Origin of the sequence: Rathayibacter sp. AY1F4, from assembly GCF_002931775.1 — a bacterium.
In the GTDB taxonomy this organism is placed as follows: domain Bacteria; phylum Actinomycetota; class Actinomycetes; order Actinomycetales; family Microbacteriaceae; genus Rathayibacter.
In genome coordinates this window covers 117,269-171,804 of record NZ_PSVE01000005.1, presented here as the reverse complement: position 1 = coordinate 171,804, position 54,536 = coordinate 117,269, and the positions used below count along the sequence as shown (strand labels likewise).

The window sequence follows — 54,536 nt, the reverse complement described above, 5'->3', positions numbered from 1 at the left end:
TCGTGGCCGTCGACGACGAGAAGAGGCCGCGGTCGGTCCCGGAGTGGCGGCCCCGCTCGATCGAGGACCTGTCCCTCGCCGAGGGCGCCGCCGCGCGCATCGAGGGCCGCCGACGGCTGCACGACGTGATGCGCGCCCAGGAGTACACCGAGGAGGGCACCGGTCCGCGGATCGTGTTCCGCTTCCTCGCGGCGCCGGGCGACGTCAACTGGGGCGGCAACGCCCACGGCGGGATCGTGATGCGCTGGATCGACGAGGCAGCCGACGCGGTCGCGCAGCGCTGGACCGGCCGCGACGCGGTGGCCGTCTACTCCGGCGGGATCCACTTCTACCGTCCGGTGCGCATCGGGCACCTCGTCGAGGTGGAGGCGCGCCTCATCCACACGAGCGCCCGGAGCATGCACCTGGCGGTGCACGTGCGCTCCGGGGACCCTCGGACCGGCGAGCTGGAGCTGACCACGCAGTGCCGGAGCGTCTTCGTGGTGCGGGGCGCCGACGGGGCGGCCGAGCCGGTCCCGCCTCTCGAGCTGCGGACCGAGGAGGACCGGCGTCTGGACGCCCATGCGCGCGAGCTGATCCTCCTGCGCGCGGCGCTGCCGCCGCTCCCGCTCGCGGGGACGGCCGGCGCTAGGGTCGGAGCGTGAAGCTGCCGATCCTCGTCCTCAACGGCCCGAACCTGAACCTGCTCGGCACCCGCGAGCCCGAGCTCTACGGCTCGGACACCCTCGCCGACGCCGAGGCGCTGGCGGCGGAGGCGGCCGAGCGGCACGGCTTCACGGTCGAGACCTTCCAGAGCAGCTCGGAGGGCGCGATCGTCGACCGGCTGCACGCGGCTCGCGGCTCCGTCTCGGGAGTCGTGCTCAACGCCGGGGCGTACACGCACACGTCGATCGCGATCCGCGACGCCGTCCTCGCGACCGAGCTGCCGATGGTCGAGGTGCACGTGAGCAACGTGCACCGGCGCGAGCCGTTCCGGCAGCACTCCTACCTCTCGGACGTCGCGATCGCCGTGATCGTCGGCGCGGGCATCGCCGGCTACGGCTACGCGGTGGACGTGCTCGCGCGAGCGGCGGAGAAGCGATGAGCGGGCTCGGACGCTCCTTCGGCAGCGCGGTCGACGCCTACGACCGCGGGCGGCCCGGCTACCCCGACGACGCCGTCGACTGGATCGTGGGGCACGCCCCCGCGCGAGTGGCGGGCGCCTTCGTCCCGGAGCGGGCCCGCGCGGCGGGAGCCGACGCCTCCGATCGGCTGCGCGCCGTGGACCTCGGCGCGGGAACGGGCAAGTTCACCGCGTCGCTCGCGTCCCGCGGCCTCGACGTGACCGCGGTCGAGCCCGACGCGGAGATGCTCGCGCGTCTCGCCTCGAATCTGCCGGGGGTCCGCCGCGAGGAGGGGACGGCCGAGGCGATCCCCGCCGCGGACGCCTCCGCGGAGCTCGTCACCGCCGCGCAGTCGTGGCACTGGGTCGACGCCGAGCGCGCCGGAGCCGAAGTCGCCCGCGTCCTGGTGCCGGAGGGCGTGCTCGCGCTGGTGTGGAACATCCGCGACGAGTCGGTCCCCTGGGTGCGCCGGCTCGGCGAGGTCGCCGGAGCCTCCACCGCCGAGCGCTTCGAGACGCTCCGGCCGCCGCTCGGCTCCGCTCTCGAGCGGGTGGCGTTCGCGGCCTTCGAGTGGTCCTTCGAGCTGGACCGAGCCGGGGTGCGGGACATGTTCGCGTCCCGCAGCTCCGTCATCGCGATGCCCGACGAGGAGCGCGCCGCGGTCCTCGCGGCGGTCGACGCCGTGGTGGACGAGGAGTCGGGCGGGAGCGGGACCGTCGCGATGCCGTACTCGACGCGCGTGACGATCGCGCGCCACTCCTCCTCCGCCTGACTCCGCGCCGCGCGCCGCGGACCGCCCCGCCCGCCGACTACCCTCGGAGGGCGCCGCACCGGCGCGAGCACCGAGAGCACGAGGAGAGACGCACGTGAGCATCATCGCCGCCGCAGACGGGTCCGCACTGGGCAACCCCGGCCCCGCCGGCTGGGCCTGGTACGTCGACGACGAGCGCTGGGCCGCGGGCGGCTGGTCGCACGGCACGAACAACATCGGCGAGCTCACCGCGGTGCTCGAGCTCCTGCGCGCGACCGCGCAGGAGGAGGAGCCGCTGCACATCCTCTGCGACAGCCAGTACGCCATCAAGGCCTGCACCGAGTGGCTGCCGGGCTGGAAGCGGAAGGGCTGGCGCAAGGCCGACGGCAAGCCGGTGATGAACGTCGAGATCATCAAGGCGCTCGACGAGGAGCTGCAGGGCCGGGCCGTCACCTTCGAGTGGGTGAAGGGGCACGCCAACCACCGGATGAACGAGGCCGCCGACGTCCGCGCCCGGAGCGCCGCGACCGCCTACCAGCGCCGGCAGCCCGTCGACGCCGGACCCGGATGGCCGACGGCCGCCGCCGTGCCTGCCGCGGCCGCTGCGCCCCCCGTCGAGGACTCCGCCACCCTCTTCTAGCCGCGTTCCCCCTGGGGCAGCCGCAGCAGCCCCGTCGCCACCAGCTCGCGCACCCGCGGCAGCACCGAGTCGGACACCGCCTCCTCCTCGACCTGGAGGAGCGAGGCGACCGCCGCCGCGATCGCCGCCACCGAGAGCTCGCCGTCGCAGGCGCCGACCACGGCGGCGAGCGCCGTGTCGACCTCCTCGACCCGGGCGAAGCCGCCGCCCTGGCGCAGCCGCAGCACCGTCGGATCGTCGTTGCCCGGCCAGTAGTGCCGCTCCTCCGTGACGTCTCCGGCGACGACCAGGGCGAGACCCGCCAGAGCGCGATCGTCGATCGAAGCGAGGGCCTCGGCCGCGTCGAGGCAGGCGGCGAGGTGGCCGCCCAGGCCCGCGGTCGCCACTGGCGTGGTGATGCGCTCGAGGCGGCGGATCGGCGGGCGGGGCTGCTCGGGCAGACGGAGCGTGACGTAGCCGAAGCCGACGCCGGTCACCCCGCGCCGCTCGAAGTCGGTCAGCCAGGCGTCGACCAGCGCGTCGAACGCGGGGCCGCGGGTCGTGCCGCCGTCCCGGATCCAGGTCTCGGCGTAGACCGCCGGATCCTGACGCTCGCGCTCCACGACCCAGACGTCCAGAGGAGAGGCGGTCCCGCCCATCCAGGCGTCGAGCCCCTCGGGCCCCGCCTCGAGCGCCTGCTCCAGCGGGCTGCGGGCGTCGGCGAGCCAGTCCGCGATCCGGTCGAAGGCGTCCGCGCCCTCCCGGTACTCCCAGTTCCCCAGGAGCTGCGCGACACCGCCGGGCACCAGGTGCTCGGCTGCTCCGAGGATGACGCGGCGCACGATCTCGTCGCCCTCCAGCCCGCCGTCGCGGTACTCGTAGGAGGGGACGCCCTCGGCTCGCGGCGTGATGACGAACGGCGGGTTCGTGACGATGTGGTCGAAGCGCTCCCCCGCGACCGGCTCGTAGAGGCTGCCGAGGCGGAACTCGATGTTCTCGATCCCGTTGAGCGCCGCGGTGAAGGAGGCGAGCGCGAGCGCGCGCTCGGAGATGTCGGTGGCGACCACCTGCTCGGCGTGGCGGGAGGCGTGCAGCGCCTGGATCCCGCAGCCGGTCCCCAGGTCGAGCACGCGGCCGACGGGCCGCTGGATCATCAGGCCGGTCAGCGTGAGGCTCGCTCCGCCGACGCCGAGCACGTGGTCCTCGTCGAGCGCGCGGCCGAGGGCGAGCTCCCCGAGGTCGGAGGCGATCCACCAGGAGGCCGCGCCGCGCTGGTCGACCACGTCGTAGGGGCGCAGGTCGAGGGCCGCGGTGACGACGGCTCCGGCCTCGACGCGCACCAGGCCGAGCTCCACCGCCCCCTCCAGCGCGAGAGCGCCGAACGCCTCGTCCGCGTCGTCGGCCGAGACGGGATCGGCCAGGAGGAACAGGCGGGCGAGGGTGGCCAGCGCGTCGTGGTCGCCGCTGCGCTCGAGGGCGCGGCGGGCGGGGACCCGGTCGCCGCGGTGCAGCGCCTCGGCCGCTTCGTCGCCCCAGAGCCCCCGCACGGCGTCCACACCGTAGCGGGCGCGGATCAGGTCGTCGCGCAGGAGGGCGATACGGGCTCGGTCGAACGGGTCTGCGGAGAACACCGCTCCATCCTCCTGCACACGGGTCGGCCACCGGGGCCGCCGCGGCCGTACGATCGGAGGCATGCCGCTGACCGGAGAGTACGAACCCAGCACGTCCGAGTGGGCCCGCGAGCAGGCGGAGCTCTACGAGCGGACCGGCGGAGCCGAGGGGAACCTCCTCCGCGGCCGCCCCATCATCGTCCTGACCACCGTCGGCTCGAAGAGCGGGAAGCTCCGGAAGACCGCGCTGATGCGCGTCGAGCACGAGGGCGAGTACGTGGTCGTCGCGTCCAAGGGCGGCGCGCCCGAGCACCCCGTCTGGTACGGCAACATGCTCAAGGAGCCGCACGTCGAGCTGCAGGACGGGCCCGTGAAGAAGGACTACGCCGCGAGCGTGCTCGAGGGCGATCTGCGCGCGGCCTGGTGGGAGCGCGCGGTCGCCGCGTGGCCGGACTACGCCGAGTACCAGACGAAGACCGAGCGGCAGATCCCGCTCGTGCTGCTCACTCCCTGGTCCTGAGCGCGGCGGGCGGCCCGGCCCGTCGCTGAGGCGGCCGTCCTCCGGTCGAGGTCGCGCCGCACGGCAGGCGCCTCACGTGGGCGGCGGGCCCAGCGGATCCGGTCCGGCCTCAGACCCGGGCCGCGATGAGGTCGAGCACCTTCGGGCTCGAGAGCAGCGCGAAGTGGCCGACCACCGAGACCGCGATGTTCTCGCGCGCCCCGGCGAGGCGGCTCCCTCCGGGGATGTACTGGTCGCGCATCCCGTAGATCGACGTGATGCGCGCGTCGGCCTCGCGCTCGGCCAGCAGGGTGCGGATCATCGGGCGGTGGGGTGCGAACTCCCGGAGCGCCCGCGCCGGGGCGATCCGGGCGAGCGACGAGCCGTTGAACGGGGTCGAGACGGCGATCATCCGCTCGATCCGCCCGTCCTCGCGGTCGTCGACGACCATCATGTGCTTGCCGATCAGGCCGCCCTTGCTGTGCGCGACGATGACGACTCCGCGCAGATCGTGCTCGCGCAGGTAGTCCTGGCCGAGTCCGGCCGACGCGACGATCGGCCGCGTGTTGTAGCCGAGCGCGGGCAGCACGTGGATCGGATGGCCCGCCGCGTGCAGCCTCTCGGCGATGGGCCGGAGGAACTGCCACGTCTCGTAGATCCCGGGGATGAGCAGCACCGGAGCGCCGTCGCCGGACGCGTACCGCGACACGTCCCAGCCCTCCCGCAGGTGCACGAAGCGCGAGCCGTAGGCGTAGCGGTAGTCGCGGAGGTACGCGCGCCGCAGCGAGGTCGAGCGGCGTGGGCGGGCGGAGTCACGCGCCGGCATGGGCCCGCTCCAGCTCCGCGATGTCGAGGCGGCTCATCGCGAGCATCGCCTGCAGAGCGCGCGCGGACGCCTCGGGGTCGGCGCCTCCGAGCAGACGCGGGAGGACCTCCGGCACGATCTGCCAGGACAGCCCCCAGCGGTCGCGGAGCCAGCCGCACCGGCTCTCCTCGCCGCCGTCCGCGATCAGGGCGTCCCACAGCCGGTCGAGCTCGGACTGGCCGCCGACGGTCACGACGATCGAGACGGCCTCGGTGAACGGGAACCGCGGCCCGGCGTTGATCGCCTGGAACCGCTGCCCGTCGAGCTCGAACGTCACCGACAGCACCTCGCCGGGCGACGGGGAGCCCTCCGGCAGCACCTGGCTTCCGGTGATCCGCGAGTTCGGCACCAGCTCCGTGTAGAAGCGCGCCGCCTCCCCTGCGCCGTCGTCGAACCAGAGGAAGGTGCTGACCGCGCCCATCGGAGTCTCCGTCCTGCGCGGGAGGGTCTCCGCGGCTCCCTCAGTGTGCCGCGGAGGCGCCCTCCCCGCGACGGGTCACAGCGGGTTGACGCCGAACGCCGTGGCCAGCTTGTCGATCTTCTTGGCGCGGCCCAGCCGGGGCAGGTCGCTGCCGTCGCGGATGACGCGGCCGCGAGCCTCGAAGTCGTCGAGGAAGTCGCGGGCCCAGGCGACGTCGGACGGCGTCGGGCTGATGACCTCGTTGATCACGGCGAGCTGCTCGGTGTCGAGGCACAGCTTCCCGGTGAGGCCGAGCGAGACCGTGAGCGCGGACTGCTCGCGCAGCACGGGGTGGCTGTTCGAGACGGTCGGTCCGTCGATCGGGCCGGGCAGGTCGCCGATGCGCGAGGCGACGACCAGGCGCGAGCGCGGGTAGGCCATCGCGAGATCGTCGGCGCTGGTGCCGGTGTCGCGGCGGTAGTCACCGCTGCCGAACGCGAGGCGGAAGGTGCCGCGGGCGCGGGCGATCGAGACCGCCTCCTCGATGCCGAGGGCGGACTCGACCAGGGCGAGCACCGGGGTGGAGCCGCCGAGGCGGTCGAAGGTCTCGGTGACGTGCTCAGCGGCCTCGGTCTTGGCGAGCATGACGCCGGCGAGGCCGGGCAGGCCCTTCAGCGCGTCGACGTCGTCGGACCAGAACGGGGTGGAGTGGTCGTTGATGCGGACCCAGGCGCGCTTCTCGCCGGTCAGCCACTCCGCGACGTCGGTCCGCGCGTCGGGCTTCGCCTTGGGGTCGACCGCGTCCTCGATGTCGAGGACGATCTGGTCGGCGCGGGACGCGTGCGCGGCGTCGAACGTCTCGGTGCGGGTGGCGTTCACCAGCAGCCAGGAGCGCGCGATCTCGGGGGCGACGTCGCGCCCCTTCCGCTTCGCGATGGCGGTGGTGGTGGTCTCGGGCAACGTCACGTTCGGGTCCTCTCGGTGGCGCGGTCCTCGCTCCGCGGACGCCACCGCTCTGCGACGGCGCCGGGGACAAGGGTAGCGGCTCCCCGTCGGCGGGGCTCCGGGCACTCCGGCGTCTCTCCACTCCGGGGCTGCGACGCCCCGAGCGCTCCGGATCAGCGGCCCTCCGGACGCTCCCACAGCGTCAGCACGGTCGTCGGCACCCGGATCCGCTCGCGCGCGACGAACCCCGCCTCAGCGAGCACCGCGTCCGCCTCGCCCTCCGGCAGCGCCTGCCAGACCCGGTCCGCCCCGGCGAGCGCGGCACGCAGCGCCTCGCCCTCCAGCAGGACGTCCGAGTACGTGCCCGTCGTCCCGTACGGAGCGCCGAGGGCGACGTCGTCCACGCCCGCGAACGCCTCCGGGTAGGCGGCGAGCGCCAGGCGGGGCCGGAGCGAGACCGTCCCGGAGGAGCCGAGGAGGACGGCGTCGCCCGGACGGGCCCGCTCCTCGACGGCGGCCGCCAGACCGCGGAGATCCTGCCCGGCCGGCTTCCCGGTGACCGTGCGCATCTGCACCAGGACCGGCAAGGCGGCCACCGCGGTCAGGGCGAGGAGGGCGACGCCCGTCCGGGCCCTGAACGAGTCGAGCGCGAGGCCGAGGAGGACCGCGAGAGCGGGCGTGCTCGACGCGAGGTAGCGCGGGGTGAACATCGGCTCGACGAGGAGGGTCCCGAGCACCAGCACCGCGGTCGGCAGCACGATCCAGAGGAGGAGGGCCGGCAGGAGCGGGCCGCGCAGGCCGCCCCGCACCGCGGCGACCGCGAGGAGCGCGCCGGCGATCCCGGCCAGCCACCACGCGGATCCGAAGAACGGCTCGACCAGGACGGTGAACGCGGTCACGGGCTGCGAGCGGAGCCAGCCGACCTGGCCGCTCTGCCCGGCGGCGAGGAGCAGCACCGGCACGGCGCCCAGTGCCGAGAGGGCGCTCGCCGCGAGAGCCCTCCCGGCACCCCGGGGCGCCGCGGCCGCGGCGAGCGCGACGAGAGCCGGCAGCACCAGCACGGAGTAGAGGAACACGGCGTTCGACAGTCCCGCGACGACCGCGAACGCGGTCCAGCGCAGGGCGCCTCCGGAGCGGGCCGCCCGCACGACGAGGACCGCCGCTCCCACCACGAGCGCGGTGGCCAGAGCGGAGGATCGCGCCTCGGTCCCCGAGAACGAGGACCGAGGGAGCAGCACGAGCACCGCGGCGGCGAGGAGTGCCGCCCGGGGCCGGTCGAACGATCGCAGCAGGACGACGATGCCCGCCGCCGCCGCTCCCGTGGCGAGAGCGGACGGCGCGCGCACCGCGAGCTCCGACTCCCCGGCGATCGCGATCCAGCCGTGCATCAGCAGGCCGTAGACCAGGTGCACCGCGTCCTTCTCCTGCACGAAGGCGAGGAGCTCCCCCACCGGGAGCCGTGCCAGGCGGAGGGTCGCGGCCTCGTCGTTCCAGTAGGAGGGGATCCAGGAGCCGACGAGGGTCAGCGCGGTGGCGAGGGCGAGGACCGCGCTCGCGGGCAGGGTCCGGAGCGCGCACATCACGCCAGCGTAGAGGCCGGGCTCAGCGCGCCGAGCGCTCGGCGAGACCCTTCGCGTACGCGGCCTGGCCGATGTGCTGCGTGTCGTCGTCGATCACCGAGACCAGCCGCACCCCGAGGGTCACCGGCGGATCCCACTGCTCGTCGACGACGCGCTCGAGGTCCTCGTCGCCGAGCGTGTCGAGGAGGGCGAGCGTCTGCCGGTGCACGGCGTCGGCGTACTCCGCGAGCACCGCGGCCGGCACCGCGGCGAGCGCCGCCACCTCGGCCGGCTCCTGCCCGTAGCCGGTCTCGTCGGGCCCGAAGGGCAGGCCGGACCGGCCGTGGAAGCCGTCGGCAGTCCACACCTGCTCGTGGCCGGCGAGCGGGGCGAGGTGGTCGTCCTGCACTCGGACAAGATGCCAGACGAGCCAGGCGGGCGAGTTCGAGCGGGCGTCCGCGCGGAACGCGAGCTGATCGGGGGTGCTGTCGTCGAGGACGGCGTGCACGTTCTCGTGCACCCGGCCGAAGGCGTCGCGGAGGAGGTCGATGGCTGCGCTCATGCCGCCAGCCTGCCGCTCCCGCGCCCGGTGCGGCACCCCCTCCGCGCGCCTCGGAGGAAGTGCGGAGGCGGGTGCCCGATACTCGGCCCGTGACCTCCGGATCCTCGAACCTGGCGACGAAGCCGTGGCTGACCTCCTACGCGGAGGGCGTGCCCGCCGAGATCGACCCTCCCACCCAGACGCTCGTCGACCTGCTCGAGGACTCGGTCGCGCGGTACCGCCGCGGCACCGCGCTCGAGTTCTTCGGCGCCGAGACCACCTACGCCGAGCTCGGCGAGCAGGTCGCGCGGGCGGCGGAGGGCCTGCGGCGCCTCGGCGTGCGCGCCGGCGACCGCGTCGCGCTGGTGCTCCCGAACTGCCCGGAGCACGTGGTGGCGTTCTACGCCGCTCTCCGCCTCGGAGCGATCGTGGTCGAGCACAACCCGCTCTACACGCCGCGCGAGCTGCGGCGGCAGTTCGAGGACCACGGCGCCCGGTTCGCGGTCGTCTGGGACAAGATCGCCGACGTCGTCGCGACCATGCCCGCCGATCTGGGCATCGAGCGCGTCGTCTCCGTCGACCTCACCCGCTCCTTCCCGCTCGGCAAGCGCCTGGCGCTGCGGCTCCCCCTGCCGTCGGTGCGCCGGTCGCGCGAGAAGCTGACCGCGACCCCCCGCAGCCGCTCCCTGGTGCCCTTCGCGTCGCTGCTGAAGAACCGCCGCATCGCGCGCTCGCACCCCCGCCCGGTCCTCGGCGACACGGCCCTGCTGCAGTACACGAGCGGCACCACCGGCACGCCCAAGGGCGCGATCCTCTCGCACGCGAACCTCCGCGCGAACGCCCTGCAGGGCCGCGCCTGGGTGCCGGGGCTGCGCGAGGGCGACGAGACGTTCTACGCGGTGCTCCCTCTGTTCCACGCCTACGGGCTGACGCTGTGCCTGACCTTCGCGATCAGCATCGGCGCGAAGGTCGTGCTGTTCCCGACCTTCGACGTCGGCCTCGTGAAGGCGGCCGCGAAGTCGTCGCCGCCCACCTTCCTCCCCGCGGTGCCGCCCGTGTACGACGCGCTGGCCCGCGCCTCCGAGCGCCACGAGCTCGACCTGCGCGGCATCCGCTTCGCGATCTCGGGAGCGATGAGCCTGCCGGTCGCGACGGTCGACCGCTGGGAGCGCGCGAGCCGGGGACTCCTGGTCGAGGGCTACGGCATGACCGAGAGCTCGCCGGTCGCCCTCGGGAACCCGGTCGGCCCGACCCGCCGGCCCGGCACGGTCGGCGTGCCGTTCCCCAGCACGACGATCCGCCTCGTCGACCCCGCCGATCCGTCGGTCGACCGCGGCCCGGGCGAGTCCGGCGAGCTCCTGCTCCGGGGGCCGCAGGTGTTCCAGGGGTACTGGAAGCGGCCGGAGGAGACGGCCGAGGCCCTCCTCCCCGGCGGCTGGCTGCGCACGGGCGACATCGCGACCGTCTCGGCCGACGGCTTCGTGACGATCGTCGACCGGGCCAAGGAGCTCATCATCACCGGCGGCTTCAACGTCTCCCCCTCCGAGGTCGAGGGAGTGCTGGAGTCGCACCCGGACGTGACGCGCGCGGCCGTTGTCGGGCTCCCCCGCGAGGACGGCGGCGAGAGCGTCGCGGCGGCCGTGGTCCTGCGGGCCGGGACGGCCGTGGATCCGGAGGCGTTGCGCGACTTCTGCCGGCTGCACCTGACGCCCTACAAGGTGCCCAGGCGGATCGTCCCGGTGGACGAGCTGCCGACCTCGCTGATCGGCAAGGTGCTGCGCCGCCAGGTGCGCGAGAGTCTGCTGGACTGAGGCGATCGGAGCGGGCGGTGGCCCGCGAGGAGGAGGACGACATGGCGAGGATCGTGCAGTACGAGCGGATCGGCGGGCCCGAGGTGCTCGAGACCGTCGAGGCGCCGGAGCCCGAGGCGGGGCCCGGCACCGTGGTGGTCGCCGTCCGCGCGGCCGGCGTGAACCCGATCGAATGGAAGGTGCGCTCCGGCCTGCGCCTGAGCCCGCCGTTCGACGGTCCGCGGAGGCTCGGGTCGGACGGCTCCGGCGTGGTCTCCGCCGTCGGTCCGGGCGTGACCGGTTGGAGCGTCGGCGACCGGGTCATCGTCAGCGGCGCCACCGGTACCTACGCGACCGCCGTCGCGGTCTCCCCCGACTCCCTCGATCCGCTCCCCGACGGACTCGGCTTCGAGGAGGCGGCCGCGCTCGGCATCCCGGTCTCCACCGCCTACCAGGCGGTGGTCTCGCTCGGCGTCGCGGAGGGATCGACGTTCGTCGTCCACGCGGGCGCCGGAGCGGTCGGCCGGGCGGCGATCCAGTTCGCCGTCGACCGCGGAGCCCGGGTGATCGCCACCGCGAGCCCGGCGAACCACGAGGTGCTGCGCGCGCTCGGAGCGGTGCCGGTCGCCTACGGGCCCGGACTGCTCGAGCGGCTGCGCGCCGCAGCGCCCGGCCGCGTCGACCGCGTGCTCGACGCGGCCGGGACGGACGAGGCGCTCGCCGCCTCGCTCGCGCTGGTCGAGGACCCGCAGCACGTCGGAACGGTGGTCGCCGGCCCTCGGGCGGCCGAGCTGGGCATCCGGGCCTGGAGCGGCGGCAGTCCCGTGCCGCTGACCGAGGAGGAGCAGCGCCTCCGCCGCGAGGGCGTGCCGCTCGCCGCCCGGCTGGCGAGCGAGGGGCGCTTCGCGGTCGCGACCGGTCCGCGCCTCCCGCTCGAGCAGGCCGCCGAGGCGCACCGGCTCAGCGAGGACGGCCACGTCCGCGGGAAGATCCTGCTCGTTCCCTGAGCCGGGCCGGCTCCCGGCATCCGTCTCCCCACCGCTTCCCCCGCTCTCACCGTCGAGAAGGAGTCCCCGTGTCCACTGACGACACCACCCCCGTGATCCTGGGGGGCGCCCGCACCCCGTTCGCCCGCTTCTCCGGAGCCTTCGCGCCGCTCTCGGGCGTCGAGCTCGGCGCCGCTGCGATCCGAGGGGCTCTCGAGCGCTCGGGCGCCTCCGCGGCCGACGTCGACGCGGTCGTGCTCGGCCAGGTGATCCAGGCCGGAGCCGGTCAGGGCCCCGCCCGACAGGCCGCGGTCCTCGCGGGCCTGGGCTGGGACGTCCCGGCGGTCACGATCAACAAGCTCTGCCTGTCGGGTCTCACCGCGGTGATCGACGCGGCGCGGATGATCCGGCTCGGCGAGGCGCAGGTGGTCGTCGCCGGAGGGCAGGAGTCGATGACCAACGCGCCGCACCTCCTGCTCGGATCCCGCTCGGGCCTGGGTGTCGGTCCGCGTCCGCTCGAGGACGCGCTCCTCCACGACGGCCTGCTCGATCCGTTCGACCGCCGCCTGATGGGGAGGGTGACCGACGACGGCAACGCCGCACGGGGCATCCGCCGCGAGCGCCAGGACGCCTTCGCCGCGCTCTCGCACCAGCGGGCCGCCGCGGCACGGTCCACCGGCGTGCTCGCCGAGGAGATCGTGCCGGTCGCGGTTCCGCAGCGGCGCGGACCGGACCTCGTCGTGTCCGCCGACGACGGGATCCGGGAGGACAGCACGGTCGAGACGCTCGCCCGGCTGGCCCCCGCGTTCTCGCCCGAGGGCACGATCACGGCGGGCAGCTCGTCCCCGATCACCGACGGCGCCGCCGCGCTGGTCGTCGTGTCCCGCGGCTGGGCCCGCGAGCGCGGACTGCCCTGGCTCGCGACCGTCGCCGAGCACGGGCAGGTCGCCGGACCGGACAACTCCCTCCACTCGCAGCCGTCGGCGGCGATCCTCCGGGCGCTCGGCCGCCGCGGTGCAGCGGTGTCCGACCTGGACCTGATCGAGATCAACGAGGCGTTCGCCTCCGTCGTCCTCCAGTCGGCGGACGACCTGGGCGTCGAGCCCGAAGCGGTCAACCTCGACGGCGGGGCGATCGCGCTCGGCCACCCGGTGGGCGCCTCCGGAGCACGGCTGGCCCTGCACCTGGCGCTGGCCCTCCGGCGCCGGGGCGGCGGTCTGGGCGTCGCCGCGCTCTGCGGCGGAGGCGGCCAGGGCGAGGCGCTGATCCTCGAGGGCTGACCGGCGGTCCGCCCCCAGGAGCGCGTCGGCGCCTCCGGCTACGCTCGCGGGATGAGCATCCTGAGCGCCGACGGCCTCGCCTTCGTCACCGAGCGCCACCTGGCCACCCTCTCCACCCCCGGCCGCCAGGGCCGCCTGCACGTGGTCGCCGTGGGCTTCACCTACGAGGACGGCGTCGTCCGCGTCATCACCTCCCGCGAGAGCCAGAAAGTGCTCAACGTCCGGCGGGGCGGCACCGCCACGGTCGGGCAGGTCGACGGCATCCGGTGGCTGAGCCTGGGCGGTCCGGCGTCGATCGAGGAGGAGCCGGACGCCGTGCAGCACGCCGTCGAGCTCTACTCCCAGCGCTACCGCACCCCGCGCCCGAACCCCCTCCGCGTCGCGATCCGCATCGACGTCGACTTCGCCCTCGCCTCCTCCGGCCTGCGCGCGGAGTAGCCGGGTGGCCCGCGGCGACGCGCTGGGCGGGGGCGGCGCCGTCTCCTCCCTCCGCACCTACCGCTACGTCCGCCTCTCCCTGGTGGCGGCCGTGGTGCTCCTCACGGCCGGCCTCGTCCACCAGCTCGTCGTCGGAGGCCCGCTGCGCTCGATCAGCGCCTCGTACTACACCCCGGTCCGCTCCCTCTTCACCGGGGCGCTCTTCGCGGTCGGCGTCGCGCTGGTCGTCCTCGCCGGGAGGAGCGTGCGGCGCTTCCTCCTGCTGCTGGCGGGCATGACGGCGCCGGTCATCGCGATCGTGCCGGTGCCCCTCGCCTCGGAGGAGCTGCAGCGCCTCCAGGGAGCGGTGTGCCCGGCGGGAGGGGCGTCGTGCCTTCCCGCGACGGCCGCGGGTGAGGTCGCCGCCTCCCTGCCCGCCTACCTGGTCACGGCCGCGGCCGTCCTCGTCGCCTCCGTGATCCTGCTCGCCCTCGACCGGGTCCTCGACCGCTGGGCGCTCGTCCGCACCGCGATCGCCGCCGCCCTCCTGATCGCTCTGGCGGCCTGGAGCACGCTCCCGTCGTTCCTGCGGCTCGGCCACTACGCCGCCGCCGGCGTCTTCTTCCTCCTCATCGCCGTCACCGCGGGTCTGCACGCCGTCGCGGTGCGCGAGGAGGGAGCGAGCGGGCCGGGGACGCCGCGCTTCTACTCCCGCTGCTACGCCGTTCTCGCGGTGCTGATCGCCGCGGTCGATGCGGCGCTGGTGCTCCTGCTTCTCACGGGGCGGGGAGCGGACCTTCTCGGCGAGCAGTGGCTCCTGCTCGGCGAGGCCGTCGCGCTCGCCCTCTTCGGGATCTTCTGGGTGCTGCAGACCGTCGAGAACTGGGATCGTCCCGACGTGCTGCTCGTCGCGCGGGGCTGAGGGGGCCGGTGACGGACGGCCCCCTCAGCCGCTCAGCGCTTGAGGGTGATCGAAGAGCTCCGCCCCAGGTTCCCTGCGGCGTCGGAGGCGTGCGCGACGATCGCGTACCGCCCGGCCGGGTAGGAGGAGGCCGAGACGGTCAGGCGCCACGTGCCGTCCGACGCCCTCGTCGCGTCGCCCAGCCGCGTGGCTCCGCTCCAGAAGCTCAGCTTCGTCGTGCCGACGTCGTCCTTGGCGGTGGCGACCAGGGTGACAGAGCCGCGCACCGTCGATCCGCTCGTCGGCGCGGTGATGACGGTCTTCGGAGCCGTCGTGTCGCGCGACGGCGCGGGCGAGCCCGCGGGTGCCGGAGCAGGAGCCGCGGTGGGCGCCGACGTGGGAGTCGGGGTCGGGGCCGGAGCCGGTTCGTCGCCGAAGCCCCAGGCCGTCCACAGCTCCTCCGCGATCATCGCCTGGCCGGCGACGTTCGGGTGGAAGTAGTCGACGTCCGTCGAGAGCTGGTCGAGCGAGATCGGAGCCGCCGTGAGGGCGCCGCCGTCCCAGACGCAGTCGTTCGCGGCGGATGCGCAGGCCGATTCGAGTGCCTCGTTGAAGTCGGCCTCCCGGTCCTCCGCCGCCGCGAGCGAGGCGGTGTAGGCCGAGCCGGTCAGCGGGGCTCCGGTCGTGGCGTCGACTCCGCGCTGGGTCCTGCAGACCCCGCCCCAGGCCCAGATCGCTGCGCCCGGCGTCGGCTTCACGGCTTCCCACTCCGACTCGATGTCCGGGACCGAGCCGACGAGTACCGTCGCCTCCGGCCACTCCGCACCAATCGAGCGCAGGATCCGGGTCGCCGACGCGGCGAAGGAGGCCGCGGGCGTCATCGCGTAGCCGTCGCGGGAGTCGGGCGAGAGGCTCAGCGAGCAGAGGTCGTTGCCGCCGATCAGCAGCGTGACCACGTCCGGCTCCTCCCCGGCCGCGACCGCGGCGTCGATCCGCGACTCGACTCCGCTGATGACCGCGCCCGACTTCGCGTAGTTCACCGCGCGGACCGCCGTCCGCGGATCCGCCGCCGCCATCCGGCTCGCGATCGAGTCGACCGCGGGCGCCGATCCCGTCGCCCAGGAGTTCTCGACGCAGTCGCGGTTAAGCCCGCAGGTCGTCGCCGCGCGCGTGATCGAGTCGCCGAGCGCGAGCAGCGTCTGCGTCCCGGACGCCTGCGCCGGCGGTGCCGCCAGGAGCCCCGCCAGGAGCGCGATCGCCCCCGCGCCGACCCCTGCCGCTCTCCGCCGTCCCCTGTGTGCTGTGGTCCCCATGTCGTCCCGTCCCCTGGTCGTCCGTCGCTCGAGTGCCTCGCGTGCTGCGAGAGCACGAGGGGCGAGCGTACGTCGCTGCGGATCCCCCGACGGACCGGAGGAGGGCGGCTCCCGTCCGGCGCGGCCCGGATGGGGGACACGGAGGACGCACGGAGGCGGGCGGCCCACAGCTTCGGGCGCCCGATCGTCAGGACCTGCACGACCGGCCCGCGCTCTCTCCCGCCCGGAGAGCACGTGGACCGACGGCTCCTCCTCGATACTCTGAGGCGATGATCGGCCGTCGCCGTGGAGGGAAGAGGGATCAGCATGGACTACTCGAACGAGGACGATCTCAAGCAGAGGATCGGTATCGACTCCTGGAGGAATCTGTCGAAAGAGAAGTTCATCGCGTTCGCATCCGAGCTGCCGAACATGAGCGAGGAGCTCGCCCTGAAGGTCGTCGAGCAGTTCCCGGATTTCAAGAATCTCGTCCTCGACTCGTTCAGTGAAGTGCGAGATCAGGCGAGTTCAGCCGTTCGAGCCAACTGGAAGAGTCAGAAGAAGGTTCACAGGGCCTTCGCCGAGTACCGCGCTGTCCTGAACCGCGAACTGGATCGTGACACCCTGAGCGCGGCGGACCGCTACTCGGTCCTTCGGCTGTTCAAAGAAGCGATCGACGACGAAGCGCTGAAGGATTCGGAGCACAAGGCGTTCGTGCTCCGTGCACTGGGCATCGTCGCGATGGTCGCAGTCGCCGGAGTCTCGACGGGAGTCGCCGTCCTCGGCGGTCGAGCCAGGATCGGCGGAGACGCCTAGTACCGAGTGCCGATCGGACGGACCACTCCTCCGCCGACGAGCGCGTCGAGGCCGCGAGGCGGTCGACCCGCCGAACAGGCGAGGTTCCCGAGCGGGCCGCCGGCACACAACGGAAGGCCCGCTCTCTCGAGCGGGCCTTCCGTTGTGGTGGATCCGAGGGGATTCGAACCCCTGACCTCTTCATTGCGAACGAAGCGCGCTACCAACTGCGCCACGGACCCGTGCCTTCCGAGCCGTCACCGGCCCGAACAACTCGTCCACACTAGCACGGACGAGCAGGCGCCTCGCACTCGGGTCAGGCCCCGCGGCGGCGCTGCAGCGCCTGGTCGAGGTCGATCGCGTCGACGCCGTCCACGACGCCCATCGCGGCGAAGCGGGAGGAGGGACGCGGAGCCTCGGGAGCGGGAGCGGCGGCACGCGGGACGCGCAGCGGCGCCACCTCGGGAGCGGTCGCGGCGGCGCGCTGGGCGAGCTCCGCCTCCGCCGCGGCGGTGCGCAGGCGCTCCACGGCGTCGATCGACGCCATCGCGGAGGCGGCGACCGTGCCCCGGGAGAGGTAGAGCGGCTTGGGGAGCGGCTGCGGCGTCCAGCTCGCACGGTCCTCGGCGAGCTCCTCGGAGGCGTCGTCCGCCGCCTCCTCGGCGAGCTCGGCCTCGAAGACCTCGGCGCGCCGGCGCTCGGTCGCGGCGGCCGTCGTCGCGGTCGCGACCGGAGCGGCGGCGCGGCGGCGACCCGGCGCCAGCAGGATCAGCGTGCCGAGCCCCGCGACGGCGAGGAGCAGGCCGACGAGCGGCACCGCGCCCGTACCGCCGAAGGGCAGCATCACGAGCCCGACCAGCGCGGCGACCGCGCCGACCAGCACGGCCAGCGCGGCGCCCTGGCGCCATCGCAGGACCGAGGGCCCCGACCGCGTGCTCCGCCGTGCGCTCGCGGTCGCCCGTCGCAGCGCGTCGCGCGCCGCCTTCTCCGCCTGTGCCAGCTCCATCGCCTGTGCCTTCTCTTCGGCTCGTCGTCGTGTCTCGGTCACCCGGAGCCGGCGCTGCTGCAGCGCCACCTCGCGGGCCGTCGCCTCCGCACGCACGTGCTCGGGCACTTCCGCGGTCTCGGCGAGGATCCGCAGCGTCTGCTGCAGCCTCACCGCGTTGCGCTCGGTCGCGTTGTACGACCGCCTGCGCATCCACGTGGGGATCAGGTAGGCGACCCACAGAACGGCGGCGAGCGCCCAGACGACGCCCCCGCCCAGCCAGTCGCTACTCATGCGGACAACGCTAGGAGCACCGGGCACTCCCGTCCGTCATTACGGGTAGGTGTGTCCGTGCGGATCGCGGATCAGCCGGGGCCCCGTCGGAGGGACACCGGCGCCGTCGGAGGGTCCGGAGAGACCCGAGCGGCGCGAGGCGCGGAGGTCCGCGTCGGTCGGCACGCCGACCTCCGACGGGACCTGCCCGTCGAGGTAGCGGCGGAGCACGCCGCGGGGCACCTCCTCCGCCACGAGGGCGAAGCAGAAGTGGTCGCGCCAGTCGCCGTTGATGTGGATGAAGCGCCGCCGCAGGCCCTCGTAGCGGAAGCCGAGCTTCTCGACCACGCGCAGGCTCGGCCGGTTCTCCGGGCGGATGCAGATCTCGATCCGGTGCAGGCCCAGGTCGAGGAAGGCGTGGTCGGCCGCGAGGGCCACGGCGATCGGAGTGATCCCCCGCCCGGCGTAGCGCTCGGACACCCAGTAGCCGATCGACCCGGAGGAGAGCGAGCCGTACCCGATGTTCGAGATGTTGAGCTGCCCGGCGAGCTCGCCGTCCCAGTCGATGAGGAACGGCACTCCCCCGCCGGCCCGCGCGTTCTGCTGCAGCGAGCGGATGCTGGCGCGCACGTCGAACGCGGCGCCTCCACGGGGGTCGGACGCCTCCCACTGGCGCAGCCAGGACCGGTTCGCGATCAGCTCCCGCTCGAGAGGGCGGGCGTCGCGCACGCGGATGGGGCGGACGGTGACACGACCCTCGGTGAGCGTCGGGATCGGGAGCGGCATGATGCGACCCTACTGCTCCGCCGCACTGCGGGAGGGGGACTGGACTCCGCGGCGTTCCATGCCCTCGGGGAACGGAGGAACGGACGGGATCCCGTGCCGCAGCAGGGGTCCCGTCCGTTCCGGAGGCGCGCTCGCCGGGGCTCAGAGGCCGGCGACGAAGTCCTTCAGCCAGGGCTTGAGGTCCTTGCCGAGGTCGTCGCGGTCGGAGGCGAGCTGCACGATGGCCTTGATGTAGTCGAGCTTGTCGCCGGTGTCGTAGCGGCGGCCGCGGAACACGACGCCGTAGACGCCGCCGAACTCGGCCGGGTCCTGCGCCATGCGCTCCAGCGCGTCGGTCAGCTGGATCTCGCCGCCCTTGCCCGGAGCGGTGTGCTCGAGCACACCGAACACGTCGGGCTTCAGCACGTAGCGGCCGATGATCGCGAGGTTCGAGGGGGCGTCCTCCTTGGAGGGCTTCTCGACCAGGCCGGTGATCCGCACCACGTCGTCCTCGTCGGTCGCCTCGACCGCGGCGCAGCCGTAGAGGTGGATCTGGTCGGGGTCGACCTCGAGCAGCGCGACCACCGTGGTGTCGCGCTGCTCGGCGACGTCGATCATGCGCGAGAGCAGCGGGTCGCGGGCGTCGATCAGGTCGTCGCCGAGGAGCACGGCGAAGGGCTCGTCACCGACGTGGCGCTGCGCGCGGGAGACCGCGTGGCCGAGGCCCTTCGGCTCGCCCTGACGGACGAAGTGCACGTCGGCGAGGTCGCTGGCGTACTTGACGTGCTCGAGCTTCTTGTCGTCCTTCTTCTGGGACAGGTTCTGCTCGAGCTCGGGCACCGAGTCGAAGTGGTTGGCGAGCGCGTTCTTGTTGCGCCCGATGATCACGAGCACGTCCTGGAGACCGGCGTCCGCCGCCTCCTCGACCACGTACTGGATCGCCGGCTTGTCGACGACCGGCAGCATCTCCTTGGGGATGGCCTTCGTCGCCGGCAGGAAGCGGGTGCCGAGACCTGCGGCGGGGATGACTGCTTTGCGGATTCGAGTGCCCATGGGGCGCCATCCTAGCGGCGGGGGAAGTCGCGGGAGTTTCGCGCCAGGACCGGCGACGGAAGGCGCCGGACCCCGTTCCGGGGCGGTCCGGGACGAGCGTCCCTCAGGGTCGTCCGCGCGGAGGCCGGCGCGGGGCCCGGTTCTAGACTGAGCGCATGCCAGCCGACATCACGCACGAGAAGCGGGCGCTGCGCGCCGAGCTGCGCGAGCGCCGCCGCACGCAGACCTCGACCGCTCGCGAGCAGGCCGCGGAGCAGATCACCACCCACCTGATCGAGCTCGCCACCCGCGTGGGGGCCCGCTCCCTCGCGTGCTACCTCTCCGCTCCGGACGAGCCGAGCACCCGGCCGTTCCTGGGCTGGGCCGAGAGCCACGGCATCCGCGTCCTCTTCCCCGTCTCACGCCAGGACGGCCTGCTCGACTGGGCGGTCGGCGACGGCCACACCGAGACCCAGGGCCTGTTCGGCATGCCCGAGCCCGTCGGGCAGCTGCTCGGCCCCATCGCGATCAACGACGTCGACCTCATCGTCGTCCCGGCCGCCACCGTCGACCGGCAGGGGATGCGGATGGGCTGGGGGCGCGGCTACTTCGACAAGACCCTCGGCTCGATGGAGAAGTGCCCTCCGGTCTACGCCGTCGTCTTCGACAGCGAGCTCGTCGACCGGGTGCCCAGCGAGGTCCACGACCAGGCCGTCGACGGAGTCGTCACTCCCTCCGGCATCGTCGACCTGCGCCACTGACCCCGTTCTCCTTCTCCCCCACCCGCCTCCGAGGAGCCCCCTGTGCCCACCTACTCCTACCGCTGCACGCAGTGCGGCAACGCCTTCGACATCCAGCAGAAGTTCACCGACGACACGCTCACCGAGTGCCCGAGCTGCCAGGGGGCGCTGCGCAAGGTGTTCAGCGCGGTCGGCGTGACCTTCAACGGCTCGGGCTTCTACCGCACCGACTCCCGCTCCGGCGGGAAGTCGAATGAGGGCGGCTCCTCCTCCTCGGGATCCGGCTCGTCCGGCTCGGGCGCATCCGGCTCCGGCTCATCCGACTCGTCGTCGGGCTCCTCGGGATCGGGCGGCTCCTCCTCGGGATCCTCCGGGTCGTCGGGCTCGGGCGGCTCGGGCGGCTCCTCGTCCGGTTCGGGGTCCTCGGGCTCCGGATCGTCCTCCTCCTCGTCGTCCTCGGGCTCCTCCGGGTCCTCCTCCTCGGGCTCCTCCTCAGGGAGCTGAACCGCCACTCACCGCTCACTGCAGAAACGGAACGATCATGATCAACGGCTTCAAGGAGTTCATCCTCCGCGGCAACGTCATCGACCTGGCTGTCGCCGTGGTCATCGGCGCAGCCTTCACGACCATCGTCAACGCGATCGTGACGGGGATCTTCAACCCGCTCATCGGCGTGATCTTCGACGCCTCCTCCCTCGAGACCCTGAACTGGGTCATCCGGCCGGGAGAGAACGGCGAGGACCCGACCGTCATCGCCTACGGCTCGGTCGTCTCGGCCCTGATCCAGTTCGTGATCGTCGCCTTCGTCCTCTACTTCGCGTTCGTCCTGCCGATCAACCACCTCAAGAACGCCGCCTTCGCCAAGAAGGCCGCCGACGCCCCCGCCGCGGAGGACAAGGCCCCCACCGAGCTCGAGCTCCTCGCCGACATCCGCGACCTGCTCGCCAACAACGGCACCGCCACCACCGCGAACTCCGGCAAGCACGTCGACTGAGTCGCTCTGTCTCCTTCCCGATGGGGGAACGTCTTGCAGAGCGTTGCGCGAACGGTGCGTCCGAAACGCCGGCACGCGTTTCGGACGGCACCTGCACCTTCGGGAGGTCGCCGATCGGGACCATGAGCAACTCTGGCGGGGACCGACCGGCCCTGTCTCCACGCGTCCATCCACTCGTCGAGCGGGGGCGCGCCGGGGGGAGGTCAGAGGTCGCCGACGGGACATGTCTCGACTCGCGGATCACCGACCGGTCCGGCTGACGTCAGTAGTGCGGGGGGACGTCCTGGCGCAGGCGCGCGTCGTTCGGGCCGGTGTCGGGGCGCGCGGGCGGTGCGGAGGGGTCGGCGATCGGCGCGTCGTGCGGGGACGGATCGGTGCCGGGCTTCGCGGGGAGCGTCGCCCGCCGGCCGCCGCGGGTGCGCCGCAACGGGCGGTCGGCACCCGCGGGGGCGTCGAAGTCCGGCGCCACGATCAGTCGTGCGGCAGCGGCTCGACGGGCTGCGTCTCCCCCGATGCCGGAGCGGCGGCGGCGGCAGGAGCGGCGGGAGCAGCAGGAGCAGCAGGAGCAGCAGGAGCCTCGCCGGCGGCGGGAGCAGGGGTCTGCTCCTCCCCCGCGGTCGCACCGATCAGCCCGGCCACCCGCGCGGCCACGGCCTCGGGGTCGGCGAACAGCTCGAAGTTGTGCACCCGCAGGTAGTGCCAGCCCAGCCGCCGCAGCAGCTCCGGACGCAGGCGCAGCGACACGCGCAGGCTCTGCGTGCTCACGTCGCGGTCGGTCTCGACCACCACGGCACGGGTACCGTGCGCGGCGACGAGGGCCAGCTTGCCCTTGTGCCCGATGTTGACCCGGAGTCCGCGGCGCTCGAGGCGCGCGGCGAGATCCACCAGCATCGGCTCCGAGTAGTCGTCGCGGTCGCTCGGCTGGACGCGGTCCTCCGCCTCCTGCAGCACCTGCGCGAGCGCGACCATGCCGTAGCGCATGCGCGACTCGTCGATGTCGCCCGGGCGGAAGCACGAGACGATGTCCATCGAGCGGCGGGCACGGGTCATCCCGACCGCCAGCAGGCGCTCTCCGCCCGGCTCCGCGAGAGCGCCGAAGTTCGACAGCAGGCGGCCGTGGGGCGTCCGGCCGTAGCCGATCGAGAAGATGACGCGGTCACGGCTCTGCGCGACCGACTGCTCCAGCGTCACGACGGCGAAGGGCTCGGGACGGTCGCCGAGGATGAAGTCGCTCAGGTCGGTGCGCTTGGCGAAGGCCGTCAGCACCGCCTGCTGCACCCGCACGGCGTGGCGAGGACTCGCGGTGATGACCATCAGCGACTCGCGCGGACGGATCACCGCGTGCTCGAGCACCAGCTCGACCACCTTCGCGACCTCGGCGTCGACGGACTCGACGGCTCCGGAGTCGTTCTCGGGCATGCCGTGCCCGCTCGCGATGTAGTGGAAGCGGAGCGAGTCGTGTCCGAGGAACGAGCCGGCCCAGGGCAGGGAGTCGATGCGGCCGCCGTAGAAGCGGCGGTTGACCAGCTCGGCCAGGTCCTCGCCGCCCGCGCGGTAGCTGCGGGTGAGCGTGACGGTGTTGAGCAGCTCGCCGAGTCGGGCGAGCGCCGACTGGGCGTGCAGCGCCTCCACGTCGGTCCGCGAGGCGGTGGAGCCGAACTCCGGCGTCTCGTCGACGCGCAGGCCGAAGGGAGTGGGGGTCTGCGTGACCGGGTCGCCGAACGCGACGACCTGCTTCGCCCGGCGGATCGCTCCGACGTTCTCGGCCAGCGTGGTCGCCCCGGCGTCGACGAGGAACACCGCGTCGAAGGTCGTCTCGGTGCCGATGCGGTGCACCTCGTACGGCGAGGCGAGCCAGGCCGGAGCGAGCACGCGCGAGAGGTGCGGGGCGGCCTTCTGCAGCTCCTGAGGGGTCGTCGCCGCCTCGGTGCGCAGCAGCGCGCGCAGCGCATCGCGCTCCTGCGGCCAGTCGACGAGCCCGATCTTCCAGGTCTCGGAGAGCTTCCAGGCCAGCAGCTCGGCGCTCGAGGCGGCGTGCGCCTCGTCGACGAGCTTGAAGTCGGCCTCGAGCCGGTCGAGCACGCTCGTGTTGCCGCCGAGCAGCGCACGCTCGTCGGTCAGCATGATCTCGAGCGCCGAGCGCCACCAGGCCAGGTCCAGCTCGCCCGCGACCAGCTCGGCCGGCACGTGGCGGCGCGAGAGGTCGGTGAGCAGCGGGTCCAGGCCCCAGTCGCGGAGGGTGGCGAGGAGGGTCGTCCGCTCCTGGAGGTTGGCGAGCACCTCGCTGTCCTCGGCGAGGCCGGACACCATCGAGGCCAGCTCGGCGAGAGGGAGCGAGGCGAGCTGCAGGTTCGTCCCGCGGCGGCCGAGCGGCTCGTCGAGACGGCTCAGCTGGTCGGTCACCTGCTGGTAGGCCACCTGCACGTCGGCGACGCCGACCGGGACCTCGGGGATCGTGCCGGCGACCGCGTAGCGCTGCCACAGCGTCCGCTGCTGCTGCACCCGGCGGAGCGCCGCGTTGAGGTCGGTGACGTGCGCGCCGGGACGCAGGTACTCGCGGGCGAGCTTCTTCAGGCGCCGACGGTTGGTGGACGACATCTCGGCGGCCTCGCGGCGCGGCGAGGTGGCGACGATGAGGTCCTGGATCGAGCGGTCGAAGACGGCCGGCTGGAACTTGTCCAGCGTCTCGCGGACGTCCTGCAGCAGACGCAGGTAGATGCCGAGCTCTGCGACCGACTCGAACGGGCGCATCCGCGTCTGGCCGATGACGTCCTGGGCGCGGTCGAGCAGGCGCGGCAGGTCGCGCAGGTGCAGTCGCTTGGCCAGCTCGTGGGCGATCTCGGCGTCGGCGGTGGAGTCGAACTGGGCCCCGTACCAGGGCGAGTCGCCCGGGCCGTAGCGGAACTCGCCCAGGCGCGCCGACTCGATCAGCATCCGGGTCGCCTCGGGGCGGCTGTGCGCGAGAGCGGTGACGGAGCGGCGGTCGAGGCGGGCGGCGGTCGACGGGGGCGTCCGCAGCTGCGAGAGGCGGGCGAGCTCCTCGAGCGCCTGCAGCGCCGAGACGCCGAAGCTCTCGTCGCGCCGGGAGAGCGCGCCGCGGTAGTCGAGCAGCACCTTCCGCAGCCGGAGCAGGGCGTCGTCGATCTCGCTGACGGAGGGGCGCGCGGCCTTCTCGTTGCGGCCGATCGACTGGATGAGGTCGCGGCGGAGCGTGCGGGGCCCGACCGCGATGCCGCCCAGGCCCGCCGAGAGCAGGCGCTGGTGAATGCTGTCGAGGCTCGACCGGCGGGCGCTGACGACCAGCACGCGCTTGTGCTGGGCGGCCAGGGCGCCGATCGCGTTGACGATGGTCTGGGTGCCGCCCGTGCCGGGGAGGGTCTTCACGACGAGCGAGTTGCCGGCCGCGATGTTCGCGATCACCTGCTCCTGCTCGGCGTCCGCGTCGAGGAGGAGGTTGTCGGTCGCCGGAGGACGCTCGTCCTGCGGGATGATCGACGCCACCTTCTGCGACTGCTGCAGCGCCCGCTTGGCGGCCGGGTTCCCGGCGACGGCGTCGAGGACGGGGTGCTCGAGCATCCGGGCGTCGCGGAGCATGTCGCCCGCCACGTCGGCGAAGCTCGAGACCACGAGGCGCGGGTGCACGGCGAACCACGGCAGGTGCGAGGTCAGGCCGCGCAGCTGGTCGATGACCGGCTGCGGCTTGAAGACGCCGTTCTGCACGGCCAGCTCGACGAACTGCTCGGGGTCGATCGTGATGCCGAACTGCTGCTTGAGGGCACGCGCGAGCTGCGGGTTGAAGTAGGGCTGGCCCTTGAGCTTGAGCTCGAAGTCGCGGCCGTAGCGGCGGATGGCGAGCGGGCGCAGGAGCACGGGTGCGGTGAACTCCGTGTCGCCGGCGCGCCACTGGGCGAGGCCGATGGCGAGGTGGACGCCCTCGATGCCGCGGACCGAGCGCAGCTCGATCCCCTTGTCGGTGATCGCACCCGCGGCGTTCTTCGCGGTGCGCAGGGCGAGCTCGTCGCGGATGAGCGAGGAGAGGAGCGTCGTCTTGCCCGAGATGAACGGGGGCAGCCCGCCGGGGTGCGTGGTCGAGAGCTCGATGCGCGTCCGGGGCGAGTCCACGAAGTGGAGCAGGGGCGACGGACCGCCGACCTTGGCGAGCTCGTCGCGCCACGACTGCCACACCGGATCGGCCACGTTGCCGCCCTGGTAGCCGGCCTCGCCGCTCGTCACCTGCACGGGAGAGGTCGCCGTCGGGGAGAGCCGATGCGCGGACGCCTCCCCCTGGTCACCGGATTCGGGTGAGGTCGCCACCGGTCCGGCTCCTGGGAAATCGTCGACTCGTTGCACACGGACACCCTAAACCGGGCACCTCCGAAAGGCCGTAGCGACGCGGGTCGGCGGCACGGCACCTCCGTACGGCTCACCGGGCCGGAGCATCGGAGGAACGCGGAGCCCAGGGTCGGATCGGCGAGCCCGCCCGCCCGATCGGGGCGGGCGGGGGATTCAGGAGGGCCAGACGGCCAGGGGCGGCGCCGTCTCGACCCGGCGCTCGTCGCCGACCACGCGGATCCGGCTGCTCACGCGGTCGTGCCCGGCGGCAGCGGCGACCGCGGTCATGACGAGCTGAGCGTGGTCGCGCGCGAGATGCCCGAAGGCGCTCCGCAGATCGACGGGACGGCCGGTGGCGAGCGACACGGCGATGCGGGCGACCGCCTCCTCCGAGAGGTCGAGGAGGCACGCCTGCTCGGCGAGGACGGCGAAGTCGATCCGCGGCGCGGCCTCCGTGGCGGCACCGGCCGCCCACGGGTGCTCGGGGCGGAGGCAGCCGGCGCGGACGAGGAGCTGCTCCGCGGCTTCGAGGCCGGGCCCGGCGAGGACGGGGATCATGCCGCGGTCCGCTCGGCGCGGCGCCCGGAGGCGCGGACCCCGACGGACACGACGGCCGACAGCAGGCAGGCGACGCCGGCGATCAGCGGCGCGAGCCAGCCGAGGACGCTCACCTCGTCGACGTCCGTGCCGAAGTACTGCCAGTGCGCGATGGCGTAGACGAAGAGGGAGAAGAAGCAGAGCGCGACGCCCGTGAGCGCCGACACCAGGTCTGCCGGACGGACGAGGGGCTCGTGCTCCGCCGAGGCGGCCTGCTCGATCGCGGGCTCGGAGAGGGCGGCGGCCGGGACCTGCGGGAGGGTCGCGGTGGCGGGGTGCTGCGTCATGTCTCCGAGGGAACCAGCCGCGCGGTGTCACGGTCGTCACTCGCTGGCATGACGTCCTGAGCCGAGCGGATGGTGGCGCAGTCGGCCGGTCAGGGAGCGACGGGGACGTCCGCTCGGGCCGGTCGGCGTCCGAGCGACGACTGGAACCGCAGCAGGTAGCCGTCGGGATCAGCCACCACCAGCTGACGGACGCCCGCCTCCTCCGCTCCGACCCGGTACCAGCGGGTCTCGAGCGGCGAGAACAGCGGCGTCCCGGCCTCGGCGAGCGCCGCCGCCGTCCGGTCGGCGTCGTCGACGTGCAGCTGCAGGTTCATCCCCCGGCCGAGCGGGCGCTCCAGCGGTGCAGCGATCCAGTTGCGGCCCCGCCCCGCCTCTTCGAGCATCACGTGCGCGGAGCCGAGGACCAGGTACGCGAAGCCCTCCTCGGGCCGGGCGTAGTGGATCCGGAACCCGCAGGGACCGCACCAGAACCCCAGGCTCCGGTCGAGGTCGGCGACGAGCAGCTCGGGGACGAGATCGGGATCGGCCATCCGCGCGGTCTACGCCTCGGCGCCCTCGGGGCGCTTCGTGCGGCCCGGGAGCAGGAGCAGGCCCGAGACGCCCACGACGATCAGCAGGATGGCCGCGACCGTCACGAAGGAGGCCAGCGCCAGCACGGGCATGATGATCGTCAGGACGCCCGCGATGACCGAGGCGATCCCTGCCGCGATCGGCAGCCACGCGGGGCCGGCGACGGTGCGGCCGCTGGTGATGCTCGAGACGCCGTCGAGGATCCAGCCCGCGCCGATCACGAGGCCCAGGACGCTCAGCGACTCGAACGGGTTCGACAGGCACAGGATGCCCGCGACCAGGATCAGGGCGCCGAGCAGGCCCGCGAGCCAGCGCACCCGGGCATCGAGCCGCGAGGCGGTGAAGGCCAGCAGCAGGCGGAAGACGCCCGCGGCGATCAGGTGGATGCCGAAGACGATGGCGACGGTCAGCAGCGTCGGACCGGGGATCAGGACGGCGATGACGCCGAGCACGATCGCGATCAGCGAGACGGCGATGATCCACCAGCGCTCGACGGAGGTGCGGGACATCGTGGGCGCGGCGGTCTCGGACATGGCGTTCCTTCGCGTCGAGGAGTGCGGACCCCTCGAACGTTAGGGCACCGGGGCGGGGTGGCGCGGGGCCTTGCGCCCGCCCGCCCGAGGACGCAGGTCAGTGGCGCGATCCGGTGCGCGCCGCGGCACGGTGCCGCCGCACACGGCGCACCACGAGCGCGAGCAGCAGCACGCCGAACGCGCTGTAGATGATCGCGTCGAGCACGCCCGCGTACTGGTCGACGAGCTCGTACTGCGTGCCGAGGGCTGCGCCGAGGCCGATCAGCAGGCCGTTCCAGACGCCGGAGCCGAGGATCGTCAGTCCCGAGAACAGCAGCAGGTTCATCCGCTCGGCCCCCGCGGGGAGCGAGATGAGGCTGCGCACGCCCGGGATGAGGCGACCGAACAGGACCGCCCAGGTGCCGTGCCGGCGGAACCAGCCGACCGCCTTCTCGAAGTCCTCGCGGTCGACCAGCGGGAGCTTGGAGAGCAGGCGGATCGAGCGCTCCGTGCCGATGCGGTGGCCGAGCGCGTAGAGGATCAGGCCGCCGAGGTAGGCGCCGAGGGTCGCCGTGATCACGACCAGCACCAGGTTCATCCGGCCCTGCTGGGCGAGGAAGCCGGCCAGCGGCAGCACGAGCTCGCTCGGGATCGGCGGGAACACCGTCTCGATCAGCGTCAGCAGGCCGACGCCCGCCTCTCCGAGCGCGGCGATCACCCGCGCGGCGACGCCGACGAGCCCGGAGAGCTCGTCGATGCTGTCGGAGGAGGAGGCGGTCGCCACGGAGGCGGGGGCGAGGGCGAGGGTCGCGATCGTCATGACTGAGAAGCTACTCAGTCCGCCGCGCGCGCACCTGGGAATCCGGCGGCCCGCTCAGGGGCGGCCGGTGAGCACGACGGTGTCCGATCCCTGCAGCCGCACCTCGACCGAGGCGATCTCGGACAGCGGGAGCCCGGTGGCGAGGCTGGGCTCCATCGTCGTCCCCGGTGCGCTCGTCCACGATCCGACGGCCTCGGTGCCGCCCGAGGTGTCCGTGACGTAGAGGACGTAGCCGGCCGAGCCCGCGTACTGCTCGGCCGTGTCGGCCCAGCTGCAGTCCATGTCGATCCGCGTGCCCCACTGCTGCGGCACGAACCGCACGGAGGCCTCGACGGGGACGCCCGGAGCCGCGGCGAGCGAGACGGTCGCGCCGACGGTCTCGACAGGGGCGAGGGACGGACCGATCGCGAGCGGCAGGGCGACGGCGGCGGCGGCCGAGACGCCCGCGGCGGCGAGCACCAGGCCCGCGATGCGCAGCCGGGTGCGGCGGCGGACGGAGTCGGTGGCCGCGGCGAGGCGGGTCAGCAGTGCCGCCGGAGCCGGATCGCCGGCCGCCTCCGGCTCCTCGACCAGGCGCATCGCCTCGTCCTGGGGCAGGTGGGCCAGCAGGCCCGGCAGCGGGACGAACTCGGCGAGGAACTCGCGGCAGCCGGGGCAGGCGCGCAGGTGCAGCTCGTACTCGCGGCGGTCGGCGGCGGTCAGGGATCCGAGGAGGTACGCGGCGTCCCAGTCGCGGAAGGGGTCGTCGTGCCGGTCGTCGGAGGAGGGGTCGCGGTTCACAGCTCCGTCACCCCCCGCTCCTGCAGTGCGAGCTTGAGGGCCCGCATCCCGTAGTGCATCCGAGACTTGACGGTGCCCGGGGCGATCCCCAGCAGCGCGGCGATCTCGGTGACCGTGCGGCCGCCGTAGTAGGCGTGCACGATGACGGCGCGGTGGTCGTGGCTCAGTCCGCTGAGCGCGTCCGAGAGCAGCCAGGCGTCGAGCACCTGGTCGGTGCGGTCGGCGGTCGGGCGCTCGGGGACCTCGTCCGTGCCCAGCTCCCGGGCGTAGCGGGCGCTGCGGCGGTCGTCGATGACGAGGTTCCGGGCCACGGTGTAGAGCCAGGAGCGGGCGGCGGCCTCGCCCTGGGCGAGGATCTCGGGGTGCTTCCAGGCGCGCAGCAGCGCCTCCTGCACGACGTCCTCCGCCATCTGGCGGTCGCCGGTCAGGCGCAGCACGAACCGCCAGAGCGCGCTGGCGTGCTCGTCGTGCAGCGCACGCAGCATCTGGGCCTGATCCTCGGACATCTCCACCTCTTCCTGCACCAACGTAACGGGGGCCCGAACGGTTCAGCCGGTTCGCGCGAGCGGCCCCACTCTGGTACTCCGGAGTCGATGACCTTCCCCGATGCCGACGACGCCGCCCGCGTGCGCTCCTTCCTCCGCGACAACCGCTCGCGGATGCTCGACGACGTCCGGCACCTCGTGATGATCGAGAGCCCCAGCGACTCCCTCGAGGCGCTCGGCGAGCTGCACGCCTTCCTGGTGCACTGGGTGGGAGAGCGGCTCGGGCACGACGCCGACGTGCAGCACCAGCGTGCGCAGGACGCGCCGACCGCGACCAGCTGGACCGTCCCGGCGAGCGGTGGCGCGAGACCGCACCGGGGCACGCGTCCGTTCGTGGCGCTGCTCGGCCACTACGACACGGTGTGGCCCCTGGGCACGACCCGCTCCTGGCCCTTCGCCGTCGACGGCGACCGCCTGAGCGGCCCGGGCAGCTACGACATGAAGGCCGGGCTGGTGCAGATGGTGTGGCTGGTGGCCGCGCTCCGCCACGCCGGCGTCCCGCATCCGGCCGTCCGCCTGGTGATGAGCGGGGACGAGGAGATCGGCAGCGCCGCCTCCCGCCCGTTCCTGGAGCGGCAGTGCGCGGGCGCCGACGCGGTCCTGGTGTTCGAGGGCGCGATCGGCGACGCGGTCAAGACGGCGCGCAAGGGCATCGGGCGCTTCGTGATCGACGTGGTCGGCGTCGAGGCGCACGCCGGGGTCGAACCGGAGAAGGGGGCGAGCGCGATCCACGAGCTCGGCTCGCTGATCCCGCGGGTGCTGGCGATCGCGCGGGAGGAGGAGGGCACCTCGGTCAACATCGGAGTGGTCTCCGGCGGCTCGCGGGTCAACGTGACGACGGCCCGCGTGCGCCTGGAGCTGGAGGCGCGGATCCGCGGATCCGCCGAGGCCGCCCGTGTCGAGGCCGAGCTCGACGCGCTCGCCGCCGCCGACCCGCGCATCCGGCTGGAGGTGCGCGGCTCCTGGGAGCGGCCCGTCTTCGAGCGGACCGCCTCCGTCGCCGCGCTCTACCGCAGGGCCGAGCGGGTCGCGAAGCGGATCGACGTCCCCCTCCGCGAGATCGCGGTCGGCGGGGCGAGCGACGGCAACCTCGTCGCCGCGCTGGGCCTGCCGGTCCTCGACGGGCTCGGCGCCCCGGGCGAGGGGGCGCACGCGCGCAGCGAGGCGATCGGCATCGAGGGCATGCTGGAGCGGACGGCGCTCGCCGCGCTGCTGGTCGCCAGCTTCGGCGACGAGCACTGACCGGCTGCAGAGGAAGGACGAGCGGATGACCCTGTACGAATCGCGCCCCGTGGGCGTCGTGATCGAGGCTCCGGCCGCCGAGGTGTACGCCCTCGTCTCCGACCCGGCGAACCTCCCGCGGTGGGCCGCGGGCCTCGCCTCCTCCGCGCTCGAGCAGGTCGACGGACGCTGGTTCGCCGACTCGCCGATGGGCCGGGTCGAAGTGCGCTTCGCCCCGCAGAACCCGTTCGGCGTCGCGGACCACGAGGTCACGCTTCCCGACGGGACGGTGGTGGACAATCCGCTCCGGGTGCTCGTGAACGGGGACGGCGCCGAGGTGGCCTTCACCGTGCGGCGGCGCCCCGGGATGAGCCTCGACGACTGGGACGAGGACTGCGCGCGGGTCGCGGACGACCTCGAATCGCTCCGGCTGCTGTTCGAGCGCGGAGCGCTGTAGGTTCGTCACAGCTCCGGCGCAGGGCCGGCACCCGTGAGAACGAGGACGCGATGACCTCCCCCGATCGTCCGAGCACCCGCCCCGCGAGCGGCATCGAGCTCAACGGCCTCGACACGATCCAGGAGTCGGAGCGGCACGGCCGCCCTCGCGACCTGTTCTGGCCGTGGTTCGCCGCGAACGTGTCCGTGCTCGGGCTGAGCTACGGCTCCTTCCTCCTCGGCTTCGGCCTCTCCTTCGGGCAGGCGACGCTCGTCAGCGTGATCGGGATCGTCGTCTCGTTCCTCTTCTGCGGTCTGGTCGCCGTCGCCGGCAAGCGCGGCTCCGCCCCGACGATGGTGCTCAGCCGGGCGGCCTTCGGGGTCGACGGCAACCGCCTCGTCTCGGTGATCTCCTGGCTGCTCACGGTGGGCTGGGAGACGGTGCTGGCCTCCCTCGCGGTGCTCGCGACGGCGACGGTGTTCGAGGAGTTCGGCTGGGACGGGGGCGTGCTCACCAAGGTGGTCGCGCTCATCGTGGTCGCCGCGCTCATCGTGATCGCCGGGATCGCGGGCTTCCGCCTGATCATGCGGCTCCAGCTCGCGATCACCGTCGCGACCGCCGTGCTGACCGTGGTCTACGTCGTGCTCGTCCTCGACCGGATCGACCTCGCCGCCGTCGGCGCCCTGCCCGCGGGCTCGGCCGCCGCGGTCATCGGCGGGCTCGTGTTCATGATGACCGGCTTCGGGCTGGGCTGGGTGAACGCCGCGGCCGACTACTCCCGCTACCTCCCCCGCGGTGCCCGCACGAGCGGAGTGATCGCGTGGACGACGATCGGCGGAGCGGTCGCGCCCGTCGTGCTGGTGGTCGTCGGCCTGCTGCTGGCCGGCTCCTCGCAGGAGCTCTCGGACGCGATCGCCGCGGACCCGATCGGAGCGCTCGCCGGGATCCTGCCGACCTGGTTCCTGCTCCCCTTCATCGTCGTCGCGCTGCTCGGCCTGATCGGCGGGGCCGTGATGGACATCTACTCCTCGGGCCTGGCGCTGCTCAGCACGGGTCTCAAGGTCTCGCGGCCGGTGGCCGCCGGGATCGACGGCGTGCTGATGGTCCTCGGAGCGGTCTACGTCGTGTTCGTCGCGGGCGACTTCCTCGGCCCTTTCCAGGGCTTCCTGATCACCCTCGGCGTGCCGATCGCGGTATGGCTCGGCGTGTTCCTCGCCGATCTCCTCCTCCGTCGGCGCGACTACGACCAGGAGGCTCTGTACGACTCCCGCGGCCGCTACGGCAGCGTCTCGGCGGTCCCCGTGGCCCTCGTGCTGATCGGCGCGGTCGTCGGCTGGGGCCTGGTGGTCAACTACTCCCCCGGGTTCGAGTGGGAGGGCTACCTCCTCGGCCCGCTCGGCGGCCGCGACGGCGACTGGGCCGGCGCCAACCTCGGCGTCCTCGTGGCGCTCGTGATCGGCTTCGCGGGAACGCTCGCCCTCTCGCGCGGGGCCGTCCGCCGCCAGGAGGCCTCGGCGTGAGCCTGCTCGTCGCGATCGACCTGCAGCACGTCTTCGCCGACGCCGAGTCGCCGTGGGGATCCGGCGGATTCGAGCGCGCGGCCGACGGGACCCGCCGGCTCCTCCCGGCGTTCGGCGAGCGGGTCGTGACCACCCGCTTCGTCGCCCCGGAGCGGCCCGTCGGCGCGTGGATCCCCTACTACCGCGAGTGGCCGTTCGCGCTCGTCCCCGAGAGCGACCGGCTCTACGAGCTCGTGGCCGGGTTCGAGGGCCACCGCACGATCACCGCCACGACCTTCGGCAAGTGGGGGCCCGAGCTCGAGGCCGAGCTCGACGACTCCCGCGAGCTCGTGCTCACCGGCGTCTCGACCGACTGCTGCGTGCTCTCGACGGCGCTGGCGGCCGCGGACGCCGGAGTACGCGTCAGGGTCGCCGCGGACGCCTGCGCCGGCGCCTCCGAGGCCGACCACCAGCGCGCGCTCGACGCCATGTCCCTGTACGCGCCGCTGATCGAGATCACGACCGTGGACGCGGTGCTGGCGGACCTGCGCGACCGGGGCTGAGACCGCGGGCGGGACGCGAGCCGCTTCCGCCGGTCGGCCCCGCGCGTCGCGGGGCGACCCCGTCACCCGGCATGATGTCGGCATGTCCTCCACCGACGAGCGCGTCAGCCCGGCTTCCCGCACCCTGGTCATCGGCGAGGCGCTGATCGACATCGTCGAGCGCGACGGCAGCGCCACGGAGCACGTCGGCGGCTCCCCGGCCAACGTCGCCCTCACGCTCGCCCGACTCGGGCGACCCGCGACCCTCGTCACCGACATCGCCGACGACGAGCGCGGCCGCCGCATCAGCGCCCACCTCGAGGCCTCCGGAGTGGAGGTACGGCACGGCGACTCGGAGCGCACCAGCACCGCTCGGGCGGTCCTCGCCGCGGACGGGTCGGCCCGCTACGTCTTCGACCTCTCCTGGAACCCGCCGGCGGCGGACCCGGAGGGCGCCTCCCACGTCCACACCGGTTCCATCGCGATCTTCCTCGAGCCGGGCGGATCCGCCGTGCTCGAGCTCCTCGAGGCACTGCCCGCCGGAGTGACGGCGAGCGTCGACGCGAACATCCGCCCGGCTCTGGTCGGCGCGCACGCCGAGGCGCTCGCGCGCTTCGAGCGGATCGCCGCCGCGTGCGAGGTCGTGAAGCTCAGCGACGAGGACGCGGAGTGGCTCTACCCGACGATGCAGCTCGACGAGGTCCTCAGCCGGCTGCTCTCCCTCGGGTCGCAACTCGCGGTCGTCACACGCGGCGCGGAGGGACTTCTGCTGGCCTCGGCCGTCACGCGGGTGACCGTGCCCGCCGCCCGGATCGTGGTGGCGGACACGATCGGCGCCGGCGACTCCGCGATGGGCGCGATCCTCGACGAGGCGTTCCGCCAGGGCCTCGGCGCCGCGAACGGGATGCTGCTCGACGGCCCCGCCCTGCACGCGATCGGCCGGCACGCCGCGCACGTCGCCGGCATCACGACCTCCCGCTCCGGCGCGAACCCGCCCACCCGCGACGAGCTCTGAGGGCCGGAGGCGGACCTTCTGCAGGACGCCCCTGGTGCTCGCGTCGGGACGCGGAGATACTGGGCGCACCTCGACGGAAAGGCGTGCCGTGCCCACTTCACTGAGCCCCTACATCGGCTTCGACGGCTCCGCGCAGGAGGCGATGGAGTTCTACCGGCAGGTCCTCGGCGGCGAGCTCAGCTCCAGCCGCTTCGGCGACTTCGGAATGAGCGCGGATCCGGCCGACCAGGACCGGATCATGCACGCCCAGCTCGTCATGCCGAGCGGGATGATCCTGATGGGCTCCGACTCCCCCTCCTCGAGCCCGGCCGAGAGCGGCGCCCGCATCACGATCGCGCTCTTCGGCGACGACGACGCCGAGCTGAGCGGCTACTGGGACGGCCTGGCCGAGGGCGGCACGGTCGTCGAGCCGCTGGTCGCCTCGCCCTGGGGCGACCGCTTCGGGATGCTGGTCGACCGCTACGGCGTCGGCTGGATGGTGAACATCGCCGCTCCGCCGGCCTGACGCTCCTCCCCAGCGCGGGATCGGGGCACGCCTCCCCCGGGTGCGTCCACCCGTCCCGCCGGGCGCCGCGGCAGGCGCAGAATGGAGGGGCCGCTCCCGCTCCGGGGGCCGTCCCACCTCTCACGAAGGCTGCAGATGACGATCACGCTCGGGTACAAGGCATCGGCGGAGCAGTTCGGCGCCCGGGAGCTCGTCGAGCTCGCGGTCGGCGCCGAGCGGCACGGCTTCGAGACCGCGGTCGTCTCGGACCACTTCCAGCCCTGGCGCCACACGGGCGGACACGCGCCGTTCTCCCTCGCCTGGCTCGCCGCGGCCGGTGAGCGCACCTCCACCATCACCCTCGGCACCTCCGTGATGACCCCGCACTACCGCTACAACCCCGCCGTCATCGCCCAGGCGTTCGGCACGCTCGGCGTGCTCTACCCCGAGCGGATCATGCTCGGCGTCGGCACCGGCGAGGCGCTGAACGAAGTCGCCACCGGCTACCAGGGCGCGGGCGAGCAGACCTGGCCCGACTTCAAGGAGCGCTTCGCCCGCCTGCGCGAGGCCGTGCGGCTGATGCGCGCGCTCTGGGCGGGCGACCGCGTCACCTTCGACGGCGAGTACTACTCCACGCACGAGGCGTCGATCTACGACAAGCCCGAGGGCGGCGTGCCGGTCTACATCGCGGCGGGCGGCCCCGTCGTCGCCAAGTACGCCGGCCGGGCGGGCGACGGCTTCATCTGCACGTCGGGCAAGGGCATGGAGCTCTACACCGAGAAGCTGCTCCCCGCCGTCGAGGAGGGCGCCGCGGCGGCCGATCGCGACTCCTCGACCATCGACCGCATGATCGAGATCAAGCTCTCCTACGATCCCGATCCGGCGCTCGCGCTCGAGAACACGCGCTTCTGGGCGCCGCTCTCGCTGTCGCCGGAGCAGAAGCACTCGCTGACCGATCCGGTCGACATGGAGCGCGCCGCCGACGAGCTGGCGATCGAGCAGGTCGCGAAGCGCTGGATCGTCGGCTCCGACCCCGAGGAGACGGTCGCGCAGATCAAGCCCTACGTCGACGCGGGCTTCACCCACCTGGTCTTCCACGCCCCGGGCGACGACCAGCAGCGCTTCTTCGACGCCTTCGAGCGCGACCTCGCGCCGCGGCTGCGCGCGCTCTGACCTCCCGCCTCCGCCACGACCCCCTTCGGAAGGGCCGCTCCCGCATGACCACGGCCACCCTGCTCGCCCGGCTCGACCGCGGCGAGGCGCTGACGCGCGAGACCGCCGAGGAGCTCCTCGGCGCGCGCGGCGACGACCTCGACCTGCTGCTGGAGGCCGCCGGCCGACTGCGCGACGACGGACTCGCCCGCCGCGGACGGCCCGGCGTCGTCACCTACTCGCGGAAGGTCTTCGTCCCGCTGACCAAGCTCTGCCGCGACCGGTGCCACTACTGCGTCTTCGTGGAGACACCGGGCGGGCTCGCGGCCAAGCGCGAGTCGACCTTCATGGAGCCGGAGGAGATCCTCGAGGTCGCCCGCGCCGGTGCCGCGCTCGGCTGCAAGGAGGCCCTGTTCACGCTCGGCGACCGCCCGGAGGACCGGTGGCCGATCGCCCGCGCCTGGCTCGCCGAGCACGGCTACGCCTCGACGCTCGAGTACGTGCGCGCGATGGCCGTCCTGGTGATGAGCGAGACGGGCATGGTCACGCACCTGAACCCCGGCGTGATGTCGTGGGCCGAGCTGCAGCGGCTCCGCCCGGTCGCGCCCTCGATGGGCATGATGCTCGAGACGACCGCCGAGCGCCTCTGGTCCGAGAAGGGCGGTGTGCACTACGGCTCCCCGGACAAGGACCCGGCGCTGCGCCTGCGCGTGCTCGAGGACGCGGGCCGCAGCCGCATCCCCTTCACCACCGGCGTGCTGCTGGGCATCGGCGAGAACGCGGCGGAGCGGGCGGACGCCCTCTTCGCGATCCGCGAGTCCCACGAGCGGTGGGGCCACGTGCAGGAGTGCATCGTCCAGAACTTCCGCGCGAAGCCGCGGACGGCCATGCAGAACGAGGTCGACCTCGAGCTGCAGGAGTACGTGGCCAACGTGGCTGTCGCGCGCCTCGTTCTCGGCGCCGACGCGACGATCCAGGCGCCGCCGAACCTCACCGACGAGCAGGAGCTCGGGCTGCTGCTGCGCGCCGGGGTCGACGACTGGGGCGGTGTCAGCCCGCTCACGGCGGATCACGTGAATCCGGAGCGCCCCTGGCCGAACATCGACGACCTCGCGCGGCTCACCGCGGCGGCCGGCTACCGGCTGCACGAGCGGCTGACCGCCCACCCGCAGTACCTCCGCGACTCGGCCACCTGGATCGATCCGCGGGTCGCTCCCTACGTCGAGGCGCTCGCCGACCGCGGGACCTGGCTCGCCGACGAGGCGGCAGCGGTCCTCCCCCGGCCCTACCGCGACTCGCTCGAGGCCCTGCCCCGACCGGTCGCGCCGGCGCTCGGCGCCGTGCTCGCCCGGGCGGAGACGGACCCCGCCGGTCTCGAGGACGCCGACTACCTCGCCCTGCTCGCAGCCGACGGCGACGACCTCGACGCCCTCTCCGCTCTGGCGGACGACCTGCGGCACGACGCCGCCGGCGACGAGGTCTCGATCGTCGTCAACCGCAACATCGACACCTCCCTCTGGGGAGTCCGCGGGCTGACCGTCGAGCGGCTGGAGGAGCTCGCCGACGAGGCGGTCGCGCTCGGCGCCACCGAGCTCTGCCTCCAGGGCGCGATCGGACCGGAGCACCCGGGCGACGACCTGCTGCTGATCGTCCGCACGCTGAAGCAGCGGCAGCCCTCGCTGCACCTGCACGCCTACCGGCCCGGCGAGATCCTCGAGGTCGCCCGGCGCACGGGCCGAACCCTGCCCGAGATGCTCGACGCTCTGCGCGAGGCCGGCGTGGACTCCGTCCCGGGGACCGCCGCCCGCATCCTCGACGACGACGTCCGCGCCGTCCTGAGCGAGGGGACGGACCCGACCGTGGCCGAGTGGCGGGAGGCGATCACGGCCGCGCACCGCAGCGGCCTCCGCTCCACCTCGACCATGGTCTACGGACACGTCGAGACCCCCGAGCAGCAGCTCGCGCACCTGCGCACGCTCGCGGCGATCCAGGACGAGACGGGCGGCTTCACCGAGTTCATCGCGATGCCCTTCGTCCCGGCGGAGGCGCCTCCCGCCGTGGTGCGCGCGAGCCGGGGCGGGCCGACCCTCCGCGAGACCCGCGCCGTGCACGCCGTCGCACGGCTCGTCCTCCACGGCCGGATCGCCCACGTACAGACCGCCTGGACCAAGCTCGGACTGCACGCGGCGCAGGTCCTCCTCCGCGGCGGGGCGGACGACCTCGGCGGCCTGCTGCTCGACGGCGCCCTGCGGCCCGAGGCCGGAGCGGAGGCCTACCGCTCGCTCGACATCGCGACCGTCGCCCGGCTGAGCGGCGAGATCGGCCGCGGCTGGCGCCAGCGCACCACGACGTACGGCGTGGTCGCGCCGGAGAGGGCGCTGCGGGCGGAGGCCGTCGCAGCGGCGGGTCCGCAGCGGATGCGCCTCCCGGTCCGCGGGACCCGCCGGGCGTCATGACCCGCTCCGAGTACCTGCGGCGCCAGGCCGATCTGGTCCGGGAGGAGCGGATCGAGTCGGACAGCGCCACCGTGCGGCTGCTGACCGCGGGCGCCGAGAGCCCGCGCGCGGTCCTGCTGCTGACCGGCGTCGGCCGGGGCGCGCGGAGCGACACCGGGCTGCTGCTGCCGATGCTGGCGCGGCGCCACCGCGTCGCCGCGCTCGAGCTCGCCGATCTCGGCGACCCCTGGCTCGACGGACCCGCCGCGGTCCGCGCCTCCCTGGACGCGCTCGGCGCCGAGGAGGCCGTCCTGATCGGCCACTCGCTCGGAGCCGCCGTGGCCCTCGCCGCGGGCGATCAGCGGGTGCGCGCCCTCGCCCTCGTCGCCGGCTGGCTGCGCCCGACGGAGCGCCTGCTCCGCACCGCGCGCCTCTGGCCGATGCTGCCCGCCGAGGCTCAGGAGGAGGCCGCCCGGCTGCTCGCCGTCCGCGCCGCGACCGCCGCCTCCCCGTGGAGCGCGGACGCCGCGCGGATGCTCGCCGCCTCCGCTCGGGCCGACGTCTCCGCCGCCGCCTCGGACTGCCGGGTTCCCGCCCTCGTGGTCGGCTGCTCCGCCGATGCCGTCGCAGGAGTCGAGGGCGCCGAGGCCCTGCTCGGCGCGATCGACGACGCCCGCTACGCCGTCCTCGACTCCGGTCACGCGGTGCTCGCCGAGCGGCCCGCCGAGCTCCTCGCCGTCCTCGAGCACTTCCTCGCCGATCCGCACCGCGACCCGGCGGGCAGCGTCCTGGCGAGGACGACGGTCTGATGGACGTCGACGTCGTCGTGATCGGCGCCGGGTTCGCCGGGCTCGGAGCCGCGGTCCGCCTGGAGCGCCGCGGCGGGACCTCGTTCGTCGTGCTGGAGCGCGCCGAGCGGATCGGCGGGACCTGGCGGGACAACGTCTACCCCGGGGTCTCCTGCGACATCCCCTCGCACCTCTACTCCTACTCCTTCGCCCCCGAGGCCGACTGGTCGGCGTTCTACGCCCCCGGGGCCGAGATCCAGGCCTACCTCGAGCGCGTCGTCGAGAAGGAGGACCTGGCGCCGCGGCTCCGGCTGGGGACCGAGGTGCTCGAGGCGGTCTTCGACGAGGAGGCGCACCGCTGGCGGGTGCGCACCTCCCGGGGCGACTACTCCGCCGCGGTCCTCCTCGTCTGCGCGGGGCGCCTCTCCGAGCCCCGCCTCCCGGCCGTCCCAGGCCTGGATTCGTTCGCGGGTCCCGCCTTCCACTCCGCCCGCTGGAGGGACGACGTCGACCTCGACGGGAAGCGCGTCGGCATCGTCGGCTCGGGAGCCTCCGCCGTGCAGATCGTGCCGCACCTCGCCGAGCGCGCCGCCGAGGTGGTGCTCTTCCAGCGATCGGCCCCGTACGTCGTCCCCCGCCGGAACCGCCCGTACCCGCCGGAGGAGCGCCGAACCCTCTCCCGCGCGCCCGGGGCCCTGGCGAGGCTCCGCGAGGAGCTGTTCTGGCGCGCCGAGCTCGGCTTCGCCGGCCGCGTCGCCGTGCCCGAGGCCATCGACCGGCTGCGGGCGGAGGCGCTCGGCCACCTCGAGGCGCAGATCATCGATCCCGCGCTCCGCGCCGTGCTGACTCCGGACTACGAGATCGGCTGCAAGCGCGTGCTCCTCTCGGACGACTACTACCCCGCTCTCGCGCAGCCGCACGTCCGCGTCGTCCCCGGTCCGCTCCGGCGCGTCGAGGAGGGCGCCGCGCTCGGCGACGACGGCGTCCCGCACGGGGTCGACGTGCTCGTCTTCGCGACCGGCTTCCACTCCACGCGGCCGCCCTTCGCCCGGCGCATCCGCGGCCGCGGCGGCGTCCTCCTCGCCGACCGCTGGGCCGACGGCATGGTCGCGTACGAGTCGACCGCGGTCCACGGGTTCCCGAGCCTCTTCGTCGTCAACGGCCCCAACGCGAGCCTCGGCCACAACTCCGCGGTGCACATGATCGAGACGCAGATCGACTACGTGCTCGCCGCGCTCGACCACCTCGCCGTCTCCGGCGCCGACCGGCTCGAGGTCACCGCCGAGGCCGAGGCCGCCTCCGTCACCCGCCTCGACGCCCTCAGCGCCGACACCGTCTGGACCAACGGCGGCTGCGAGAGCTGGTACCTGGACGACAACCGGCGACTCACGCTGCTCTGGCCCGACTTCGCCTTCGCCTTCCGCGAGGAGCTCGGCCGGTTCGATCCCTCGGCCTACACGACCTGACCGCGGCTCGCTATCGTGACCGCATGACCGACCGCGTGCTCGCTCCCGAACCGCCCGCCGACGGCGCGAAGCCGAAGGGACCGGCCTCGTACTTCCCGAGCATCGAGAAGACCTACGGCCGTCCCGTCCAGGACTGGCTCGACCTCGCCGAGGAGCGCCTGCGCTCCGAGCCGCACATGCAGGTCGTCACCTGGCTGAAGACCGAGCACGGCCTGGGCCACGGCCACGCCAACGCTATCGTCGCCTACGTCCGCGCCGCCCGCGCCTGACCGGCCCGCCCGTCGTCCGCACAGGCTAGGCCCGCCCGCCTCCCCGGACCACCCGTCGTCGGCGCCCGCGCCGGGCGGGGATAATCGGGGCATGCGCGAAGACGACGATGTCGATCTGGTGATCGACGCGTGGGCCGGGGCCCTGCCCGACCTCGATTTCGCGCCTCTCGACGTCGTCTCCCGCCTCCGCCGCCTCAGCCCGCGCGTGCAGGAGGTGCGGCGGCAGTCCTTCGCCGTCAGCGATCTCGCCCCGTGGGAGTTCGAGCTCCTCTCGCTGCTGCGGCAGCGCGGAGAGGGCGGGATGACACCCTCGGCCCTGGCCACGCACCTCGCGCTGTCCAGCGGCAACCTCGCCAGCCGCGTCGACCGCCTCGGGGCCCGCGGACTCGTGGTCCGCGAGCAGAACGCCGCCGACTCGCGCAGCAAGATCGTCTCGCTCACCCCCCGGGGCACGAAGCGGGTCGACGAGGCGATGCGGAATCTCGTCGCCGCCGAGGGCGAGGTGCTCGCCGACCTGGACGCCGCGCAGGTGTCGGTCCTCATCGAGTGCCTGCGGCGGATCAGCGACACCCTCGACCGACTGCAGTGACCCGCTACGCCCGACGAGCCTGAGAGGTCAAGCCCGTTCGGAGAGACGGGCACCGGACGTAGCGTGAAGCGTGCACGGTCGAGGCGTCAGCCACCCGTGCGGATGATCGCGAAAGCGGAGAGCACCATGACACAGATTTCTTCTATCCAACCCGCGCGATGGAGCCGGAACGGAGTCAGGATCGTCGTCGTTCCCGGGGCGGAGCTGCCCCGGTTCCGACTCGAGATCGACGCCCGACTGACCACCGCGCCCTCCCTCGTCCCCACCGGACCCTTCTCGACCGTCGAGGAGGCCGAGCGGGCCGCCGAGGTCGCCGCCGGCCTGCTGGGGGCGAAGATCCCGGCCTGAGCGCACACCCGTCGGAACGGTTCGGATCAGCCCGCGAGCTCCGCGAGCGATCCGGTCGGGACCGCGATCCACCCCTCGGCCTCCGCCGCCTCCTGCAGTTCGGGAGGCACCGGCAGGGTCGCGCCCAGGGCGTGGGCGCGGGCGTTGAGAGCGGCGACGACGGCGTCGAACGCGTCGTCGGAGCGGCTCATCAGCGCGAGCGCGGGCGCCGGCACATCGAGCCAGGGCGCGGCCCGTCGCAGCGACTCCGCGGCGAGCGCCACGGCCTCCGGTCGCGTCTTGTACCCCGTGGTGTCCACTCCCCAGACCCGCAGCGCCGCCGCCGGGTACGCCTCGACGAGCCGTCCGCGCCCGGAGCGGTCGACGTCCTCTCCGCTCGCGGCGAAGGCGTCGAGCAGCTCCGCACAGCGCATCGCGGTCATCCCGAGCCGGTCGGTCGAGACGCTGAGCGGCCAGCGGCCGGTGACCTCGCGCGCCACCCGGTCCGTCTCGCGGTACGCGAGGCGGCGGCGCCAGTCGCGTCCCGCGAGCGTCCGCGGCGAGACCTCCCGTCGCGTGTGCGCGGAGACGAACGCCGCGAACTCCACCGGCCAGCCGAACGCGCAGTCGATCCCGATGACCGCCGCGTCCCGTGACGCCTCGACGATCGTCGCGTCCTCGGCGCCGAGTACGAGCGAGCGGACGACGGCTCGGCCGCCGGAGAACTCGAGGGCGGCGAGAGCGGTGCGAACCGGCTCCGCAGCGAGGTCGACACCGATCGTGAGCACGGGGACAGGGTAGGCGCTCCGGCGCTACGCTCGAGCGATGACGCCGCCCGCTCCCTCCTCCCGGGCGGAGTCGGCCCGCGTGCCGGTCGCGCTCCTCCGCCTCCTCGTGGCCGCCGCCGTGCTCGTCGCCGTGATCGCGACGGCCGTCGACACCGCCTCTCGGACGCCGCTGAACCCGTTCAACTTCTTCGGCTTCTTCACCATCCAGAGCAACATCGTGCTGGCCGTCGTGCTCGGAGCCACCGCCGTGCTCGCGCTCCGCCGCCGTCCCGCGCCCGGCGGGCTCCTACTGGCGCGGGGTGCCTTCACCGGGTACATCATCGTCGTCGGCCTCGTGTACAACACCCTCCTCACCGATGTGGCGGGCGGAGTGGCGCTGCCGTGGGCCAACACCGTCATGCACGTGCTGTTCCCCGTCTACGGACTGCTCGACTGGCTGCTGCTCGCGGATCGCCCTCCGCTGCCGTGGCGCAGGCTCTGGCTGGTCGTGGTCTACCCGATCGTCTGGCTCGTCGTGGTGCTGATCCGCGGAGCGACGGACGGCTGGGTGCCCTATCCGTTCCTGGATCCCGCGACCGGGTACGGGCAGGTGTCGGTGTTCGTCGTCGGGATCGCGGTCGCGTTCCTCGCGTCGGGGGCGCTGGTCTGGGCGATGAGCCGGCTGCGGATCGTGCCGGTGGCGGGCGGCTGAGAGACCGCTCGCCTGTCAGCCGGTTCCGCCCGCCGGACGACCGGATCTGGTGCCGTCGGGCACATCCGGCCCGTTCTGGGGTCACCCGTTCGGGGTCATCCGGGGCACCGCTCCCCTAGCGTCAGGACCGACGGCTCCCCCACCGTCCTCCCCTTCGAGAACGGTCCACCATGAGCCTCTCCCCCTCCCACCCGCCGACCCCGAGCCGCCGTGTCCGCGCCCTCGCCGTCGGAGCCGCGCTCGCCCTCGCCGCCGCCCTGCTCCCGGCGCAGGCCGCCGCCGCCGCCACTCCCGCCACCCTCTCGGTGCTGAGCCTCGGCGACTCCATCACCCAGGCCTACGGGACCTGCGGCTCCTTCGCGGACTGCCCCCGCAACAACTGGTCCACCGGCACCAGCTCCTCCGTGAACTCCTTCGCCTCCCGCTTGCGGACCGCGCTCCCCGGCACCACCGTCACGACCGCGAACTTCGCCACCACCGGCGACGTCGTCGCGCAGGTCCCCTCGCGGATCGACGCCGCGGTCGCCGCCGGCGTGCGGCCGGACGTCGTCACCCTGCTCATCGGCGGCAACGACCTCTGCTCGCCCGACAACCGCGTCGCCTCCGACGGCTACACGATGACCCCGGCGAGCACGTTCCGCACCGGAGCCTCCGTCGCTATCACGAAGATCCGCACCACGTGGCCCTCCGCCCGCATCGTCCTCTCGTCGATGCCGAACGTGGCCTCCGAGTGGTCGGTCGTGAAGACCGGAGTCGGCGCGCTCGTCTGGGCGGGCGGCGACCTCTGCCGGACCACGCGCGGCGTCAGCTCCACCGGCCGCAGGCTCAGCAGCACCGCCGCGGCCGCCTCCGCCGCTGCCGCGAAGACGCGGACGACGCAGTACAACACCGCGCTGCAGACGGCGTGCAGCGCCGCCGGTCAGCTCTGCGACTGGGACGGCGGAGCGCTCACCGCGACCCCCGTCACCAAGGGCCTGATCGGGACCACCGACTACTTCCACCCGAGCGTCGCGGGTCAGGCGAAGATCGCCTCGATCCAGTGGGCGGCGTCGAACTTCTCGAAGTAGCGGCCTCCGAAGCGGCCGCTCACGCGTCGAGCGGCCGCTCACCCTCGCGGCGGCGACGCTGCTCCTCGGCGAGCCGCGCGTAGTGCGCCTCCTCGCGCTCGAGGTCGGCGAGCTGCTCCTCGGTGCTCTTCGGAGCGGGCCGCACCACCATCGTCGGCGGCGCCTGCTTCCGGCGGCTGGGCACTCGGCCGCCCGGCACGAAGGATCCGCCGTCGCCGCGCTTCCAGTCGTGCCCGAGCAGGAACCACAGCGAGACGCCGATGAGCGGGAGGAAGAAGATCAGCAGGATCCACACGATCTTGGGCAGGTTCTTGATGACGTTGTCCGGCTGCCGCGCGACGTCGACCAGCGCGAGCACGGTCAGGACGATGATCACCAGCGAGAAGACGAACCCCATGCAGTCGAGGGTACGACGCCGAGGGCGCCCCGTCGCCGCTGTGCCGGCCGGCGTCCGGTCCGTGTGCGGTCCAGGAGCGGCTCCGACGCATCCGCCCCGTGCCTCCGCGCTGTTCGGCGCCGATCCCGGGCACACGCCTGCTCCCCACGAACGCGTGCCACCATCGGACGATGACCGAGACGCCGCCCGCCCCCGCCTCGACGCCGGCGAGGAAGCGCCTGACCGCCGCGCGTCTCGCCCTGCTCGCCGGCCTCGTCCTCGCCGTCGCCGGACTCGCGGCCCTCGCGCTCGTGCCTCTGCAGTTCGCGAACATCGACCGTCAGGGCTTCGACTACGTGTGCAGCGTCAGCCTGGGCGGCGTCCCGCCCGAGGCAGGCGACCTGGTCCGCGGCTTCTGGTCGTGGTGGCCGCTGGGCGCGGCCTGCGAATGGATGCTGCTCGATGGCACGACGGTGGTCGACCTCCCCGACTGGTCGACGACCGCCGTCGCGATCGTGGGGGCCGTGCTGCTCGTCGTCGGCGCGGCGCTCGCGATCGCGTCGCCGCTCCTCCGCCGGCGCGCTCCGGTCCCGTCCGTCTAGCGGTCGAAGAGGTTCCCGAGGTCACCGAGCCCCGGCAGCTGGAAGTCGGAGCCGAACTCCGACACCTGCTCCCCCAGCCCGGACACGTGCTCACCCGCACCGGAGACGAACTCTCCCGCGCCGCCCGTGATGTCGCCGAAGTCGCCCAGATCGCCGAACCCGCCGGCGAGGTTCTCGAAGTCCACGCCGAGGCCGGATGCCTGCGCGAGCAGCGGACCGGCGACGCTGCTGATCACGGCACCGCCCGCGACCGCCGCGAGCAGTCCGCCCGCCGCGCCGAGCCCGATGCCCGCCGCCGCTCCGACGCCGGCACCCGCGAGGGCGCCGCGGGTCCCCGGCTTCGAGAACACCTTCTTGAGGAACCCCGGGGCGTTCGCCTCGCCGCGCGTCGCCGCTCGCGCGAGGTCGTCCGGGGCTGAGGACCGCGGCTGCTCGTTCGCGGGCAGCTCGTCGCGGAGCCGCGCCTCGACCTGGGCGCGCTGCACCGGCGACAGCTTCGCGAACGCGTCGCGGTGCACCTGCTCGAGCTGCTCCGGGTCGGCGGTGCGGAGGAGGTAGTCGTAGCGCGCGATCGCCGCGCGGTCCTCCTGCGTGACCACCGGCTGCTGCCCGGGCCGGGCGTCCTGCGGGCGCGCGGAGGGTCGCCGCGGTGAGCCGTACTGCTGAGGCGGCTGGGCCTGCCCGCTCCGCGAGTCGCCCGTCACCTTGTCGGCGGCGGTGCGCACGAGATCGCGCCAATCGGTCGTCCCGCTCGAGGACGACCCCGAGCCGCTCTTCGAATCGAGCGCCTTCGACGCCATGCCGAGAACGCGCTTGAACATGCTCACAGAGAACCTTCCGTCGAGTACCAGCCTCGATCATGGCGGCGCCGCCTGAGCGAAGGCCCGCGAGACGCCCTCAGAAGGCCGTGAGCGGTCGGGCGAAGGCCGTCCGGAGTCGTTCCCGGAGGGCGTCGTCGCAGACGTATACGTACGTGCCGAGCATCCCGCGGGTCAGGAGCACCGCGTAGATGTTGACGATGTACTGCAGGAGCTCGTCGTCGGTGTAATCGCGGCCCATCCGTCCCGGGTTGTTCTCCTTGCCCTTCTTGTCGTGGTAGTCCGAGCGGGAGACCCTCAGCCGGCCCTTCTCGCTGTCCCACCTCAGGTCCGGGCCGATGACAACGCCCGCGTAGTTCAGGTCGTACCCCTGCACGGTGTGGATCGAGCCCATCTCATCGGCGGAGCCGGGCGACGCGATCCAGTCGACCTGCGTGCTGTTCCAGCGGAGCCGCTCTCCCTGGATCTCGATGTCGGCGGCTGACGGGTCCTTCCGCGACGTCCAGCGCCAGGCGTAGCCGGCGACCAGCCGCGCCAGACCGGTCTCCTCCTCCCGCTGCCGCAGGTCGCGCCGCAGGGCTCCGAAGTCGTCGTAGAAGCGGAGGTCGTACTCCCCGAGGTCCGGTCGCAGGGGGAGGTCTGCTGCCGTCGGATCGAGGACGGCGCGCACCCAGCCGACGTAATCCGTTCCGGCGCGCACCCGCATCTGCGAGGTCAGACGGTGCAGGCGGCCGTCCTCCTGCGCGGATCGGATCAACGCGTCGATCGCGGGCCGCGGAAGGTCTGCCGGTCGGACCGACTGCGCCGCGTCGAGAAGGAGGATCTGGTGATCGCTCTTCGCGCGGATCCAGTCGAGCTGAGTCCGGGCGTCATCGTCGGAGCCGAACAGCGCAGTGGTGATGTCCGTGAACTTCTTGTTCAGGGAGCCCGACGGCTGGTTGGCCCGCTGGTTGAGGCGGTGCGACTCGTCGACGACGAGGAGGTCCCAGCGTCCCGGGTCCTCACCGACCTGGAAGGGAGTGAGCACCATCTTCTCGTCGAGCCCTGTGGTCTTGGCGAAGACCTTCTTGATCGAGGAGCGCAGAGACTGCTGCGGCACGACGATCCCGATGCGCAGCCCGCGCAGCAGTTCGCGGGTGTCGGCGAAGAAGAAGTCCGAGAAGACGGAGTCGCCCTCGACGAGGTCGTCCAGCCGGTCCTCGCCGGGAGCCTCCTCGGCTCTGTCGATCCTCTCCGCGAACAGCCGGACGTCCGCGAGGAGCTTGAGGAGGTAGACGGCGACGATCGTCTTGCCCGTCCCCGGCTCCCCCTGAACGATCGACGTGGACTGTGTCTGCTTCCCGAGGTCCTCGACGAGCGCGTCGACGATTCCGACGACCGCCGCCGCCTGCTCGGAGGTGAGCGTCTTGAAGGGCGACAGTTTGAAGAGGTCGCTGTTCTCGATCTCGGCGATGCTCCGCGTGAACAGGCCTTCCAGGCGCAGCTGCTCGAAGATCTCGGCGAAGTGGTCCCGGTAGGCCGCCCGGTCGTAGTAGTCGGAGTCGACGATCCCCTCGTTGCGATTGAGGACAGCGAATCGACCTTCCGCGAAGAGCAGCTTGATCAGGAAGGACTCGAGATCGAGGCAGACCGACTTGTTGAACCTCGGATCGACGATCACGCGCGCCGTCTGGAGGTCGACCTTGTCGACCGAGCCCAGGTGCTGCCGCAGCCGGCTCGCCGCGCTCCTCGTCTCTCCGACGTAGACCCGCGGGAGCCGCCTCGCGCGGCGCTTGCTCTCGTCCAGGACATAGACGACCGGCCAGTTCGAGCGGCGGTCGTCCGTCATCGCCCAGACCTTGACGGACGGCCCGTCGAAGACGATCCGCTCGATGTCAGAGGGCGTCATACCGGGCGCTGCTTCCCCGAGCCCTGTCCACCGGGTACTTCTCGCGCGTCCGCACGAGCTTCGACCGCACCAGGTCCTCGGGGTCGGCGCCGATCCTGTCCGCGAGCAGCAGGCAATAGGTGAGGACGTCGGCCAGCTCGGAACGGACGGCCTCCCGGTCGGCGTCGGGGCCCCACTGGAAGCATTCGAGCAGTTCCCCCGCCTCGATGGCGATGCTCTTCGCCAGATTCTCCTCCGAGTGGAACTGCGCCCACTCCCGCTCGGCGACGAACGCGGCGAGCTCGTCGCGCAACTCACGTGAAGTCATGGAGCGACGCTAGCGCAGGCCCTGCTTCCCGACACGGGCGGCCAGAAGGACCGGCGGCCCGGGGCACCGAAGCTGCCGCACGCAGGACCAGCCACTATCAGGACCGTTCGCCCGGCGTGCGTCGACCGCGGAGTGCGCCAGCGCTTACGGCTGGGCGCCCGACCACGTGAAGAGGCTCTTCAATCAAGTCTTCCTCGCGCGTGTTCTCGTTCATGCGGACGAGACCATCACCGTCGAGTTGAACGAGCCGTTCGCCACGATTGCCTCGACCGCCACTCAGCTCGCAGCACACGAAAAAAGCACCACTCGTAAGAGTGGTGCTCGGGCCCTCACCAGCTTCCTGGACGCCGAGATCGGCGCCGTTGCGGCGTTTTTCTCTGGCAAGGGTTTTAGTAACGACACTGTGGTGCCCCTGGAGGGACTCGAACCCCCAACCTGCTCCTTAGGACGGAGTCGCTCTTCCATTGAGCTACAGAGGCTGGCCGAGCCAGTGTACCCGCCGGGCCCCGCCGCCCGCGAAGCGCCGACCGGCCCCCACCACAGCGCCCCCTCCCCGCGCTGACCGAGCGGCACCCGCCTCTTGACACAGCCTCGCCCCGCCTCCATGGTTAGTTACAACACCAACCAACCACCCAACCCAGCACCGAAGGAGCCCGCGTGGACGACTCCCGCCCGCTCTTCCTGCAGATCGCCGAGCAGATCGAGAACGACATCATCGACGGCGCGCTGCCGGAGGAATCGCAGGTCCCGTCGACCAACGAGTTCGCCGCGTTCCACCGCATCAATCCGGCCACCGCCGGCAAGGGCGTGAACCTGCTCGTCGACGACGGGGTGCTCTACAAGAAGAGGGGGATCGGCATGTTCGTCGCCGAGGGGGCGCGCGACCGGCTGGTCGAGAAGCGCCGCACGCAGTTCCGCGACCAGTTCGTCGCTCCGCTGCTCGCCGAGGCCGCCAAGCTCGGCCTCAGCACCGAGCAGCTCGCCGACATGATCACAGAAGGGGGATCGCGATGAGCGCGGTCATCGAGGTCCACGACCTCACCAAGCACTACGGACGCATGCGCGCCGTCGACGGCATCGGCTTCGCGCTGGAGGAGAACCGCATCCACGGCCTCCTCGGCCGCAACGGCGCGGGCAAGACGACGCTGATGTCGCTGCTCACCGGCCAGGAGTTCGCCAGCTCGGGCGAGATCCGCGTCTTCGGGCAGTCGCCGGTGGAGAACGCCGCCGTCCTCTCCCGCACCTGCTTCATCAAGGAGAGCCAGAAGTACCCGGACGACTTCAAGGTGAAGCACGTCCTGCGCAGCGCTCCCTGGTTCTTCGACGGCTGGGACGAGGCGTTCGCCCGCGAGCTCGTCGAGGACTTCCGCCTCCCGGTCGACCGCAAGATCAAGAAGCTCTCCCGCGGACAGCTCTCGGCGATCGGAGTGATCGTCGGCCTGGCCTCCCGCGCCCCGCTCACGTTCTTCGACGAGCCGTACCTGGGGCTGGACGCCGTCGCCCGGCAGCTGTTCTACGACCGCCTCCTCCAGGACTTCGCCGAGCACCCGCGCACGGTCGTCCTCTCCACCCACCTCATCGACGAGGTCAGCAGACTGCTCGAGCACGTCCTCGTCATCGATCAGGGCCGCCTCGTCGTCGACAGCGACGCGGAGGAGCTGCGGGGTGCCGCGGCAACGGTCATCGGACCCCGACAGGCCGTCGAGTCGTTCACCGCCGGCCGCGAGGTCATCGCCCGCTCCGCTCTCGGCAGCCGCGCCTCGGCCACGCTCCCCCGGCTCGACGACGCCGGCCGCGCCTCCGCCGCCCGCCACGGGCTCGAGCTCGAGTCCGTCCCCCTCCAGCAGCTCGTCGTCCAGCTCACCACCGGGAAGGCCTCGGAATGACCGCCCTCACCGGCGCCCCTGCGCGCCACGACACCGCCGCCGGCCGCCTCGGCAGCATCGTCCGCCTGCACTTCGCGAACCCCGCCGCCATCCTCTACACGCCGCTGATCATCACGGCCGTCATCCTGGCGGGCAACCTGGTCGTCTGGTGGCTGATCCTGCGCGGGCTCGACTCCGGCGAGCGCCTCGAGGCGCAGGAGGGGATGACCTACTCCGGTGCGTCCTTCTTCCTCTTCGTCTACATGATGGTCGTGGCCGTCCAGTCGGTGAACATCACCTTCGGCCTCGCCCTCGGCTACGGCGCCACCCGCCGCGACTTCTCCCTCGGCACGGCCCTCACCTTCGTCGCCCTCTCGGTCTTCTACACCGGCGTCTTCGTGGTCCTCGGGATCGTGGAGCGGGCGACCGACGGCTGGGGCTTCGGCGGCAGCTTCTTCCGCTCGATCTACTTCGGCGGGGACTCCGTGGGCGAGCAGGCCGTCGCTGTGCTCTGCGCCCTGCTCTTCTTCTTCTTCATCGGAGCGGCGACGGCGGCGGTCTACGTGCGCTGGCGCCAGCGCGGGATGCTGCTCTTCTTCGGGATCCTCGGCGTCCTCCTGCTGGCTGTGATCACCCTCCTCACGCTCACCGAGAACTGGCCCGCCGTCGGCTCCTTCTTCGGCAGCGTCGGGTACGCGGGCGGCTACGCCCTCTCGCTCATCCCGACCGCGATCGCCGGAGTCGCGGGCTGGGCGATCCTCCGCCGCGCCACCCCGCGCAGCAGCTGACACCACCGCCCCCGATCCGAGAGGACCGACCATGATGACCGCCCCCACCCGCCGCTCCGCCTCCCCGCGGAGGATCCTCTCCGTCCTGAGGCTCCACCTCGCCCACCCCGGGACGGTCCTCGGCTGGCCGCTGCTCGTCCTGCTCGCTGTCCTCGCCGGCAACCTCGTGATCTGGTGGCTCGTCCTCCGCGGGATCGGGGCCGAGCGGGGCGGCGGCGACTCGGGCATCGTGCTCGTGGGGCCGGGGATGCTGATCGTCGTCTTCCTCTTCATCGGCTCCATCCAGGCCACGACCGCCACCTTCGGGTTGGCGCTGAGCTACGGAGCGACCCGGCGCGACCACGTCCTCGGGAGCGCCCTCGCCTTCGCGGCACTGTCCGTGCTCTGGTCCGCGATCGTCGTGGTCCTCGGGGCGATCGAGGAGGCCACCGGGGGCTGGTGGCTCGGCGGCGCTCTCTTCCTCGCCTCCCCCCTCGACGGTCCGTGGCTCGAGCGCTTCGTCGTCCTGCTCTGCTCGCTCCTCGCCGCCTTCGCCCTCGGGGGAGCAGCGGGAGCGGTCTTCCTCCGCTGGCGGGAGCGCGGAGTGACGGCTTTCCTCCTCGTCCTCGGAGCGGCGGCACTCGCCGTGGTCGTCGTCGTCACTCTCGCCGGCGGTCGACCGGTCGTCACGGACGTCCTCGAGAGCGCGGGGACCACCGGAGCCGCCGCTCTGCTCCTCGTCCCCGCCGCACTGCTGACGGCGGTCGGCTCGCTGGTCCTCCGCCGGGCGACGCCGCGCGGCTGACCCCCTCCGGAGCCGGGCCTGCAAGGCCCTTCCGCCCCGGGCGTCCGGATGCCAGCGTGGGCACATGGCCGACTCCCCCGCTCCGTCCCTCCTGCCCGTCCCCGAGCACAGCTGGATCGCCCGACCCGCCGACGCCGAGCTGACGCAGGACACTCTCGACACCGTCGACGCCTGGTGGCGCGCCGCGAACTACCTCGCGGTCGGGCAGATCTACCTGCTCGCGAACCCGCTCCTGAAGACCCCGCTGAGCCGCGAGGACATCAAGCCCCGCCTGCTCGGCCACTGGGGCACCACCCCCGGTCTCAACCTGATCTACGCGCACCTGAACCGCGCGATCCGCGAGCGCCGCCAGCCGACCCTCTACATCACCGGTCCCGGCCACGGCGGACCGGGCATGGTCGCCAACGCCTACCTCGACGGCACCTACAGCGAGATCTACTCCCACATCGACGAGTCGGAGGAGGGGCTGCGCCGCCTCTTCCGCCAGTTCAGCTTCCCCGGGGGCATCCCCAGCCACGCCGCCCCCGAGACTCCGGGCAGCATCCACGAGGGCGGAGAGCTCGGCTACGCGCTGAGCCACGCGTACGGAGCGGCCTTCGACAACCCGGACCTCCTGGTCGCGGCGGTCGTCGGCGACGGCGAGGCCGAGACCGGCCCGCTCGCCACCAGCTGGCACTCCAACAAGTTCGTGAACCCGCTCACCGACGGGGTCGTCCTGCCGATCCTGCACCTCAACGGCTGGAAGATCGCGAACCCGACCGTCCTCGCCCGCATCCCGCAGGAGGAGCTCGACAGCCTCCTCCGGGGCTACGGCCACGAGCCGTTCCTCGTCGAGGGCGGCTTCGACGGCGAGGACCCGATGCGCGTGCACGAGCGGTTCGCCGACGTCCTGGACACGGTGCTCGACCGTATCGCGGCGATCAAGGAGCGCGCCGCAGCCGGCGACCTCTCACGCCCGGCCTGGCCGATGATCGTGCTGAAGACCCCGAAGGGCTGGACCTGCCCGACCGAGATCGACGGCGTCCAGGTGGAGGGCACCTACCGCTCGCACCAGGTTCCGCTGCCCAACGCGCGCGACACGGAGGCGCACACCCGCCTCCTCGAGGACTGGCTCCGCTCCTACCGCCCCGAGGAGCTCTTCACCGAGGAGGGCGGCGTGGTCGACCGCGTCCGCTCGCTGGCCCCCGAGGGCGAGCTGCGGATGAGCGCGACCCCGCACGCGAACGGCGGGCTGCTGCGGCAGACCCTCGACCTGCCCGACTTCCGCCGCTACGAGGTCGTCGTCGAGCAGCCGGGTGGCACCGTCGCGGAGGCGACGAAGGTGCTCGGCGAATGGCTCGCCGACGTCATCCGCGCCAACCCGACCAACTTCCGCCTCTTCGGGCCGGACGAGGTCGCGAGCAACCGGCTGCAGTCCGTCTACGCCGCCACCGACAAGCAGTGGGACGCCGAGCTCAGCCCCCTCGACGACCACCTGGCCCGCGCCGGGCGGGTCATGGAGGTGCTCTCGGAGCACCAGTGCCAGGGCTGGCTGGAGGGCTACCTGCTCACCGGCCGCCACGGGCTCTTCACCTGCTACGAGGCGTTCATCCACATCATCGACTCGATGTTCAACCAGCACGCGAAGTGGCTGGACGGCACCCGCGACATCGAGTGGCGCCGCCCGATCGCGAGCCTCAACTACCTGCTCTCGAGCCACGTCTGGCGCCAGGACCACAACGGCTTCAGCCACCAGGACCCCGGCTTCATCGACCACGTCGTCAACAAGAAGCCCGAGGTCGTGCGCGTCTACCTTCCCTTCGACGCGAACACGCTCCTCTCGACCTACGACCACTGCCTCCGGAGCGTGGACTACGTCAACGTGGTCGTCGCCGGCAAGCAGCCCTCGCCCCAGTGGCTCACGATGGCGGAGGCGGTCGCGCACTGCACGCGCGGACTCGGCATCCTGGAGTGGGCGAGCAGCGAGCGGCAGGGCGAGTCCCCGGACGTCGTGCTCGCCTGCGCGGGCGACGTGCCGACCCTCGAGACCCTCGCGGCGGTGAGCATCCTCCGCGAGAAGCTGCCGGACCTCGCGATCCGCACGGTCAACGTGGTCGATCTGATGCGTCTGATGTCGGAGTCGGAGCACCCGCACGGCCTCTCCGACCGCGAGTTCGACGCGGTCTTCACCCCCGACCGCCCGATCGTGTTCGCGTACCACGGCTATCCGTGGCTGATCCACCGCCTGACCTACAAGCGGACCGGCCACGGCAACCTGCACGTGCGCGGGTACAAGGAGAACGGCACCACCACCACTCCGTTCGACATGGTGATGCTCAACGACCTCGACCGCTACTCGCTGGTGATCGACGTCATCGACCGGACCCCCGGCCTCGGCGCCCGCGCCGCCGGTCTCCGCCAGGAGATGCAGGACGCCCGCATCCGCGCCCGCGCCTACACCCGCGAGCACGGCGAGGACATCCCCGAGGTCGCGAACTGGACCTGGGCCGGCGAGCGCTCCGGCAACGCCAGCGCCAACACCGGCAACGACAACGAGTAACGCTGGGCCGCACCCCACGCCCCTCTCCTGACGGGTCGCGGTCGTGTCGCTGGCAAGGCGGAGGAGGAAGCGATACCGGCGGTATCGCGCCCGACGACAACGCCGCCAGCGGCGGGACCGCGGCCCGTCAGGCGCTGGCAAGGCGGAGGAGGAAGCGATACCGGCTATCGCGCCCGACGACAACGCCGCCAGCGGCGCGACCGCGGCCCGTCAGG

At 73.1% G+C, this 54,536-nt stretch carries 59 protein-coding genes and 2 tRNA genes (1 of these 61 cut by a window edge); 35 read left to right on the top strand and 26 right to left on the bottom strand.

Annotated features, from left to right (window positions below; translation table 11 throughout):
* The 4 genes from C5C59_RS04690 to C5C59_RS04675 form a co-directional block, all read left to right on the top strand.
* Positions 1-644 carry the 3' portion of an acyl-CoA thioesterase gene (locus C5C59_RS04690; RefSeq protein WP_104238316.1) on the top strand. 322 nt of this gene lie to the left of the window's left edge, so only the last 644 of its 966 coding nucleotides appear in the window; the start codon falls outside the window, past its left edge; the stop codon is at positions 642-644.
* Positions 641-1,084: a type II 3-dehydroquinate dehydratase gene (aroQ, locus tag C5C59_RS04685; RefSeq protein ID WP_104238317.1), complete on the top strand. Its 444-nt coding sequence runs from the start codon at positions 641-643 to the stop codon at positions 1,082-1,084. The genes C5C59_RS04690 and aroQ overlap by 4 nt, the downstream gene beginning before the upstream one ends.
* Positions 1,081-1,875 carry a class I SAM-dependent methyltransferase gene (locus C5C59_RS04680; RefSeq protein WP_104238318.1) on the top strand — a complete coding sequence of 265 codons (795 nt, stop codon included), beginning with the start codon at positions 1,081-1,083 and terminating at the stop codon, positions 1,873-1,875. The genes aroQ and C5C59_RS04680 overlap by 4 nt, the downstream gene beginning before the upstream one ends.
* A gap of 94 nt (positions 1,876-1,969) precedes the next feature.
* Positions 1,970-2,494 carry a ribonuclease H gene (locus C5C59_RS04675; protein WP_104232847.1) on the top strand — a complete coding sequence of 175 codons (525 nt, stop codon included), beginning with the start codon at positions 1,970-1,972 and terminating at the stop codon, positions 2,492-2,494.
* Here C5C59_RS04675 and C5C59_RS04670 read toward each other — a convergent pair.
* A complete protein-coding gene (locus C5C59_RS04670) occupies positions 2,491-4,104 on the bottom strand; it encodes a methyltransferase (protein WP_258062581.1) in 1,614 nt (537 codons plus the stop codon). The genes C5C59_RS04675 and C5C59_RS04670 overlap by 4 nt on opposite strands.
* A gap of 61 nt (positions 4,105-4,165) precedes the next feature.
* Between C5C59_RS04670 and C5C59_RS04665 the strand changes: the two genes are divergently transcribed.
* On the top strand, positions 4,166-4,603 hold the full coding sequence (locus tag C5C59_RS04665) for a nitroreductase family deazaflavin-dependent oxidoreductase (RefSeq protein ID WP_104223205.1): 438 nt from the start codon (positions 4,166-4,168) through the stop codon (positions 4,601-4,603).
* A 109-nt stretch (positions 4,604-4,712) separates the two neighbouring features.
* Here C5C59_RS04665 and C5C59_RS04660 read toward each other — a convergent pair whose 3' ends face one another.
* From C5C59_RS04660 to C5C59_RS04640, 5 genes are all read right to left on the bottom strand, one after another.
* Positions 4,713-5,408 carry a triacylglycerol lipase gene (locus C5C59_RS04660; protein WP_104238320.1) on the bottom strand — a complete coding sequence of 232 codons (696 nt, stop codon included), beginning with the start codon at positions 5,406-5,408 and terminating at the stop codon, positions 4,713-4,715.
* Positions 5,395-5,868 (bottom strand): VOC family protein, encoded by a 474-nt coding sequence (locus tag C5C59_RS04655; RefSeq protein WP_104223207.1) that lies wholly within the window; start codon positions 5,866-5,868, stop codon positions 5,395-5,397. The genes C5C59_RS04660 and C5C59_RS04655 overlap by 14 nt, the downstream gene beginning before the upstream one ends.
* A gap of 75 nt (positions 5,869-5,943) precedes the next feature.
* A complete protein-coding gene (locus tag C5C59_RS04650; protein WP_208543400.1) occupies positions 5,944-6,807 on the bottom strand; it encodes a CoA ester lyase in 864 nt (287 codons plus the stop codon).
* Between the two features lie 158 nt (positions 6,808-6,965).
* Positions 6,966-8,372: a glycosyltransferase family 39 protein gene (locus C5C59_RS04645; protein WP_104238321.1), complete on the bottom strand. Its 1,407-nt coding sequence runs from the start codon at positions 8,370-8,372 to the stop codon at positions 6,966-6,968.
* 22 nt (positions 8,373-8,394) lie between these two features.
* Positions 8,395-8,913: a DinB family protein gene (locus C5C59_RS04640; RefSeq protein ID WP_104238322.1), complete on the bottom strand. Its 519-nt coding sequence runs from the start codon at positions 8,911-8,913 to the stop codon at positions 8,395-8,397.
* A gap of 89 nt (positions 8,914-9,002) precedes the next feature.
* Here C5C59_RS04640 and C5C59_RS04635 point away from each other — a divergent pair, with 89 nt between their 5' ends.
* The 5 genes from C5C59_RS04635 to C5C59_RS04615 all read left to right on the top strand — a co-directional run bounded on the left by C5C59_RS04635 (position 9,003) and on the right by C5C59_RS04615 (position 14,287).
* Positions 9,003-10,703 (top strand): long-chain-fatty-acid--CoA ligase, encoded by a 1,701-nt coding sequence (locus C5C59_RS04635; protein WP_104238323.1) that lies wholly within the window; start codon positions 9,003-9,005, stop codon positions 10,701-10,703.
* A 17-nt stretch (positions 10,704-10,720) separates the two neighbouring features.
* A complete protein-coding gene (locus C5C59_RS04630) occupies positions 10,721-11,689 on the top strand; it encodes an NADP-dependent oxidoreductase (protein WP_258062579.1) in 969 nt (322 codons plus the stop codon).
* A 68-nt stretch (positions 11,690-11,757) separates the two neighbouring features.
* Positions 11,758-12,948: an acetyl-CoA C-acyltransferase gene (locus tag C5C59_RS04625; protein WP_104238324.1), complete on the top strand. Its 1,191-nt coding sequence runs from the start codon at positions 11,758-11,760 to the stop codon at positions 12,946-12,948.
* 51 nt (positions 12,949-12,999) lie between these two features.
* Positions 13,000-13,386, top strand: a complete 387-nt coding sequence (locus C5C59_RS04620) for a pyridoxamine 5'-phosphate oxidase family protein (RefSeq protein ID WP_104238325.1) — start codon at positions 13,000-13,002, stop codon at positions 13,384-13,386.
* 4 nt (positions 13,387-13,390) lie between these two features.
* Positions 13,391-14,287, top strand: coding sequence for a hypothetical protein (locus tag C5C59_RS04615; protein ID WP_104238326.1), 897 nt, complete (start codon positions 13,391-13,393; stop codon positions 14,285-14,287).
* A gap of 32 nt (positions 14,288-14,319) precedes the next feature.
* Here the strand turns inward: C5C59_RS04615 and C5C59_RS04610 are convergent, their stop codons facing one another.
* On the bottom strand, positions 14,320-15,579 hold the full coding sequence (locus tag C5C59_RS04610) for a GDSL-type esterase/lipase family protein (protein WP_104238327.1): 1,260 nt from the start codon (positions 15,577-15,579) through the stop codon (positions 14,320-14,322).
* Between the two features lie 306 nt (positions 15,580-15,885).
* On the opposite strand from C5C59_RS04610, the gene C5C59_RS04605 reads away from it, so the two are divergent.
* Positions 15,886-16,374, top strand: a complete 489-nt coding sequence (locus tag C5C59_RS04605) for a hypothetical protein (RefSeq protein WP_104226443.1) — start codon at positions 15,886-15,888, stop codon at positions 16,372-16,374.
* A 145-nt stretch (positions 16,375-16,519) separates the two neighbouring features.
* Here C5C59_RS04605 and C5C59_RS04600 read toward each other — a convergent pair.
* From C5C59_RS04600 to galU, 4 genes are all read right to left on the bottom strand, one after another.
* A tRNA-Ala gene (locus C5C59_RS04600) sits at positions 16,520-16,595 on the bottom strand.
* A gap of 74 nt (positions 16,596-16,669) precedes the next feature.
* The gene (locus C5C59_RS04595) at positions 16,670-17,632 is read right to left on the bottom strand and encodes a hypothetical protein (protein ID WP_104238328.1); all 963 of its coding nucleotides are present in this window, start codon (positions 17,630-17,632) and stop codon (positions 16,670-16,672) included.
* 39 nt (positions 17,633-17,671) lie between these two features.
* Entirely contained in the window at positions 17,672-18,397 is a 726-nt protein-coding gene (locus C5C59_RS04590; RefSeq protein ID WP_104223217.1) for a GNAT family N-acetyltransferase, read from the bottom strand.
* 141 nt (positions 18,398-18,538) lie between these two features.
* Entirely contained in the window at positions 18,539-19,429 is an 891-nt protein-coding gene (galU, locus tag C5C59_RS04585; RefSeq protein WP_104223218.1) for a UTP--glucose-1-phosphate uridylyltransferase GalU, read from the bottom strand.
* Between the two features lie 155 nt (positions 19,430-19,584).
* On the opposite strand from galU, the gene C5C59_RS04580 reads away from it, so the two are divergent.
* The 3 genes from C5C59_RS04580 to mscL are packed head-to-tail and all read left to right on the top strand — an operon-like array spanning position 19,585 to position 21,142.
* Entirely contained in the window at positions 19,585-20,169 is a 585-nt protein-coding gene (locus C5C59_RS04580) for a 5-formyltetrahydrofolate cyclo-ligase (protein ID WP_104238329.1), read from the top strand.
* 42 nt (positions 20,170-20,211) lie between these two features.
* Positions 20,212-20,652 carry an FmdB family zinc ribbon protein gene (locus C5C59_RS04575; RefSeq protein WP_104238330.1) on the top strand — a complete coding sequence of 147 codons (441 nt, stop codon included), beginning with the start codon at positions 20,212-20,214 and terminating at the stop codon, positions 20,650-20,652.
* A gap of 37 nt (positions 20,653-20,689) precedes the next feature.
* The gene (mscL, locus tag C5C59_RS04570; protein WP_181067745.1) at positions 20,690-21,142 is read left to right on the top strand and encodes a large conductance mechanosensitive channel protein MscL; all 453 of its coding nucleotides are present in this window, start codon (positions 20,690-20,692) and stop codon (positions 21,140-21,142) included.
* Positions 21,143-21,404: 262 nt separating this feature from the next.
* On the opposite strand, the gene C5C59_RS04565 is transcribed toward mscL, so the two are convergent.
* From C5C59_RS04565 to C5C59_RS04525, 9 genes are all read right to left on the bottom strand, one after another.
* Positions 21,405-21,611 carry a hypothetical protein gene (locus tag C5C59_RS04565; RefSeq protein WP_104238331.1) on the bottom strand — a complete coding sequence of 69 codons (207 nt, stop codon included), beginning with the start codon at positions 21,609-21,611 and terminating at the stop codon, positions 21,405-21,407.
* Positions 21,612-21,613: 2 nt separating this feature from the next.
* Complete coding sequence (locus tag C5C59_RS04560; protein WP_374953880.1) at positions 21,614-25,456, bottom strand: DEAD/DEAH box helicase; 3,843 nt, start codon at positions 25,454-25,456, stop codon at positions 21,614-21,616.
* Positions 25,457-25,648: 192 nt separating this feature from the next.
* Complete coding sequence (locus C5C59_RS04555) at positions 25,649-26,032, bottom strand: hypothetical protein (RefSeq protein ID WP_104238332.1); 384 nt, start codon at positions 26,030-26,032, stop codon at positions 25,649-25,651.
* Positions 26,029-26,358: a hypothetical protein gene (locus C5C59_RS04550; protein ID WP_104226447.1), complete on the bottom strand. Its 330-nt coding sequence runs from the start codon at positions 26,356-26,358 to the stop codon at positions 26,029-26,031. The genes C5C59_RS04555 and C5C59_RS04550 overlap by 4 nt, the downstream gene beginning before the upstream one ends.
* An 89-nt stretch (positions 26,359-26,447) precedes the next feature.
* Entirely contained in the window at positions 26,448-26,888 is a 441-nt protein-coding gene (locus C5C59_RS04545; RefSeq protein WP_104225074.1) for a VOC family protein, read from the bottom strand.
* Between the two features lie 9 nt (positions 26,889-26,897).
* A complete protein-coding gene (locus tag C5C59_RS04540; RefSeq protein ID WP_104232862.1) occupies positions 26,898-27,461 on the bottom strand; it encodes an HdeD family acid-resistance protein in 564 nt (187 codons plus the stop codon).
* 97 nt (positions 27,462-27,558) lie between these two features.
* A complete protein-coding gene (locus tag C5C59_RS04535; RefSeq protein WP_104225072.1) occupies positions 27,559-28,260 on the bottom strand; it encodes a DedA family protein in 702 nt (233 codons plus the stop codon).
* Positions 28,261-28,314: 54 nt separating this feature from the next.
* Complete coding sequence (locus C5C59_RS04530; protein WP_104238333.1) at positions 28,315-29,040, bottom strand: anti-sigma factor; 726 nt, start codon at positions 29,038-29,040, stop codon at positions 28,315-28,317.
* Positions 29,037-29,546, bottom strand: a complete 510-nt coding sequence (locus C5C59_RS04525; RefSeq protein ID WP_104225070.1) for a sigma-70 family RNA polymerase sigma factor — start codon at positions 29,544-29,546, stop codon at positions 29,037-29,039. The genes C5C59_RS04530 and C5C59_RS04525 overlap by 4 nt, the downstream gene beginning before the upstream one ends.
* Before the next feature lie 87 nt (positions 29,547-29,633).
* Between C5C59_RS04525 and C5C59_RS04520 the strand changes: the two genes are divergently transcribed.
* The 13 genes from C5C59_RS04520 (at position 29,634) to C5C59_RS04460 (ending at position 41,829) form a co-directional block, all read left to right on the top strand.
* Positions 29,634-30,827 carry a M20/M25/M40 family metallo-hydrolase gene (locus C5C59_RS04520; RefSeq protein WP_104238334.1) on the top strand — a complete coding sequence of 398 codons (1,194 nt, stop codon included), beginning with the start codon at positions 29,634-29,636 and terminating at the stop codon, positions 30,825-30,827.
* A 25-nt stretch (positions 30,828-30,852) separates the two neighbouring features.
* Positions 30,853-31,263: an SRPBCC family protein gene (locus tag C5C59_RS04515; RefSeq protein ID WP_104238335.1), complete on the top strand. Its 411-nt coding sequence runs from the start codon at positions 30,853-30,855 to the stop codon at positions 31,261-31,263.
* Positions 31,264-31,313: 50 nt separating this feature from the next.
* Positions 31,314-32,762 (top strand): cytosine permease, encoded by a 1,449-nt coding sequence (locus tag C5C59_RS04510; RefSeq protein ID WP_104238336.1) that lies wholly within the window; start codon positions 31,314-31,316, stop codon positions 32,760-32,762.
* Positions 32,759-33,304 (top strand): cysteine hydrolase family protein, encoded by a 546-nt coding sequence (locus tag C5C59_RS04505; RefSeq protein ID WP_104238337.1) that lies wholly within the window; start codon positions 32,759-32,761, stop codon positions 33,302-33,304. Before C5C59_RS04510 ends, C5C59_RS04505 begins: the two co-directional genes overlap by 4 nt.
* 82 nt (positions 33,305-33,386) lie before the next feature.
* Positions 33,387-34,298, top strand: coding sequence for a carbohydrate kinase (locus C5C59_RS04500; protein WP_104232867.1), 912 nt, complete (start codon positions 33,387-33,389; stop codon positions 34,296-34,298).
* Positions 34,299-34,386: 88 nt separating this feature from the next.
* Positions 34,387-34,803, top strand: a complete 417-nt coding sequence (locus tag C5C59_RS04495) for a VOC family protein (RefSeq protein ID WP_104238338.1) — start codon at positions 34,387-34,389, stop codon at positions 34,801-34,803.
* Between the two features lie 135 nt (positions 34,804-34,938).
* Complete coding sequence (gene fgd / locus C5C59_RS04490; RefSeq protein WP_181134816.1) at positions 34,939-35,955, top strand: glucose-6-phosphate dehydrogenase (coenzyme-F420); 1,017 nt, start codon at positions 34,939-34,941, stop codon at positions 35,953-35,955.
* A 44-nt stretch (positions 35,956-35,999) separates the two neighbouring features.
* Entirely contained in the window at positions 36,000-38,390 is a 2,391-nt protein-coding gene (cofG, locus tag C5C59_RS04485; RefSeq protein WP_104238339.1) for a 7,8-didemethyl-8-hydroxy-5-deazariboflavin synthase CofG, read from the top strand.
* Entirely contained in the window at positions 38,387-39,178 is a 792-nt protein-coding gene (locus C5C59_RS04480; RefSeq protein ID WP_104238340.1) for an alpha/beta fold hydrolase, read from the top strand. Before cofG ends, C5C59_RS04480 begins: the two co-directional genes overlap by 4 nt.
* Complete coding sequence (locus tag C5C59_RS04475) at positions 39,178-40,623, top strand: NAD(P)/FAD-dependent oxidoreductase (protein WP_104238341.1); 1,446 nt, start codon at positions 39,178-39,180, stop codon at positions 40,621-40,623. The genes C5C59_RS04480 and C5C59_RS04475 overlap by 1 nt, the downstream gene beginning before the upstream one ends.
* Positions 40,624-40,646: 23 nt before the next feature.
* Positions 40,647-40,892, top strand: a complete 246-nt coding sequence (locus C5C59_RS04470; RefSeq protein ID WP_104238342.1) for a DUF4287 domain-containing protein — start codon at positions 40,647-40,649, stop codon at positions 40,890-40,892.
* Positions 40,893-40,983: 91 nt separating this feature from the next.
* Positions 40,984-41,481 (top strand): MarR family winged helix-turn-helix transcriptional regulator, encoded by a 498-nt coding sequence (locus C5C59_RS04465; protein WP_104225059.1) that lies wholly within the window; start codon positions 40,984-40,986, stop codon positions 41,479-41,481.
* A gap of 126 nt (positions 41,482-41,607) precedes the next feature.
* Positions 41,608-41,829: a hypothetical protein gene (locus C5C59_RS04460; RefSeq protein ID WP_146076606.1), complete on the top strand. Its 222-nt coding sequence runs from the start codon at positions 41,608-41,610 to the stop codon at positions 41,827-41,829.
* A 26-nt stretch (positions 41,830-41,855) separates the two neighbouring features.
* On the opposite strand, the gene C5C59_RS04455 is transcribed toward C5C59_RS04460, so the two are convergent.
* A complete protein-coding gene (locus C5C59_RS04455; RefSeq protein ID WP_104238343.1) occupies positions 41,856-42,596 on the bottom strand; it encodes a DUF429 domain-containing protein in 741 nt (246 codons plus the stop codon).
* Positions 42,597-42,633: 37 nt separating this feature from the next.
* On the opposite strand from C5C59_RS04455, the gene C5C59_RS04450 reads away from it, so the two are divergent.
* Both C5C59_RS04450 and C5C59_RS04445 read left to right on the top strand, forming a co-directional pair.
* Positions 42,634-43,287 carry a Pr6Pr family membrane protein gene (locus C5C59_RS04450; protein WP_104238344.1) on the top strand — a complete coding sequence of 218 codons (654 nt, stop codon included), beginning with the start codon at positions 42,634-42,636 and terminating at the stop codon, positions 43,285-43,287.
* A gap of 170 nt (positions 43,288-43,457) precedes the next feature.
* Positions 43,458-44,354 carry a GDSL-type esterase/lipase family protein gene (locus C5C59_RS04445; protein ID WP_104251226.1) on the top strand — a complete coding sequence of 299 codons (897 nt, stop codon included), beginning with the start codon at positions 43,458-43,460 and terminating at the stop codon, positions 44,352-44,354.
* A 19-nt stretch (positions 44,355-44,373) separates the two neighbouring features.
* Here C5C59_RS04445 and C5C59_RS04440 read toward each other — a convergent pair whose 3' ends face one another.
* Complete coding sequence (locus C5C59_RS04440; RefSeq protein WP_104239661.1) at positions 44,374-44,751, bottom strand: PLD nuclease N-terminal domain-containing protein; 378 nt, start codon at positions 44,749-44,751, stop codon at positions 44,374-44,376.
* 170 nt (positions 44,752-44,921) lie between these two features.
* On the opposite strand from C5C59_RS04440, the gene C5C59_RS04435 reads away from it, so the two are divergent.
* Positions 44,922-45,332, top strand: a complete 411-nt coding sequence (locus C5C59_RS04435; protein ID WP_104239662.1) for a hypothetical protein — start codon at positions 44,922-44,924, stop codon at positions 45,330-45,332.
* On the opposite strand, the gene C5C59_RS04430 is transcribed toward C5C59_RS04435, so the two are convergent.
* The 4 genes from C5C59_RS04430 to C5C59_RS04415 all read right to left on the bottom strand — a co-directional run bounded on the left by C5C59_RS04430 (position 45,329) and on the right by C5C59_RS04415 (position 48,824).
* On the bottom strand, positions 45,329-46,153 hold the full coding sequence (locus tag C5C59_RS04430; protein ID WP_258062573.1) for a hypothetical protein: 825 nt from the start codon (positions 46,151-46,153) through the stop codon (positions 45,329-45,331). The two genes, C5C59_RS04435 and C5C59_RS04430, sit on opposite strands and share 4 nt — an antisense overlap.
* A gap of 76 nt (positions 46,154-46,229) precedes the next feature.
* Positions 46,230-48,038, bottom strand: a complete 1,809-nt coding sequence (locus C5C59_RS04425) for a DUF2075 domain-containing protein (protein WP_104239664.1) — start codon at positions 48,036-48,038, stop codon at positions 46,230-46,232.
* Positions 48,025-48,345, bottom strand: coding sequence for a nucleotide pyrophosphohydrolase (locus C5C59_RS04420; RefSeq protein WP_104239665.1), 321 nt, complete (start codon positions 48,343-48,345; stop codon positions 48,025-48,027). The genes C5C59_RS04425 and C5C59_RS04420 overlap by 14 nt, the downstream gene beginning before the upstream one ends.
* A 404-nt stretch (positions 48,346-48,749) precedes the next feature.
* Positions 48,750-48,824, bottom strand: a tRNA-Arg gene (locus C5C59_RS04415).
* Between the two features lie 178 nt (positions 48,825-49,002).
* Between C5C59_RS04415 and C5C59_RS04410 the strand changes: the two genes are divergently transcribed.
* The 5 genes from C5C59_RS04410 (at position 49,003) to C5C59_RS04390 (ending at position 54,321) form a co-directional block, all read left to right on the top strand.
* Positions 49,003-49,359 carry a GntR family transcriptional regulator gene (locus C5C59_RS04410; protein ID WP_104224613.1) on the top strand — a complete coding sequence of 119 codons (357 nt, stop codon included), beginning with the start codon at positions 49,003-49,005 and terminating at the stop codon, positions 49,357-49,359.
* Positions 49,356-50,231, top strand: a complete 876-nt coding sequence (locus C5C59_RS04405) for an ABC transporter ATP-binding protein (protein WP_104239719.1) — start codon at positions 49,356-49,358, stop codon at positions 50,229-50,231. The genes C5C59_RS04410 and C5C59_RS04405 overlap by 4 nt, the downstream gene beginning before the upstream one ends.
* Entirely contained in the window at positions 50,228-50,998 is a 771-nt protein-coding gene (locus C5C59_RS04400; RefSeq protein ID WP_104251225.1) for an ABC transporter permease, read from the top strand. The genes C5C59_RS04405 and C5C59_RS04400 overlap by 4 nt, the downstream gene beginning before the upstream one ends.
* A 31-nt stretch (positions 50,999-51,029) precedes the next feature.
* Complete coding sequence (locus C5C59_RS04395; RefSeq protein WP_104251224.1) at positions 51,030-51,782, top strand: hypothetical protein; 753 nt, start codon at positions 51,030-51,032, stop codon at positions 51,780-51,782.
* 64 nt (positions 51,783-51,846) lie between these two features.
* Positions 51,847-54,321, top strand: coding sequence for a phosphoketolase (locus C5C59_RS04390; RefSeq protein ID WP_104239076.1), 2,475 nt, complete (start codon positions 51,847-51,849; stop codon positions 54,319-54,321).
* The last annotated feature ends 215 nt before the right edge of the window (positions 54,322-54,536 follow it).

Coding starts and splice junctions, on each gene's coding strand:
- C5C59_RS04445 (WP_104251226.1), top strand. CDS start 43,458: ATGAGCCTCTCCCCCTCCCACCCGCCGACCCCGAGCCGCCGTGTCCGC.
- cofG (WP_104238339.1), top strand. CDS start 36,000: ATGACCACGGCCACCCTGCTCGCCCGGCTCGACCGCGGCGAGGCGCTG.
- C5C59_RS04475 (WP_104238341.1), top strand. CDS start 39,178: ATGGACGTCGACGTCGTCGTGATCGGCGCCGGGTTCGCCGGGCTCGGA.
- C5C59_RS04645 (WP_104238321.1), bottom strand. CDS start 8,372: ATGTGCGCGCTCCGGACCCTGCCCGCGAGCGCGGTCCTCGCCCTCGCC.
- C5C59_RS04590 (WP_104223217.1), bottom strand. CDS start 18,397: ATGCCGCTCCCGATCCCGACGCTCACCGAGGGTCGTGTCACCGTCCGC.
- C5C59_RS04655 (WP_104223207.1), bottom strand. CDS start 5,868: ATGGGCGCGGTCAGCACCTTCCTCTGGTTCGACGACGGCGCAGGGGAG.
- C5C59_RS04400 (WP_104251225.1), top strand. CDS start 50,228: ATGACCGCCCTCACCGGCGCCCCTGCGCGCCACGACACCGCCGCCGGC.
- C5C59_RS04550 (WP_104226447.1), bottom strand. CDS start 26,358: ATGACGCAGCACCCCGCCACCGCGACCCTCCCGCAGGTCCCGGCCGCC.
- C5C59_RS04440 (WP_104239661.1), bottom strand. CDS start 44,751: ATGGGGTTCGTCTTCTCGCTGGTGATCATCGTCCTGACCGTGCTCGCG.
- C5C59_RS04395 (WP_104251224.1), top strand. CDS start 51,030: ATGATGACCGCCCCCACCCGCCGCTCCGCCTCCCCGCGGAGGATCCTC.
- C5C59_RS04665 (WP_104223205.1), top strand. CDS start 4,166: ATGCCGCTGACCGGAGAGTACGAACCCAGCACGTCCGAGTGGGCCCGC.
- C5C59_RS04405 (WP_104239719.1), top strand. CDS start 49,356: ATGAGCGCGGTCATCGAGGTCCACGACCTCACCAAGCACTACGGACGC.
- C5C59_RS04465 (WP_104225059.1), top strand. CDS start 40,984: ATGCGCGAAGACGACGATGTCGATCTGGTGATCGACGCGTGGGCCGGG.
- C5C59_RS04525 (WP_104225070.1), bottom strand. CDS start 29,546: ATGTCCGAGGATCAGGCCCAGATGCTGCGTGCGCTGCACGACGAGCAC.
- C5C59_RS04640 (WP_104238322.1), bottom strand. CDS start 8,913: ATGAGCGCAGCCATCGACCTCCTCCGCGACGCCTTCGGCCGGGTGCAC.
- C5C59_RS04500 (WP_104232867.1), top strand. CDS start 33,387: ATGTCCTCCACCGACGAGCGCGTCAGCCCGGCTTCCCGCACCCTGGTC.
- C5C59_RS04595 (WP_104238328.1), bottom strand. CDS start 17,632: ATGAGTAGCGACTGGCTGGGCGGGGGCGTCGTCTGGGCGCTCGCCGCC.
- mscL (WP_181067745.1), top strand. CDS start 20,690: ATGATCAACGGCTTCAAGGAGTTCATCCTCCGCGGCAACGTCATCGAC.
- C5C59_RS04660 (WP_104238320.1), bottom strand. CDS start 5,408: ATGCCGGCGCGTGACTCCGCCCGCCCACGCCGCTCGACCTCGCTGCGG.
- C5C59_RS04430 (WP_258062573.1), bottom strand. CDS start 46,153: ATGTTCAAGCGCGTTCTCGGCATGGCGTCGAAGGCGCTCGATTCGAAG.
- C5C59_RS04390 (WP_104239076.1), top strand. CDS start 51,847: ATGGCCGACTCCCCCGCTCCGTCCCTCCTGCCCGTCCCCGAGCACAGC.
- C5C59_RS04620 (WP_104238325.1), top strand. CDS start 13,000: ATGAGCATCCTGAGCGCCGACGGCCTCGCCTTCGTCACCGAGCGCCAC.
- C5C59_RS04460 (WP_146076606.1), top strand. CDS start 41,608: ATGACACAGATTTCTTCTATCCAACCCGCGCGATGGAGCCGGAACGGA.
- C5C59_RS04605 (WP_104226443.1), top strand. CDS start 15,886: ATGGACTACTCGAACGAGGACGATCTCAAGCAGAGGATCGGTATCGAC.
- C5C59_RS04450 (WP_104238344.1), top strand. CDS start 42,634: ATGACGCCGCCCGCTCCCTCCTCCCGGGCGGAGTCGGCCCGCGTGCCG.
- C5C59_RS04515 (WP_104238335.1), top strand. CDS start 30,853: ATGACCCTGTACGAATCGCGCCCCGTGGGCGTCGTGATCGAGGCTCCG.
- C5C59_RS04510 (WP_104238336.1), top strand. CDS start 31,314: ATGACCTCCCCCGATCGTCCGAGCACCCGCCCCGCGAGCGGCATCGAG.
- C5C59_RS04555 (WP_104238332.1), bottom strand. CDS start 26,032: ATGATCCCCGTCCTCGCCGGGCCCGGCCTCGAAGCCGCGGAGCAGCTC.
- C5C59_RS04580 (WP_104238329.1), top strand. CDS start 19,585: ATGCCAGCCGACATCACGCACGAGAAGCGGGCGCTGCGCGCCGAGCTG.
- C5C59_RS04435 (WP_104239662.1), top strand. CDS start 44,922: ATGACCGAGACGCCGCCCGCCCCCGCCTCGACGCCGGCGAGGAAGCGC.
- C5C59_RS04420 (WP_104239665.1), bottom strand. CDS start 48,345: ATGACTTCACGTGAGTTGCGCGACGAGCTCGCCGCGTTCGTCGCCGAG.
- galU (WP_104223218.1), bottom strand. CDS start 19,429: ATGGGCACTCGAATCCGCAAAGCAGTCATCCCCGCCGCAGGTCTCGGC.
- C5C59_RS04425 (WP_104239664.1), bottom strand. CDS start 48,038: ATGACGCCCTCTGACATCGAGCGGATCGTCTTCGACGGGCCGTCCGTC.
- C5C59_RS04480 (WP_104238340.1), top strand. CDS start 38,387: ATGACCCGCTCCGAGTACCTGCGGCGCCAGGCCGATCTGGTCCGGGAG.
- fgd (WP_181134816.1), top strand. CDS start 34,939: ATGACGATCACGCTCGGGTACAAGGCATCGGCGGAGCAGTTCGGCGCC.
- C5C59_RS04470 (WP_104238342.1), top strand. CDS start 40,647: ATGACCGACCGCGTGCTCGCTCCCGAACCGCCCGCCGACGGCGCGAAG.
- C5C59_RS04680 (WP_104238318.1), top strand. CDS start 1,081: ATGAGCGGGCTCGGACGCTCCTTCGGCAGCGCGGTCGACGCCTACGAC.
- C5C59_RS04540 (WP_104232862.1), bottom strand. CDS start 27,461: ATGTCCGAGACCGCCGCGCCCACGATGTCCCGCACCTCCGTCGAGCGC.
- C5C59_RS04535 (WP_104225072.1), bottom strand. CDS start 28,260: ATGACGATCGCGACCCTCGCCCTCGCCCCCGCCTCCGTGGCGACCGCC.
- C5C59_RS04520 (WP_104238334.1), top strand. CDS start 29,634: ATGACCTTCCCCGATGCCGACGACGCCGCCCGCGTGCGCTCCTTCCTC.
- C5C59_RS04610 (WP_104238327.1), bottom strand. CDS start 15,579: ATGGGGACCACAGCACACAGGGGACGGCGGAGAGCGGCAGGGGTCGGC.
- C5C59_RS04545 (WP_104225074.1), bottom strand. CDS start 26,888: ATGGCCGATCCCGATCTCGTCCCCGAGCTGCTCGTCGCCGACCTCGAC.